Source organism: Fictibacillus sp. B-59209 (assembly GCF_036216745.1).
GTDB classification, from domain to species: Bacteria; Bacillota; Bacilli; order Bacillales; family Fictibacillaceae; genus Fictibacillus_C; species Fictibacillus_C marinisediminis.
The window spans coordinates 1-56,143 of sequence record NZ_JARMMC010000040.1 but is presented as its reverse complement, the minus strand read 5'-3'; the positions used below and the strand labels follow the sequence as shown (position 1 = coordinate 56,143).

Sequence of the window (56,143 nt, the reverse complement as noted above, 5' to 3'; positions counted from 1 at the left end):
TAAACAAAATCCCTGATCCGTTACGGATCAGGGATTTTGTTTATTAAAAACCGGTGCCAGGCACCAATTTATATAGGATCAGAATTTAAAGCGTTTTGAATGGTTTCGAAGCTTTTTTCAATATGTGTGATCATTTCCTGTTCGGCTTTACTAGCTTTTCGCTCTTTAATAGCCAAATAAATCCGTTCGTGATCATCTACAAAATCCGAGAAATTTTTAAAATGATTTTTTAAGACATTGTTCCTAATATAAAGCGTTTTTGTTTTGATCACCTCGCATAATTGGATGAGCTGTTTATTATGGGAGGCCAAGTCAATGATATCGTGAAACTCCTGATTTAGATTGGTAAGTGTTTGGGTATCATTTCTTTTTACCGCCTTTTTTGATTCCTCAAGAACGAAGCCAAGCTGATTCAATTGCTCGTCCTGAATATGAGTAGTTGCCAATTTAACGGCAAGAGACTCCAGACTTTTCCTGCATTCATACACATCCACTATATCTTGAACACTAGGGTTGTAAACAAATATGACATTATTATCCCGTGTGAGCAAACCATCCTTTAACAGCATCTGAAAGGCTTCACGAACGGTTCCTCTGCTTACACCAAGCTGTAAGGCGACCTTCGTTTCGACTAATCGTTCTCCAGGTTGAAATTCACTCTCCATGATCATTGCTTTTAATATCGTATAAACCTGACTATGCAAAAGTTCTGTTTTTTGAATTTCCCTCAATTCAAGCCCTCCTAAGCAACATGGGTTCAAGGCATTATTTCTGTCTACTTATTAGTTTACATTAACTCGAGGGGTTGTTAAAGAATAACAGAAGCCATTCTTTAAAAAAATGTCAACGGTTAACCGTTGACAAAGAAACCGCTGATAACTATTATTATAATTATCAGAATTTTTATATAATACAAGATCAAATCCTTTAAGAAGTAACAGAAAAAGTGTTCGCTGCAATGGATGTAAAGCGCTTACATCCATTGCAGGTTAAACTACTAGAATGGAGTGGGAGATGATGGATCATCAAAAGAGAGGGCCTTTAAAAGGACTGAAGGTTTTGGAAATAGGCAGTTTAATAGCTGGACCATTCGCAGGAAGATTATTGGCGGATTTTGGTGCTGAGGTTATTAAAGTTGAACCGCCAGGAAAGGGGGACCCCATTCGGAAATGGAGAATGCTGCATGAGGGGACTTCTTTATGGTGGTATGTGCAGTCCAGGAATAAGAAGAGCATCTCTTTAGATCTTCGCAAGGAAGAAGCGCAGGAAATTATTCGAGAGCTTGCTAAAGAGATAGATATTATTATTGAAAACTTTAAACCTGGCACGCTGGAAAAGTGGGGCATTGGTTATGACGACTTAAAGAAATATAATCCCTCTATCATTATGGTTCGTGTTTCAGGATATGGCCAGGACGGTCCTTATCGGAATAAACCAGGCTTTGGCAGTATTGGTGAGGCAATGGGAGGTATTCGGTATTTAACGGGCTATCCCGATCGGCCGCCGACCAGAGTAGGGATTAGTTTGGGAGATTCTGTAACTGCTCTCTATGCCGTGATGGGGGCATTGATGGCTGTCTATCATAGAAATCATACGGGAGAAGGGCAATGTGTGGATGTCGCTCTTTACGAGGCCATCTACAGCTTAATGGAAAGTGCCGTTCCAGAGTATGACCAATACGGGGTGATCCGTGAACGAACGGGCAGTACATTACCCGGAATTGCACCGTCCAATACGTACCTTTGCAGAGACGGAAAATATGTGGTTATTGGAGCAAATGGGGATGGAATCTTTAAAAGGCTGATGGATGCCATCAATCGAGAGGATTTGGGTGAAGATCCAGATTATTCTTCCAATCATGGACGTGTACAGAAGTCTGAGTACTTGGATAAAGTCATAGGAGGCTGGACAATCCAGCATAACTTAAAGGATGCGCTGAAAATACTGGATGAGTACAACATTCCTGCCGGCTCCATTTATAGCGTGGAAGATATGATGGAAGACCCTCACTTTATTGCTCGTAAAATGATTTGCGAATTGGATGTAGAGGGGTTAGGAAAACTTAAGGTCCCTGGCATTGTTCCAAAAATGAGCAAGACACCTGGAAGCATTAACTGGCCTGGACCTAAGCTGGGAGAACATACGGAAGAGGTATTAAAAGGGAAGCTCGGGATTACAGACTCGCAATATGAAGAATGGCAAGAGGAAGGGATTCTCACCAATAATGAAACAGGCGCTCTAAAACGATAAGGGGGAGAGGGACTGATGAATTTACCAAAACGTGTAGAAATCATGGAATCGGGGCCACGAGATGGCATCCAAAATGAAAAAACGTTTATCCCAACCGAACAGAAATTACAGCTCATTCATGCCTTAGGTGAGACAGGGATCAAAAGAATAGAGGCAACCTCGTTTGTATCGCCAAAGCATGTGCCGCAAATGGCAGACGCCGATGTTGTCTATCGAAACATTGATCAAAAGCCGGATTTGCAATATCTGGTCCTCATTCCGAATAAAAGAGGATTTGAACTGGCAAGAGAAGCGGGCGCTAAAAACCTTGCTCTTGTTGCTGGTGCAAGCGAGACGTTTAATATGAAAAATGTTCGGATGTCCGTGGAAGAATCACTGCACCAATTATCGCTAGTGGTAGAAGAAGCAAAAAGTGAGGATATGTTTGTAAGGTTCAGTATTGCCACCTCTTTTCACTGCCCGTATGAAGGGATTGTAGCGGAAGAAACAACATTGAATATGGTGAAGACATTGGAAACGTTAGAGGTAGATGAGATTGTTCTATGCGATACGATCGGCCGAGCGAATCCATATCAGGTCTATCAGTTATTCTCAAAAACCTTAGACCTCGGTACAAAGGCTAAAGTTACAGCACATTTCCACGATACATACGGATTTTCAAAAGCTAATTCATTAGCTGCTTTGCAAGCTGGAATAACCTCTTTCGATACATCCATTGGCGGTCTGGGTGGATGCCCATTTGCGCCAGGCGCTGCAGGAAATGATTCTACCGAAGACTTTGTATTTATGCTTAACGAAATGGGTATTGAAACCGGAATTGATTTTGAAAAGCTGATGGATTGCGTAAGTCTTGTAAAAGAAATGACAGAACGGAGGCTGACAGGCCACCTGCAGCAAGTGAGAGGGGGGAGTCTGAAACAGAGGGTATAGGAGAAATTGTAACCGCTTTCAACTCAACGAATAATAAGGGGGTTTAGGGAATGGCTATTTTAGGATTTTTAATGATTGCTACTTTTCTTTATTTGGTCATGACGAAACGAGTTTCAGTATTAATTGCTTTTGCACTCGTACCGATCGTATTTGGTCTGATTGGCGGCTTTAGGCTTGAAATGGGAGAAATGATGCTTGAGGGCGTTCAGAAAGTAACACCGACAGGCATCATGATCGGGTTTTCTATCCTTTATTTTGGATTAATGATTGATCGAGGATTGTTTGACCCGATGATCTCACGGTTGATTCGATTTGCCAAAGGCGATCCGCTTAAAATCGTAATGGCCACTGCCATCATTACCTTAATCGTTGCTTTGGACGGAGATGGTTCTGCGACATTTATGATTACAATCACTGCCTTGCTCCCTGTTTATAAAAGGCTGGGCATGAATCCTCTTATCCTGGCAAGTACCGTAGCCCTTGGAGCGGGAGTCATGAACATTATCCCTTGGGGTGGACCGCTGGCAAGAGCCATGGTTTCACTGGATGCCACTTCTTCACAACTGTTTAATCCGATAATTCCTTCCATGCTTGCAGGAATGGCCTGGGTTGTGTTTGTTTCTTACGTACTTGGCAAGAAAGAGAGAAAACGTCTGGGAGTTGTTCAATGGACGAATCATCATGGAAAAAATGCTGAAGAAGAGACGGCCGCCGCTTTGGACATGCCGGCAACTGGTCTTCCAAAAATGTTCTGGTTCAATCTTATTCTAACGGTGGTTCTTATAACGGTTTTAATCATGGAATTAATGCCAGTACCTGTCTTATTTATCCTTGCTTTTGCCCTTGCTTTAATCGTGAACTTTCCAGATGTAAAGAAACAGAATGACCAAATCGCTGCACATGCAAAAAGCATGGTCTTAGTGTGCTTTACCATTTTTGCCGCAGGTATTTTCACTGGCGTCCTTTCAGGCACAAAAATGCTGGATGCAATGGCGGTGTCAATGGTCTCCATCATACCGGATTGGATGGGGCCGCACCTTCCGACTTTAATAGCCGTCATCAGTATGCCGTTAAGTTTAGTATTTTCTCCCGATGCCTTTTATTATGGAGTGCTTCCGATTCTGAGCGAATCAGCAGCCTCGTTCGGTATTGATCCTTTGGACATTGGCCGTGCCGCATTACTAGGAAACGCTACAACAGGGTTTCCGTTAAGCCCATTAAATCCATCTGTCTTTGTTCTTCTTGGTTTATGTAAGGTGGATCTGGGTGACCTTCAGAAGAGTGTTTTCTTCTGGGCATTTGGAACGACCATCGTTATGACGGTTATTGCGCTTATAACGGGTGCTATTTCTTTCTGAATTTCCTTACACCCCACTCTAGCTATCAGAGTGGGGCGAGATTTCGATTTATGAATAGAAAGGAGGATTTGAATGCTGCCGTTAGATGGGATAACAGTTGTTACGCTGGAGCAGGCAGTAGCGGCACCTTTTGCTTCCAGACAATTAGCGGATTTAGGGGCACGCGTCATAAAAGTAGAGAGGCCGGGCACCGGGGATTTTGCCCGACAATATGATTCAGCCGCCAAGGGCATGTCCAGCCACTTTGTCTGGCTCAATCGTTCAAAAGAGTCAATAACGCTTGATTTGCAACATCCAGATGGTAAATTCATATTGGATAAAATTCTATCGGAGGCGGATGTTTTTATTCAGAATCTAAAACCTGGGGCTGTTGATCGGCTTGGATTTTGTTCCGATGTTTTAAAAGAAAAGTATCCGCAGCTTATCATCTGTGGAATTTCGGGGTATGGATCGTATGGACCCTATAAAGATAAAAAAGCGTATGACCTTCTGATCCAATGTGAGACAGGGGTGGTTTCGATTACCGGTACAGAAGAGACACCATCCAAAGCAGGAATATCCATTGCTGATATAGCCGCCGGGATGTATGCGTACTCTGGTATTTTAACCGCCTTGATTTCCCGTTTTAAAACAGGAAAGGGGCAAGTGTTGGAAGTTTCTATGCTTGAGGCTCTTGGAGAATGGATGGGTTATCCCCTCTACTATTCTGAGTATGGAGGATCTGAACCGAAACGAACTGGAGCAAGCCATGCCACGATCTATCCTTATGGACCTTTTCTAGCAGGAGATGAAAAACTGGTTTTCATGGGGATACAAAATGAACGAGAATGGGCGAATTTCTGTGAGATTGTCTTAGAAGACCCTGCATTAAAGGCGGATACCAGCTTTAACAGCAATGCCAGGAGACTGGCCAATAGCAGTCAGCTGAAAGAAATCATTGATGCTGTATTCCAAAACCTGAGTGCAGAAGCAATTATCAGCAGGCTGGAAAAGGCTGAAATTGCTAACGCTCATTTGAATACGGTTCAGGAATTTGTTAATCATCCACAGTTGAAAATCAGAAATCGCTGGAGACACGTCCAATCACCGGCGGGAATGTTGAAAGCTTTAATTCCGCCGGTAACGTTTGAAGATTTGGAACCGGCAATGAATCCGATCCCGACAGTAGGGGAACATACAGAGTCAATTTTAAAAGAGTTCGGCATTGATGCATCAACAATTGATAAATATCGGACAACGGGAGTTTTGTGAGAGTTTAAAAGGGTGGTGATGTGCTTGAATGAATATCGTACATGGATGTTTGTACCTGGGTCTGATGAAAACAAATTACAAAAGGCAGGCAGCTTAAGTGCAGATGTGCTGATCTATGATCTGGAGGATGCTGTTTCTCCAGATGAAAAAGAAATGGCCAGAACAAGAGTGAGAAAAGCGATTGATCTTCATGCAAACAAAGTGAACTTTGTAAGGATCAATAGCTATCATTCTCCTTATTTTTATGAGGATCTGACGAATGTACTGAGGGCTGGTGTATCAGGGATTGTCTTGCCGAAGGCCGAAACCAGCGAACAAATCGTTTTTCTTGATCGCATAATCAGCGAATTAGAAACGAAAAGAAACATGGATTCATGTCAAATTAAAATCGTTCCCATTATCGAATCAGCTCTAGGGGTCCATCACGCTTTTGAAATCGCGTCTGCAAGCCCCCGTGTAATACGTATGGCATTTGGTTCCATGGATTTTGCTTTGGACATCCGGGCGGATCTGACGAAAAACGGAATGGAATTGCTCTATGCACGGTCGCACCTCGTAATTGCATCGAAGGCAGCAGGCATTGAAGGCCCAATTGACACGGTGTACGTGGACATTAAGGATTGCGATGGTTTATTAAAAGAAACTACGTTGATCAAGCAACTGGGCTTTCATGGAAAACTGATTATTCATCCTGACCAGATTGAGCTTGTTAGCCAAGTCTTTGCTCCGACAAAAGAAGAGATAGAAGAAGCGGAACGACTAGTAAAAGCCTTTGAACGTTCATTAGTAAACGGCTCGGGTGTTTTGCAGCTGGACGGGAAAATGGTTGATCTGCCGATTGTAGATCGGGCCAGAAGAATATTGCAATCAGCAGGGGTTCATTCTTCTTAAAGGATAACGGATGGGAGATTAAAGTGTGAGGACGATAAGGATTGGTGCAGGTGCAGGCTATGCAGGCGACCGGATTGAGCCTGCCGTTGAATTGATGAAAAAAGGGCATTTGGATTATATCATTTTTGAATGTTTGGCTGAACGAACCATTGCCTTAGCTCAACAAGAAAAATTGAAGGATTCAGATAAGGGTTACAACCGATTACTGGAGTACCGAATGGATAAAATATTGCCCTTGTGTGCTGGAAGCCATATTAAAGTGATTACGAATATGGGAGCTGCCAATCCATTATCAGCAGCGAAGGCGGTCAAAGCAATGGCACAGGAACAAGGAATCCGCAACCTGAAAATTGCTGCTGTTACAGGAGATGACGTGTATTCGAACATCGATCAGTATTTAGACTTACCCGTTATGGAAACCGGGGAGAAGCTGAAAGAAATTCAAACACCCATTATTTCGGCGAACGCTTATATCGGCATGGAGGGAATCGTTAGGGCTTTAAAAGAAGATGCTGATATCGTGATAACGGGCCGAGTCTCTGACCCTTCTCTGACGGTCGGTCCGTTAATGTATGAATTCGGCTGGGAGCTGACGGATTACGAACGACTGGGAAAAGCAACTGCTGCAGGCCATTTACTGGAATGCGGCGCCCAGGTCACAGGAGGCTACTTTGCTGATCCAGGCTATAAAGAAGTGGAAGACCTATGGAATGTCGGGTTTCCAATCGCTGAAATTAATGAGGATGGAGATATTACTTTAACTAAGCTTGATGAAGCAGGCGGGGTTGTATCGACGAGTACGGTAAAAGAACAATTGGTATATGAAATTCATGATCCCGCGAGTTATTTAACTCCTGATGTGATCGCGGATTTTTCTCAAATTGAAGTGGAGGAGACGTCTTCTGATCGTGTGTTTGTGAAAGGAGCGTCAGGAAAGAAAAAAAGCGGTTTTTATAAAACAAGCGTTGGGTATAAAGATGGATTCATTGTGGAAGCGGAAATCAGCTATGGCGGTTCAGGTTGCTTAAATAGAGCTAAACTGTCTGAGGAAATCATTAGAAAAAGAATCGATCACAGGGATATTAAGATACAGGATTTAACCATTGATTTTATAGGAGTGTCCTCATTATATGGAGAGTCAATATCAAGCTTATCAAGTGAGAACATTACACCTTCAGAGGTTCGTTTACGAATAGCTGCTAGGAGCAGCGAAGAGAAGGATGCTCTGGCAATAGGACAAGAAGTAGAAGCACTCTATACGAATGGACCTGCAGGAGGCGGGGGTGTACGGGTAAACATTCAGGACATTGTTTCCATTGCCTCAATACTCATCCCTGAAAGTGATATCCAAATTGACGTGGAATACGAGGAGGTGTAAATTTTGAAACTAAAGGAAATCGCCCATTCAAGAACTGGAGATAAAGGAAATATCTCGAATGTTTCTGTCATCGTTTATGAAATGGGTGATTATGAGAAGGTAAAAAAATCCATAACCGCAGAGCGGGTAAAAGAATTTTTTCAGGAAATTGTAAAGGGAGACGTTATTCGATATGAACTCCCTAAGATCGGTGCTTTAAACTTTGTTATGGATAACGCATTAGGAGGGGGTGTGACTCGTTCCCTTTCATTAGATCGCCATGGGAAAAGTTTGAGTTCAGCGCTGATGGATATGGAAATCGTTCTATAAATTAAAATGGAAAGAGATAAACACTCCTGTTTTGACATTCTGGATTATAATGAAGTCATCCAATTATTGTTTATGAAAAAGGGGTGAGAAAAATTAATATAAATAAATTACTAGTCGTAAGCCCCATGTACGAAGAACTTAAGACTATTATCGAAAAGGAAGATTTACAAAAAGATTTCCGTTTTCTGCCTGAAGAACAGATGACGCAGGAGGATCTTGCGTGGGCTGATGCTTATGCATCCTTTAATTTGAAGTCCAATTTTGACTACAGTTCTGTAAAATGGGTGCATTCCCTGGGAGCGGGTGTTGACTGTTTTTTATACAAAAAACAGTGGAATGAAGAGGTGTTATTAACCAGAACCATTTGTTCCTTTGGACAAAGGATTGCCGAGTATTGCTTGAGCTACATACTTAAGGATGTACAGTTACATGAGCAATTTCAAGAATTAAAGCATCAAAAAAAATGGCATCCCATTCCACCACAATTATTAAATAAACAAAAAACCATGGTTTATGGAACCGGTGAGATCGGCCAAACGGCTGCAAAGATTTTCTCAGGATTTGGGATGGAAGTCTATGGGGTCTCTTTAAGCGGGAAGAAAAAAGAATATTTTAAAGAGGTTATAACTGTAGATGCCCATTTTTCACAGTTACCTGAAATGGACTACATCCTTAATACTTTACCGTTGACCGAAAAAACAGCAAATTTCTTTGATGGGCAGCTCTTTCATCATTTAACTGATGCGGGTTTTATAAATGTAGGAAGAGGTGCATCGGTTGATAATGATGCGCTGATTCATGCTCTAGATTCAGGTCAAGTCAGATTTGCTGTGCTCGATGTATTTAACCATGAGCCGCTGCCAGATGACCACCCATTTTGGAATCATCCCGATGTTCATATCACTCCCCATATCTCAGCAGTTACCACACCTGAGGAGGGTGCAGCCTGTTTTGTAGAAACACTAAAAATGATTGAAGGAAACAGGGTGCTACATAATAAGGTTGATTTTAAAAGAGGGTATTAAACCGTCCTATAGCTTTCCTTTACTCCAGAACAATTCTCAGACATAAACACCCCTGTCGAATATCGAAATTCGACAGGGGTGTTTGAATGATATTGCAAAACATGTACTGATAAGGGCTATACTGATGTAGAGGTACTTCTGAATTTTCCTTGTCTTTTTGGGCTGGTATTCTCCCAATTTGACGTCCATGCGATTCCCATAGCAATCAAGAGAAAGATTCCTGTTACTAGAAATACGATGTGAATTGTGAAAATTCCACCAATAAAACCGCCCAGGACAGGACCAAGCATTCCTCCGATTTGATTTGCGGTTTGATTCAGTCCAAAGGCCCTGCCTCTAAAATCATCCGGTGTTAGTTTAACAACCAGACCATTTAATGCAGGGAAAACCGCGCAGAAAAAGATGCCGAACATAAAACGTACGATGGAGAATCCCCAGATCCCGTGAAATAAAATTTGTGCTAAAGTACCAAGTCCGCCCCCGCATAATCCAATAATTAAAACCGTGCGAAACCCGATTTTATCTGCAACTTTACCCCAAAACGCTCCGAATAAAATACTTGCAATTCCAGGTAAAGAAAAGATCACGCCTGCCAGGAATGAAATATTTTGGACAGAGCCTCCTAATTTTTTTATGTATAAAGGTAAGACAGGCTCAATGGTCATAAGCGAACAGACGGTCACCATCGTTAATAATAAGACAATCATAAATGGGCGGTTAGCTCCCGCTGTTTTGATATCATTAATGACCGAACCTCTCGTTGTACTGGGGGTGAAATTATCCTCTGTTACCATAAAGATTACGAGAATCGTAGAAAATAGTACCAATAATCCTCCGCTGGCAAACGACCATCTGTTTCCGACTAATGTGGATATACCGCCCCCGAGGAGAGGTCCGATGATCCCGCCTGAAGCCGTTGCTGTCGATATCATTGCCAGGGCGTATCCTACATTCTTCTTTGGTGTATTTGTACCAATTAGAGCGATGGATCCGGGGATGAATCCTGTTAAAAGCCCTTGCATGATTCGCAGAAGCAGCAATTCATAAGGATTGTTCACAAAGGCGGTAAGTGTATAAATGACAAAAAGAGAAAAACCAGCTCTAATGATCATAGGCTTTCTTCCATATTTGTCCGCTAAAAGGCCCCAATAAGGTGAGGAGATGGCACCTGCCAAAAATGCTGCACTAAATAATACTCCCGCCCAGATCTCGGTGTGGTGGTGCACACCAATCTGAAGAAGAAACAGAGGCAAAAAGGGGATAACCATAGAATAACTGGCCGAAGTAAAAAAAACTCCGATCCATAAAACCCACATATTTTTTTTCCAACGTTCCATCCGTCATCACTTCCTTAAAATTTTCATGTAGGTTAATAATTAGCAATTATAACATTAAAGATAGTGGAATAATGGAACGGATTGAAGGATGTACCAAAAACAGAATTGAACATCATTCTCCGTCTTTTTGTTGCTATGAAAAAGCAGCTCATGGGTGAAAGTGACAATAAGTTATTACTGATAGATGAGCCAGAAGCTTTTTTGCACCCAGAAGCAGGTAGAGCACTAAGTCGATCTCTATATAAAAAAGGGTTTTGTGGCTGTTAACACATCGTCTCAAGGGAAAGAATCTAAAGAATTTTACCGATGAACAACTGCAGCTGGTAATTATGAGAGCATTTTTGTATCATTTTTTATTTTCGTCTCAATTTCAGTAGTAAACTTAACAATTGATACAGATTTTGCTCTTTTCTGCATAGCTTCCTAGAATATATATTATGTTAACTAGAAACAAACATAATATTGTCAAGGGCTGTTGCCTCCATGTTCCTATAATATCTTATATCGTCCCCTAATTTGCCCCAAGTTCCCAATAATATGGGTTCACTTCCTCATAAGTCACTGGAGTACACATAAGTTACGGTATCGAACATAATTCCCAGGGTCGATCCCGATAATTCTCAAGGAGGTCTTAAAATGAATTATGTTCAAGCTGCCGATGATTATCTTATGTATCTTGAAGTTGAGAAAAATTACTCGGTAAATACGTTAAAAAGCTATGCTTTTGATTTAAAGCTTTACGGTGAATTTTTACTTACAAACAATCGTTCACTCGATTTAAACGACTTCACATCGTCTAGTGTGCGCCGATTTGTGAAAGATCAAGTCATCAACCATCAAATTAAGCCACGAACGTTGCAACGGCGTATTTCTTGCTTAAAATCATTCAGCCAGTACTGTTTAAAGGAAAATTACATGAAGATGAATTTTACCGAAGGCATTCAGGCACCCAAAGCAGATAAAAAGTTGCCAAAATACATGTCGCTGCAAGAACTTAAAAAGTTGTTTTCGTATTTAGAAAATGATTCGAGGCCACAAGGTATTCGCAATGAACTTATGTTTAAACTCTTAGCTACCACTGGAATGAGACGGCAGGAATTAGTTGATTTGACGTGGGAACAATTGGATTTTAGTTCACAGACCATTAAAATCTTAGGAAAAGGAAAAAAAGAACGTCTTCTTCCCCTTCATCCGACGGTCTTACCCTTATTCCTGAAATATCAAGGAACCTTAAAGGAGTCTCAGATATATTATAGTGAACCTATTTTTTATAACGCTCGCAATCAGCAATTAAACCCCAGGGGGTTACACAAGATATTCAAGCAGGTTTTAGAACGTGCTGGTTTACCCTCTCATCGTTTTTCATTGCATCATTTAAGACATACTTTTGCAACGCTTCTGTTGCAAAATGATAAAAATAAAGTAGATCTCAGAACTTTGCAGGAACTATTAGGGCACAAAAGCTTAGTAACCACTGGTATGTATACTCATATTGATTTTGAGCAGAAAAAGAAAGCGATATAAGAAATAATTCATCAACAAACTTTAATCTAACAAATATATATACATCCGTTTCTTTTAGTTCCTTCTATGGGTAAAAAATGACAATGTGAAAGTTGTAGAGTACAAGACTTAGTCGGCTTATCAATATTCATTAAATACATGTGTATATTCTCACCTGTGTATATTCTCACCTCTATTTCAAATATTTCTCTTTTGACCTAAAGACTCTCGCAGGATTAGGTTTTATGCTATTGTCAGATCTAAGGTTCTTACCAAAATATCTTTCATCCTTAATTGCAAAATCCTTTTTTGTTCCTACACCTGCTGTTAAATCATCAAAGTATGATAAATGCTCAACAATTGCTTGGATTGTCCTTAAGTTCAAAATTTGATTTTCTTTATATAGTTTTTCGGCATAACCTCTAGTAACCTCTATAACTAACTGCTTATTTTTTCCTTTAATATCGTCCCTATAACTATCAAGAACAAATAAAAATGGTAAATTCTCAGATTCAGTCCACTGTTTCCCCACAATAAATCACCCCTTATCTAATCAATGTACTTCAGTTTTTATCTTGCCAATAAATAAAGGTATATCTGATGAGATATCTTTTCCTCCTGGGACAAAAATCGGACCAACTAAGCAACCATAATCCAAAATAACTTGCTCTTTTATTAGACAACTCACAAACTCATTTAAATCATTGGTATTCAGAGTATGCTTATTAAGATTTATTTCATTTGATAAAAATTCATGTACAACAAATATAGCAAAATTAGCACCCTGCTTTTTAGCTTCAATTAACGTACCGCCTATTCCATGCAGCAGTTGATACCTTAAGTGCTCAAAATTGTTTTCAGAAATAAGTGCATCAGATAAGTGAGCGATTCTTTTATCTACATTCGATTTAACAGGATTATACCTTCTACGTTCTCTTATGGTCGGACCGAATGTTTCATCTACCTTAGCCTCAATCGAGATAACAACTTTTTCATTACCTGTTTTTCCAATCAATAAAAGGTCATGCATTCTCCCTTTTCCATAAGAATCTAAAACAGTTTTACATTCAGGAATAGCTGATTCAATTTCAAGGTTTAATGTTGTCGTGTGACTCTGCATTAATAATGATAAGACTTGAGGAACATGTGGCACTCCATTTTCATTAACCCAGGCTTTCGCTAACTCTTTTGCACTTCTACCATCCACCCAGTGGAGATCTTTTGAAGCAGGCGGAGAATACATTTGCCATTCTTTAATTGAGTTAATGGCTCTCCCTGAAAAACTCCTAATTAGCATTAAATCGCTCCTTAAAGTAAAGAAACCTTTTTATTAATTATCCAATATTTGTATCTAAATGAACACAAAAAAATTACAAGGATAATATCTTGTAATTTTTTTTATTATTTATCTAAAGTACATTTTACATCTTAAAAAAGGTCTTCTTATGGATTCCTCAAGATAATTAAAATAAAATCGTCAAACTTTTAATTCTTTAGGCTTTTCCATCTCTTCTAATATTAAATTCCCCTTGGGATGTCTAACTCCATCAATTCAGGAAACTTACTCGTCACATCATTCTTATGCCTTGTACATAATTTGACAGAATCCATATGGGAATAGATTAATCGAATTCCATCGAGTTTAAGTTCACTTACATAATCGTCTTGATTGAATGGTTCTTCCATTCGTTGCAGTAACATTGGAGGTACAAACAAATAAATCACCCAATATAAGTTTATCATTGGGTGATTTATTGCTGCCAAGATAAGCACCAAGCAACTTTTGGTAATAACCTCGCTTTATTGGACTAACGTATCCGTTAGTTGAACAATCAATCGAACAAACTGCTCATAAAAGGACAAGATTATTGTGCAATCCTTTCTACAAATTTTTAATGAATATATTGTGCCAATAGTTGATTAAACCTGCCACGTTCTTCCCAGAAAGGGCCATGACCACTATATTGAAACGGGACTAGCTTTGAATTTCTTATTTTTTGATTTAGTTCCTGAGCTTGTGAAAATGGAATAACTTTATCATGAATGCCGTGAATAATTAAAGTGGGGGCAACTATTTTTGGAAGATCTTCATTCAAATTCTCATCTCTTAATAAAACAATGACTGCCGCTGTCGACCATCCCGCAGCCTGTAATCCCATTTGAAAAAACCAGTCCGAGAATGGGCGAGTTACATACTGAAAGAAAAAGCCATCTGTTACGTCCTGCATCATTTTAGGGCGGTCATTTAAGGCTTCTTTAAGAAAGTTATTAGCAGTTTCTGCGGTAAAGCCTGTGGGAGCTGCAGCATCAACAAGGACAAGTTGGGATACGCCGTAACCGTTGTATCTAGACATATATCGAATCGCAATTGCTCCACCTGTTGAGTGACCCACAAGCGTAAAATTTTCTAATTGAAGTGTACCAACAACAGTGCGGATATCATCAGCCAGTCTATTTAAGGTGTAGCCACTAATTGGTTTATCCGAATTACCAAAACCCCTCCAGTCTATGCCAATACAGCGGTAACCCATTGCAGGAAGAACATCAAACTGATATTCGAACTGTTTATGGCTCAACGGCCAGCCATGTAGAAATACTATGGTTTTGTTACCCCCTGGGTTAAGATCTTCAACATATAGATTTACACCTGGCTCTACTGTAACAAAGTATCCCATAACTATTCCTCCGTAGTTAAAATGGTTTTACCAATAAGATATTCATTTTTGTAAGCTAGGTGCATACCTACCCCTCCATTGGTTGTAGAAGCGTAAAAGGAAAGGGTTATTGAACTATCCTCCCTCTATGTATAAAGGGATATCTCTTGATTTCTTCACTATTCTCAAAATTTCATAAAGGATTGAAGATTGAAACGCATGGATGTTGGAATAAAAATTAAATAAAGGATAATTTTGGAGTTGAAGAGAAAAAATAATTCATATTCAACCAAACCACCACTAACCAAAAAGTAGATATTAGTTAATTTATAATCGCACTATTGGATCTCCACATCTCTCATGGAGGTTAACCCTCCCATATCTCACAGAGTCTTTGCTCCAAAATTCCTTCGTCCAACCTTTCCATGAGGTGGATGTCAGTCATGCTGCCCGACAGGGTCCTTGCCCGTAGTTTAGTTGTTTTACTGACTAATCAATGCTTCAAATGGTTACTTACCTTTAAACCTATTGGTTCAAGGATTAGCTGACTCCTTATCGTTAAATATCACTTTCTTAAAAAACTCCATTGTACAGATATAAGCCCTCGACTTTTTTGGAAGGCCTTTTCTTATTTTTCATCTCACCGATGACGAAACTGTCCATCATTTATTTTTTGGGTTTCGCCCAAACTATATGGAAAACATCCAACCAATGATGTTCTACTTTCTGTATTTCAATTGGAGAAAGACTAATCAGTTTCATGATGTTTCGATTTTGATGACATCCAATCGTTCTCACTGCCAAAGGATCTAATACCTTCTGTAACGTTGATAATAAAAAATTGGAGCTGATTCCATGCTCCAATAGCAATATTTGCCCCATTGGTTTACACCATTTACTTAGGTTCTCTAACGTTTGTAAAGGTTGAAGGTAACCACAGAAAGAAAGCGTCGAAACTATGGTATCGAACCGATTTTCTTCAAACTCTAGTTGATCAATGTCACTTTCAACAAATTCAACTGGAAGATGATATTGATCGGCGGCTACCCTTGCTTTCTCCAGCATTTTAGGACTAAAATCCACCGCTGTAATTTTTTTAATCTCCTCATGGTTATAAAACGGGAAGTTTCCACCAGCTCCGACTGCCACTTCTAAAACGGATCCTTTAGCCACTTTAATTAATTTTTCTCTCCACTTCCTTTGGATTTCTTTTTCTCTTATTCGATCGTATGTATTGGCCTGATTATCAAACTTTTTTATCAGCTTCTTATTGTTCATGTTTGCCCATTCCTTTCAACTACTGAAAGTTAACTAGGGAAAAAAGACGGAATTTTTTCTCTTTTTCAATCTTCAAATCAGATTGTCGTCAAATCAAAGTGATACGCCTTCACCACAATTCCATCGTCAAGAGGTACAAAGTCAAATTGAGGCAAACGAATGAAACCTAACCTTTCATAAAGTTTAACCGCACTTTTCATAAAATCAGCGGTATGCAAACCGATGGATGGAAATCCTTTTTTCTGAGAACGATTGATGCACTCTTCGATTAACGATTTACCAATCCCCTGTTGTCGGAATTGAGTATCCACAACAAGCATTCTAATTTCTGGATAATCCAATGCACCAGTGAGACCCTCATAGGCATCGGTTCGTGGCGGAAACAAAACCACGCTCCCTGCAACGGCTCCGTCCGATTCGGCTACCAAATACTCCACACCATTTTCAACAGTGATTTCGGAAGAAATTGCTTTAAGAAGAACCTTCAAATGTTCAGCGGGTACGGCATGTTCATACTGTTTATAGGCTGTAATTCTTTGTCTTCGGATGAACTCAAATTCATGTGCTATTGCTTCTCGTATCACTATCATTTTGGATCCTCCCCTTTAACTTAACCCTCGTCCCGAAACGTACATTCGTAAGAAAATATTACCAAATAAGCATCAGGATGTCATTTTTTTTTCGCTACTAAAACTTAAACATAAAAGGACATCATTAGATATGCTTTTTTTGCTTGCTTTAACTTTACCTGCTGGAGCAGTAGCCACATTTAAATGGAATTTAGTATCAGAGTGTTTTGCACGTTATCAGTAAAACGGAGAAATAGTAAAGAGGAAAGTTAAGGGATTATTGGCCGCTTTGAATGAGAGTATGCTCATCGAGATCGGCAATGAAACTAAAGATATTCTTCGTTCTTCCCTTCCTAAATAAGCACAGGTTGGAGACGTCATTTACTTTAAAGGTGATGAGGTTGTCGTTGATAAGAAAGCAACGAAAAAACTGAGAAAAGAAATCGAACACCTGATGGATGAGGTATGGGGGTATTAAAAATCCGACAGCGAATGCTGTCGGATTTTTATATTATTTTTCGATTTAATATTCTCCTAACTTTTCATATAGCCTTATTGCGATTTCAGCCACCTTTTTCTCATCTCATTTCAGCTCCATTGAAAGTAAAGCCCTCGAGTGTTGGAGGGCTTTACTTATTTTTTCTGCCCATCATTTATTTTTGGGTTTCGCCCAAACCAGATGGAAAACATCCAGCCAATGATGTTCTACTTTCTGGATTTCAATAGGAGAAAGGCTGATCAGTTCCATGATGTCTCTATTTTGATGGCACCCATTCGTTCTAACAGCCAAAGGATCTAATACCTTTTGTAACGTTGAGAAAATGAAATTAGAACTGATACCATGCTCCAATAACAATATTTTACCCATTGGTTTACACCATTTACTTAGGTTCTCTAACGTTTTTAATGGTTGAGGGTAACCGCAGAATGAAAGCGTAGAAACAATGGTATCAAACTGATTCTCCTCAAACTCCAAATGATCAATGTCACGTTCAACAAATTCGATTGGAAGATGATATTGATGTGATGCTACTCTTGCTTTCTCTAACATTTTAGGACTAAAATCCACCGCTGTAATTTTTTCAATCTCCTCACGGTTATAAAATGGGAAGTTTCCTCCTGCTCCGACTGCCACTTCTAGAACGGATCCTTTGGCCTCTTCAATTAATTTTTCTCTCCACTTCCCTTGGATTTGTTTTTCTTTTATTCGATCGTAAGTATTTGCTTGTTTATCAAACTTTTTTATCAGCTTCTTATTGTTCATGCTTACCCCCTTAATATGCCGAATAGAACTTTTGATGTCTTAACAAGTTCTTGCCAAGTGCCTCCCCACGTAAAGGTAAAACACGTTTCCCAATAAGATTTTTAGTAACTAAAGCACCTACTTCTTCTACAATACCAACTCCTTCATAACCAGGAATATTCGGTAAAGAATGGCAGCTGGATCTTTAACGCACTCATTAGTGGAAAAACTATTTATACATTGAATAATCTACTTCACCTGAAATGTTTTTCAGGCCGTTTTCGCATAACTCCATAACCATTAAATACTTTTCTGAAGGAGGAAGGTTTTTCTTAGATGCATTTATACCAAATTCAGATGATGTTCTAAACCCAAAGCGTCGATAATAACGAAAATCTCCTTCTACAACAATCCCCTTATATCCTAAATTAGCAGCAAATTTAATTCCTTCCCGTAACATATATTTACCAACACCCTGACGCTGTTTATTTATTGCCACTGAAACTGGTGATAGCATCAACACATCATTTTCGTACTTTTTACTAATTGGAAACTTTGAGAGGACAAAATGCCCAATAATCTTTCCTTCTTCCTCAATTACTAAATCAAGCTCTGGAATATAATATTGTTTTTCTCTAATCTTTTTTAGCCAAGCCTTTTCATATTCTCCATCTGTATGACCTGTGTTTTTGAATACTTCACCCACAAAAATTTCTGTATAATCATATTCTTCTTTTTTAACCGCTCTTATTTTCATTACTATCCCTCCAATGAAGAATAAAGTATCTTTCTACAAAATTCCTTTGTTTTCCTTCTTCAATAACCTGTCCCGTTAGCATTCCTGTAGAGAGTTAATTATAGGCTTTGATAAAAAAAGGGCCCCTCGGTAAGGACGCTAAAAAAACCATAAAACTATCTTTTGTATTCTCAAAATATAAAGGTACTCCGTACTCCATTCCTCTAAAGTCTTGAGAACGAGCGACATGCTTGGATTTAGCTATGTACCCCGATAATCAGTGTTTGAGTAGTGATTTGAGCAATCTTATCATATTGGTTATAATTCATTTTGATGGCCTCCTGGTAGATAATTTGTCCCTTTCGCTGGCCAGCTTCAGGACATCTCTATCTTATCAGGAGGTTATTTTTATTCTGAAACCTCGTTTTTCTTCACTACAGGAATGCTGCCCGTTGATACAATAAAAAAAGCTGCCAGTGTTGGCAGCTTACATCTTAATGCACCTGTTAGTTCAAGAGTAATTTTATTACCTTATAGCGTGTTCATTTTCTGACGACACTCTATGAACCATTTATATGGCAAAGAAACTGTGGAAAAATCAAATATCCTCAATTCCTTATGAGGATATTTTTCGACTAAATACAAATCCCGCTGACATTCGATATCCCAGCTTACGAATAATGCCTCTAGTGCAAAAAAGCAGAACTCCTATATGAATACTGCTTTTTAATTACTAACAGGGTAAATTTCATGCATTAAAACTTAACTTCATCTTGATTGGTTACAACTAATAACGTTTTTCCCTTATCTAATTCTTCTTCTAGTTGTTCAGCCTTTGATTGCTCAAATCCAATTTCCTTCATTTTGGATCTTAATTTATCACCTTTGCTTTTGAACACATTTTTCGTCGCCGTGCCTAACCCAGTTACGTTGACTCCAATCTTATTGGCATCTGTTTCCTTCCTGTCGCGTCTGACATGATCATTATCATGAGCAAGAATGTAAATATCATCATCTCGAATTCCATTGTTTCTAAGCTTGTCAATTGATTCACTCAAATGTTCATCATTGTGGAATATTTTAAATTTAGGATTCAATTAAATCAGCCTCCTTAGGACAATAAGTACCCGATTTTGAAAAAACTAAACAATAGGATCGTGTTTATATACCTAAGGATAAAATAGGGGCTCAGTCCCCAAATGCACCTTCTGCATCATAATTCTCTAGATAAATGTGAAAATATTACAATATGTATGTGATCATGTTTTCGTCGAGGTGCAACTCTTCTCCTTTTTTTAGCGTTGTAGTAATAAACTATTACACCGTACTCTTTCCCCTGTTCTGGTACAGGACTTTCACCAATTAGCTCAACCAATCCAGCACTAGCTAATTCATCCTCCAAACTCTCCATTAAAACTTCTGACTTTCTTGTAGCTTGGTAGATTTCTTTGGTAAAGAGGCTGACTAAAAAGGATTTACTATGATATTAGAGATTAATGACAACTGGATTCCTCTTTTTTTAGAAATAGGTATTTATATATGTCCACTTCCATTTTGGATACATATCTTATTAAGGGAGTTTATTTCGAGAATTTTGAAAGGAGATGTTATTTATTTATCAATACGGTTCTCAACCATATGTCCAGCAGCAATATGGTTCTTATCAACCATATGTCCAGCAGCAATACGGTTCTTATCAACCATACGTCCAGCAACAGCAATACGACCCTTATTCACAACAGTCGAATGATTATTATCCTCATCAGCAACATGACCCAGATAGACAGCCTCCGATAAGGCAGCTTGAAAGGCGGGTTAATCAGCTGGAAAACCGAGTCAACCAGCTTAATCGGGAAGTTAACCAACTTGAAAACACTGTTGAACGCCATTCACGCCAGTTAAACCGATTAAACCAACGCCTGCGCATAGTGGAAGAAAGATTGCGAATTCCTTTTCATCCTTTAGAAGGCGGCTTTTAATTAATTGGACCCAGTGAAATTCTGGGTCCGTATTACTCATTTTTGTATTTTTTACTCCTATTATTTCTTTCTCGATTAGTAAAACCCCTTTAGGTTTTATTTGTCTACTAGCTGTTTAAGCTTCTTGTACTCCTCTTCTTTAATATCCCCTGAAGCAAGACGGCGTTTCAATATAACGGAAGCGTCGTTTTGACTGTTCATATAGGAATGGCACCTCCGAAATGCTATCATTTTAAAAATGATCAGTACGGTTACTAGACTCAAAAAAATTAATCCGAAGAATGGAAATGGAAATCCGTGATGTTCCCAGCCCATACACTTTCCTCCTTTTATTTGATCATGGTTAACTGCTGCCAGTCCGGCGTCCCCATGGCTTAAATACTGACAGCATGAACATCGTCCCAAGGGAAAGGATCTGAAGAATAATACCTATGAACAACTGTAGCCGGTTCACAAGGAACCCCTGATCATGCAGCGCACGAAGACCTTCCGTTGCCGTTATAGAAGAGGCATCGAGGATCCAATAGTACATCCCGAAGATTCCTAGCCCTATAGAAAGAATCGTTAAGACTTCCTTTACGATGATCCAGTGGAATTTGAACAGCCCCCACTTCGTCCAAACCGACAGCAAGATCCCCGTTACGACGACACCGATCGTTGATGCACGTACTGACGAAGTTGCAAGAATGTACATGACCGTATAACAGCTCTTCAGTATGGTCACGTCATCCGTAGCAGCTGCGGTAACACTTAGTACAAGAAAGGCTACAGTGACTCCAAATAAAATAGCAGCGAATAAAAGATGGAGGATTACCAGTCATTTTTTTGCCCTGCCTGTCAACTGCTTCATCATCAACACCTCCTTTTCGTCACTATTCCCTTTCACCTCATGGTATCCATGAATTCTAAACCACTTCTAAACAAAATCTTAAATTTCAATAAACTTTTTAAATCGCTGTTGCATTCTAACGAAAAAAACCCGGACTATGCCGGGTTTAACCTCTGAATCGATAGCCGGCCCCCCAGATTGTCTCAATGTACTGTGGATTGGAGGAATCAATCTCTATTTTTTCACGGAGCTTCCGGATGTGCACCGTAACCGTCGCGATGTCACCCATCGAATCAAGGCCCCAGATTCTTTCGAAAAGATGTTCTTTGCTGAACACATGATTCGGATTCATCGCCAGAAAGAAAAGCAGATCAAATTCTTTTGCCGTAAAGATCACTTCACGCTCATTCATAAGCACCTTACGGGAAGCTTTCTTTATCTGAAGGCCGCGAATATGGATCTCATCAGCCGGATTTTCCCGTTTAATCAACCGATCATATCTTGCCAGGTGTGCCTTCACTCTCGCCACGAGTTCGCCCGGACTGAACGGTTTTACAATAAAGTCATCCGCCCCAAGCCCAAATCCCCGTATTTTATCAATGTCATCTTTTTTGGCGGATACCATTAATATCGGGATATCTTTTTCCTGCCGCAGCTTTTTGCATAGTTCAAATCCATCCATGTTTGGCAGCATTAGGTCCAGGAGAACGAGGTCAAACGGTTCAGAACATGCTTTTTGTAGGCCTGTATCCCCTGTTAAAGCGATTTCGGCCGCTAGCCCATTGATCTCCAGATAGTCACGCTCCAATTCGGCAATACTCACATCATCTTCAATAATTAACACCTTTTTCATGGGCTTCCCTCCTCATTCACGGCTTTTTTTAGCGTAAAAAAGATACTGGTCCCTTCATTCTCATGGCTTTCCGCCCATATTTCACCGCCATGATCTTCGATGATCCGTTTTGCAATAGCCAGTCCCAGTCCCGACCCGGTTGTATTCCTGGATGGATCCGCCCGGTAAAAACGATCAAAGAGGTACGGTAAAGAAGATTCCTTGATCCCAGGGCCGTTGTCATGCACTTCAACCAACACGGTTTCTCCATTGGAGGATAACACGATATCAATTGACTTTTCTTTTTTATCCATGTATTTGAGGCTGTTCTCTATAATATTGGTGAAAACCCGTTTTAGTTTATCCCGGTCAGCAATCACTTCGAATTCTTTTCCCTCCTTAATCGTAAGGGACAACCTAACCTGACCGACTGTATCATCCATTCTTAATTCTTCGATATAATTCTTGATATACCCGCTGGTTTCCATTTTTTCAAAATGAAATGGGACTTTTTTTAAATCCAGTTTGGAATACAAAAACAGTTCATCAATGAGATGGTCGAGTTCGTTTGCCTTTTTGTAAATCGTCTGTGTATACCGATCCATTTTTTCTGAAGTATTTGCCACGCCGTCACGGATTCCTTCCACATATCCTTTAATGGCGGTTAATGGCGTTTTTAGATCATGGGAAATGTTGGAGATCAGTTCTTTCCGGTTTTCCTCGTACTGCAGCTGGATTTCCGTTGAAGCTTTTAGCTTTTTTCTCATCGTCTCAAATGCTTGGCAGAGCTGGCCAAGTTCATCGTTTCTTTTTGATACTAATTGAAAGTCCAGATTTCCCTCACTGATCTTCCTGGCCCCTGCCCTTAGTTCGTTCACAGGATATAGGATGCTTTTGGATACAAAATAGGTAAGCAGCCCATTTGTAATGAGCATAATGAACAGGAAACTACCAAAAAGAAGGGGGAAGATCTGTTTTACAAAATCAGCATCTCGAATAAAAAATAACGTCCCTGTTGATCCATTTGTGAAGTAAAAATCATACTTTTGCATGGAATAAAGCTTATTGCCCAATCGCGAGACCGGGCGGTTCGATCCCTCGAATCCAAAAGGTGGAAGATCCTTGATTTCCAAGGATTTGTCTTTTACGGGACGGTAAATGACTTTGTCCCCTCTTCTTACGACTAAAGCTGCACCCTGTTCATTTAATTCCTTATCTGCCCGGATCAAATACCGGACGTTCAATAGTTTTTCCGGTGTTAAGGCTGCTGTCTTCTTTAATTCCATGACTTGCTTGTCCGCCGGCCGGGCACCTTCCGTCGAACCCAACGAGCCAAAAATGGAGCGGTGATCCTCGTGGTCGACAAAGACGAACGAGAAGAGCAATAAAGCAGCCAGAACGAACAAAATGACGGGCATTATGATCATGGCAAGATTGGATAAAAGCAAACGTACTCGAATAGACATAATACTTCCTTCCTGTTCCCTAATGATTGAAAATGTCCATTTAAGTATATCCTTCAAATCTAAAATTTTTCTAAACTCGAATGAAATAAATGTATAACACCTGAAAAAAATGCGGTTTCGGTTAGAAAATGTTCTGTGAATCTTAGTTCTCCTACTTGTACCAACTGTCCCCGCGATAGAGTCATAAACAGTTTGTTTATTTTTGCTTTTCAAGGGACTAATCAAGTAAATAAAATAAGGCCTCTGAGCTGACTTTTACACTCTTGTAGTGTAACTATCAGTCCCAGAGACCGTTAAATTTTTTTAAACCGCTAATTGAAGAAGAATTCATTGATTCATCTCCTTAAGTACTTGAACAGTGAAAATTACACTGGTCATGGACAAAGCAATAAAGTGCGGGAACTTATTTAAACCAGCCTTTTTCCTGGAACCTGGTAATGGCTTCAATCCGATTGGTGACTTCAAGTTTTTCTAATATCGTTGAAATATAGTTTCGCACCGTTCCAGCTTTGATGGAAAGCTGATCGGCGATTTCTTTTGTGTTTTTTCCATCAGCCACGAGGGATAAAACTTCTTTTTCCCGGTCAGTTAGAGGGTTCTCCTCACTGTATGCATCTTCCACGAGTTCCGGGGCATAGATTCGCCTGCCTGCCATCACACTGCGGATGGAGCTTGCCAATTCTTCGCTCGGACTGTCCTTCAACAAATACCCTCTGACCCCCGCCTTTACGGCCCGCTGGAAATATCCTGTACGAGCGAATGTCGTTAAAATCATTACTTTGCAGCCTGATCCTTTTAGTTCTTCCGCTGCTTCAAGTCCCGTTTTTACTGGCATTTCAATATCCATGATACAAATGTCAGGCTGATGCTGATGAACAAGCGAAATCGCTTTTTCTCCGTCGCTTGCCTTTCCGACCACTTCCATATCCTCTTCCAAATTAAGCAGCAAACCCAGTGCCCCCAACATCATTTGCTGGTCTTCCGCAATGACGATCCGAATCATTTATCTCCCTCCTTTTCCGCCGATTTTATAACATTCGGCACTTGTATGATTAACGTCGTCCCCTCCTCTGAAAAGATCTCCAGACGACCGTTGACAAATTCAAGCCGTTCTTTTATTCCTAGTAGTCCATGGCCTTTTGTCATATCTTCATCAACTCTTATTCCTGCTCCGTTATCCCATATGGAAAACATAATTTCGTTTAACGATTGTTTGATGGATATATGACAGGTTGTCGCGCCGCTGTGCCTTACGACATTGGTTACCGCTTCTTTCAGACACATGCTCAAAATATTTTCGATCAGCAGGGAAACATTCGTGAGGTGTAATTCTTGTTCACCTATATATTCAATTTGCGCCGCTTTAAGTATTTGTTTGACGTTGATGAGTTCCTCTTCTAATCGAATGCCCCGCATTTGAGACACCATTTTCCGGACTTCGTTCAGTGCTGTTCTAGCGGTCTGTTGTACGTCGTTCAACTGAGAACGAGCCTGCTCGGGGTCTTTGTCAATTAACTTTCTGGCCAAATCACTTTTCAACCCGATCAATGAAAGTTTTTGTCCTAAAGTATCGTGAAGATCACGGGCAATCCGCTGGCGTTCCTGCTGTTTTACTAGAACAGAATTCGCGTCTTGCAATTGTTCTTCCAGCTGCTCACGCTTTTTTCGGTTATATAAACTGAAAGGCATAAGGATGATACTGACCCAAATGATGATGATAAAAGGCAATTGTTTTAAGAACTGATCATCTTGAAAAACTATGTTGAAGTTAAATGAGACAGTCGTGCTGACGAGATGAATAATATATAAGGAAATAAAAGGAATACGTTCTTTTATATTACCAATAAAATAAGCAAGAAAAAATGCAAAATAAACATAGTTAAAAAGGCTTGTCATGGTAATCGATATGGCAATTAGAATGCTAGCCCATACGTAAACAGACCACCCTTTTGATATGAAGGCAAATCGATAGGTGATAAAGAATAAAATGGTCAGCAAAATACCCACGACAATTTGTTTCGTGGATGAAGATTGAAAAATAAAATAAAACGGCAAAATACTAAAAACGCTCCACACATACGGAGAAATCCCGGTATTTATTTGAAACAGCTTATAGATCTTTTTCATATTGAACCCTCTTTTGCGGTGTTGAATGCCTATTGCTATTTTATCACAATTACTTTTGAAGACAGAATAGAGTCCTGAAAACAAGGGTTTTACACCTGCTTTCAGGACTTTATTTGTTATCGGCCGCTCAAGCTTGATTTTAAATGGGCCGTTCTTGTATTATTCTTGTTTGCTTTTATCTTTTTAATGTTATTAAAGCTGACAAACGTTCTGCTCTCCTCATCCCAAAGACGGAATCCTAGGGAACGAAGACTTGAAGCAAGCGTGATCGTTTGTACATTTTGAAAAGTTGAATCAATACTATGAACATCTTCCAAGTGATAATTTGGCACCCTTGGGCTTAAATGATGAATATGATGAAATCCAATATTGCCTGTCAGCCATTGCAGGACTTTCGGAAGTTTGTAGTAAGAGCTCCCATCCATAGCGGCTTTCACGTAATCCCAATCTTCGTCTTTTTCAAAATAAGAGTCTTCAAACTGATGCTGTACATAGAACAGCCAAATGCCAGCAACACCTGATACGAAGAAAATAGGGCCTTGAACAAGCAAGAATGCTTCCCAGCCGATGGTCCAGCAAAGCAATGCGGCCAATGCAGCGATAGAAAGATTCGTTATATATAAATTCTTGCGTTCTTTCGATCTTGCTCCTTTTCGGTTAAAACGGTTCGTAATCAGAAACACGTAAATCGGGCCAAGACCAAACATCACGATCGGATTGCGGTACAATCGATAAGCGATGCGCGTCCAAAAAGATGCAGCTAAAAACTCATCTACCGTCAGGATCCAAATGTCACCTGTACCGCGTTTATTTAAGTTACTGCTTGTAGCGTGATGGATGTTATGTTCATGCTGCCATTGGTGGTACGGGAATAACGTAAGGATTCCTGTAATCGTTCCCACTATTTTATTGGCTTTTCGATTTCTAAAGAATGAATGGTGGCAGCAATCGTGAAAAATAATAAAGATCCGCGTCAAAAATCCCGCTCCAATAATCGTTAATGGCAAAGTGATGAAATAGGAAATAGACAGGCTTTCGTAAGCCAGGTACCACAATAGAAAAAATGGAACAAGCGTATTGATGAGCTGTGCTACACTATTTTTCGTATTCGGTTTTTCATATGGGGCAACTTGTTTTCGTAAGTTAACATTTTTTTGTTTCGTCATTAGTATGTTTCCCTCCCATTGGTTCAATTCAAGTATAAAGATGGGAGTCTGGTCTTTTAAGACATACGTGTCATGTCCAAAGTATGATAAATGTCATGTATACGGATTCTCTTTGTTGATGAGGAGCCTTGAAAACCTGCCATAATGGTAATAAATCCAACGACGGGTAAAAACAACGGGTGAATTTTAATATTTCTTGATCCAAGCATCTTTCCAATCGCCTTATTCATAGCCCAACCACTATCCTATTATTAATATGATTAAACACAAAGAGGACGATCAAAAATGATGGCTGTCGTCCCCCCACTCCTGGTCGTCCTCTTCCGGGTATTTTTATACTATTTTAAACTTGCTAGCACAGCTCCAAGAATTGTAACTATTCCGCCTAAAAGGGTGATTCCAGATATATGTTCTTGCAACAATAGAACGCCTAACAAAACAGTCCAAACTGGGAGAAGGTTAATATATGGAGCTGCACGCCCTGCTCCTACAATTTTCACTCCGGTATTCCACGAAAAATACGCAATAACTGAAGCAAATGTACTCACATAGAAAATACAAATCCATGCATTTCTCGTCATATGTATCATATTTGGATGTACCGTTCCAATACAGCTTATCGCACTAAAAATCGTCCCATAGAAAGCGGCTCCAGCGGTCATGGTAAGGGGATCTATCTTTTTGCCATATTTCTTACCAAGTACTGTATACATTCCCCAAGCCAAGCATGATAAGAGAATTTCAATTTGTCCAACAATTGAACCTTGAGAAGAGTTTGCTTGTCTTCCCTCAACCAAGAGAATCACGCCAAAGATTGAGATTGCTGCACCAATCCATGCTTTTGTTTTGATCTTTTCTTTAAGAAAAAAAGGAGTGAATAATAAAATGGTAATTGGTATACCTGCTGATATCATCCCTGCTTGTGATGCGCTAATCGATTTAAGACCTAAATAGTTTAATGTAGAAAAGGCGAATATGCCAAGAAACCCTTGTATTACAAATTCTCTCCACTTAGAAATGATCGGGAGTGGTTTTTTGTTAAGCATCAGTAATCCCCACAGGAGCCCCGTTGAAATAGCCCAACGGATAGTGTTTAATAAAGTTGCTGGCAAGGCCGGTGCTAAATACCGGCCGCATATGTAATTACCTGCCCAAAGAAAGGTTGCCGCCACCAATAGTAAAATCCCTTTTTTCATGATGTTGATCCTCTCTTGTCTCTGATTTTTGGCTAAACCATTTACGCAGTTGATTAATATGTGCCTGATGATATCTGTTATGGTCTGCGATATGCCAAATACCCCTTTTGGATTGTGGTTTTATAGCCATTTTCATATTCAACGGTTTGATGTAACTGTTTGTCTGTTAACTGATAACACATTGATTTAATCATCTGTACAACATGATCATAATCAGTCATGAGCACATCCAGAGAAATCCCTTTCAGCTGCGGCAATTGGTCGTTTTTATCAAAACTAGGCCCAAATTTCTCTTCAAGTTCCCTCGGCACCGCCTCACCCTTGATTCTAAATATCCATTTGAGGTCCACGTATACTAAGTGCCTTACTAACTGCGCGGTACTGTTATATTTTTGGTTCGGACCTTTATAATCTAATTCCTCTTGTGACATACCTGCAACACTTGTTTTTAACCGTTTGTAATTTCCGTCTACCATTGAGTAGAGCATTCCAACTACAGGTTCCATTCCCGGCTCTCCAATTAAATCTAAAACCATCCAATCACTCCCCAGTACTTGTTATGGTCTCAAGTCAATTATACTCCAGAAATGGGCAGTTTTTTGCGATTTGTTATCGTCAAAAGAAAAAACCGACAGAAAGATCCAAATAAAAAAGCAGACGGATGGTCTGCTTTTGATGCACCCATTCCTCTTCCCGTTGACTTATAAACGTAACGGTAGAGACAAAAGACCAGCTGTCATTGATCAGCTGGTCAAGGAATCATTCCTCTTGTTGCCATACTCAAGATGCTCTGGGTTTACCCCTGATGATGTTTCGTTTAGGTACTCCTGGATGTCCATATTTGCGTATCCCGGAATGGAAATTCGTTTATAACGCATCGGTTCACTGTTAAGTGGAACTGTACAGTCAAATCCCGTTTTCGATCCGAACCCGTCATTTGTGGACGGATCGAGTTTTGAGCCTTGCGCCCCCTCTACTACCACTAAATCCTTGTCCACCTGGAAACGCGTAGCAATTGCCCATTCTACTTCCTCCATGTTAAATATATCTACCTCTTCATCGACGACAACCACGTGCTTTATATCAAAACTGTTTGCGAAGGCAGCGAGGATGGCATTCTTAGCTTCACCTTTGTTTCGCTTTTTTATGGATACGACCGCATGATAACGGCATGTCCCGCCTGGACTCATGTGAACCGCAACGGCAGAAGGCACAGTCTGGCGGACACTTTGAATGAGGCTAGCCTCACGTGGAATGCCCCCGAGCAGAAGATGCTCGTATCCAGCCGGGATAATCGTATAAAAGATCGGGTCTTTTCGGTGGGATACGGCGGTTAGCTGAACAATTTCCTTGTCACTCCGCGGGCCGTAATATTTAGGGAACTCCCCAAACGGTCCTTCCTGCTCCCGAATATGCGGGAGGATTTTACCTTCTAAAACGATCTCCGCATAGGCAGGCACATCAATGTCCACTGTTTCACAACGAACGGTCTCAAGTGGTTCTGATCGCAGAGCACTGGCGATTTCCAGCTCATCTATCCCGAATGGGGTACTCGCCTGTGAAGCAAGAAGTGTCACAGGATCCACTCCTACAACTATGGCACATTCGAGCGCCCTTCCTTCCTCCTCTGCCTGTTTGTACAAATGAAAGGTGTGCCTCGGCAGCAAAAGTACTCCCAGTTTATCCTTTCCAGAAATCTGCAGGCGATGAATGGATACATTTTGCTTTCGAGTCACAGGATCACGGGTAATGAACAGGCCTGCGGTAATGTAATTTCCAGAATCCATCTCATGGTGGACGGGAATGGGAAAGGTCTTAAGCAAATCAATGTTCTCGGTGATGATATTTTCCTTTACCGGGGCATCTTGGTTGCTCACTTTTCTGCATGCTTTTGGTGAAGTTACCGCTTCAGTGAATTTTGGAATGATTCCATATTGGTCTGTTTCCAATGCTTCAGCAAAGTCATCTCTTGTAGAACATATCCCCGAAACGACAGGCATCCCATAGTTCTCAACATTTGAAAAATATACCGCTTTTTTGCCGTCCAGTTTCTTTGCGACAGCAGCGATCTCATACTCCAGACTCACTTTTTTATCGATGGCCACCAGCCTCCCTTTCGATTCAAGGTGAGCTAGCCATGTACGAAATGTTCTTGCCTTCATTACACCTTTCCCCCTTATCTCTATTGCACCTTGTATTGGTGGCCGTTATTTTCATTTGAACGTTCCTCATGAACCACTGTTTTGTTTTTTCGCCAAAAATGATCGATTCCCATTACGATAAGAGGTGCAACAGCAGCGATATAAATGTTATCGATACCGAACGGGTTTCCTGCAAGAAACCAAAATGTTGTTGTAATTACAGCGAATATCATTCCTAGGGCAGCCCCTATTCCGCTGCTGAAACGGGGAAAATAAAACATCAAAACCACGATAACGGCGATGGTTGTACGGAGTGCCCTGGCAAAAAAGATTGTGTTTAGTATTTCCGGGGTAAAAATGGCGAACGGAATAGGTAAAAGACCCATCACAATGGTCGCCACTCTTGAAAACCTGAGTGATTTATTGTCTGATCCTTCTTTATTAAAGAGCGGAGTATAAAAGTCTTTTAACAATAGGGCAGCTGCTCCAATTGTTGAGGCGGCCACTGTTCCAAAAACCGCGGCGATTAATCCGGAGATCACAAGACCCGCAAGGAAAGGATTCATAAGGGTAGTCAACATCGGAAAAGCCTCGGAAGAAACGATATTCGGAAACAATATAGAGGCTGTCATCCCAATGAGAGCGGCCATGATTCCTACAGGAATTACGAACACCCCTGCGTAAATACTTGCTTTTTTTGCGTTGGCATCATCATTGGTCGAGCAAACCGCCTGAATGATGTATTGAGTAGAAAAAATAGAGCCAATGTTGGCGATGGTCCATGCAATAATGGTTGGCCATGAAATGCCTGTCCAGTCAAACATCGCTGGCTTTAGCTGCAGCGACAGACCTGAAAAACCGCCTGCTGCAGTTAAACCAAACGAGACTGCCAGAATTAATCCCAAATATTTAAAAAACGCATGAATAAGGTTGGTATAAGCAACCGCAAACATTCCGCCCAAGGTAACGTAAACAACTGTGACTACCCCCACCACAATTGCTGCCATCGCATGGGGGACGTGAATAATCGCAGATAAGGTCGCCGCCCCTCCCGCGTACATTGATACGTTTACCACGCTTAGGGCATAAATCATAATGACTGAGGTAATCGTTCTCGCACCATTTCCGTAAGTTTTCGATATAGCCCCAGAAATGGTATACTCTCCACGCTCATGGAACTTTTTTGCCAGTGTGTAGGCAAACAAAGCGAAAGCAAACGCGAGTGTGATTAAGTTCCAGGAAGCCGAGATTCCTCTAGAAAAAGCGGTTTGCGCGGTGCCGATCGTAGAGCCGGTGCCTATGAATTCAGACATCATCAAGACCCCGATAATAAAAGGGCCGAAAGCTTTTCCTCCTGTCATGTATTTGTCCGAGCTTTTTGAGAATTTCTTCGTATATAGTCCAAGAAAAGCAGTGGCTAGCACATACAAAATGACCATTCCTATGATTATGGCACGGGCTGTCACCAAGCAATTCCCTCCTTATTTAACTCACGGATCGCACTCCGAATATGTCCTTCAGGCGCCTTTCAAAAAGCTTCGTCACCCGCTGCCGGCCGTTCACCTCCACCGGGGTTGGAACCTCGCGTCCGCCAACCACTACCGGCTGATCGTAGCGAATCAAAATGTAGGGAAGATATTCACTATAAATCTCTCGTATTCTATTGGCGTGCTTTTCATTTCTTGCGAGCAGCTTTAACATGCGAAGCCCAAAGCCGACGTGGCGGCCTTCATCCTCTTTTATACGTTTGAAGCCTTCTTTCAACCCGGGGAGGAGTCCTTTACTTCCATAAACATCCTCAAATACATCGTACCCCGCCATGGCTTGTACACCTTCAATGATTCCCTGGTAGTGAGTCAATCCTTCAACGAGGGCAGCTTCGCGTTCCTCTATACTGCCTTCCAGTGCATTGAGCATCATTTTTCCCCGCTCATCCAGCTTTTGCTGAACGAGATTTTGCACTCCATGTAAACGTTTGATGCCGAGTACCTCTTCAAAGTACCGAAGGAAAAATTCGGTATGCTTGAATTCCTCCAACAACTGAGTACTGAGGAAGGCTTGTTGCTGGGTGGATGCCCCAAGCATGATCCAGGGACAAAATTTTAAGGCAACATTCTCTTCTGCATCAAGAAATCCGGTGCAAAAGTGAATGAGGTAATCTTTCAGGTCTTGATCAAGTGCTTCAAAATCATCTCTGTCATGGGTTAAATCGATCTCAGCAGGATCCCACGTTCCAAACCTTATCGCCTTCCGGTATAAATTCCAGGCTACCTCGTCTGTACTTTTTTCCAAACTAAGAATCAAATCATCGCTCATTAAAAAACCGCCTCCGTTTTGTTTGTGAATTCTAGTAAACCCGCTTTAACAGATCCAGAACGTCAGCCTCTGCTGGCTGCCGGGGATTAAACCTCATCATCCCGCTTTGAAAAGAGTCACTTGCAATTGCAGCGAGCCTGTCCTCAGGGACGTTCAATTCCTTCAACCTGGTAGGCAGTCCAATTTCCCGCACCAGGAAAGCCACTGCTTTAGCCGCCTGACCGGCCAACTGTGTTTCGTCTTCTCCCTCAACCCCCAACAACTGCGCAATCTTAGCAGCTTTAAGTGGGCACACTTGAGCATTGAACTCAACGACGCGGGGGAGGAGCAAGCCGATGGCTATTCCGTGAGGAACATGGCAATGACCGGAAAGAGCACTTCCAATGGCGTGGGCGAGCCCAAGGAAGCCGTTGTTAAACGCCATCCCTGCCAGTAAGCTTCCTTTCGACATTCCAATTCGTGCTTCCTTATCTTTTCCGTCCACAACAGCCTGTCTAAGGTGTGAACCGACAGTGGTAATCGCTTCAGTGGCCAGTGCATCGGATGCAGGGCACGACCGTAAGGAAAAGTAGGTTTCGATTCCATGGGCCAGAGCATCAATTCCGGAGGCTGCGGTCATATTTTCTGGTAACCCCATGGTCAGTTCAGGATCAACTATAGTAAGAGTCGGAGCCATATGCTGGCTGGTGACGGTCACTTTCACATTGTTCTTCCAGTCTGAGTAAACACCGAAGATAGTCACCTCACTCCCTGTCCCGGATGTGGTTGGTATCGTAAGCAGCGGAATAGCTGAGGAGCTTACGATCTTATCGACTCCTGCATAATCGCGGATGCTGCCGCCCTGGCTTGCTACAATCCTAATCCCTTTTGCAGTGTCTATGACACTTCCGCCTCCTACTGCAACGAGACAATCATAGTGCCCCGATAGAAAATACTCGGCTCCACGATCAATCGTTTCAAGACTCGGATCAGGCTCTACCTCTAGATAGAGCTCGCTGACAATCTTTGAATCTTGCAGCGATGAAATGATTCCGCTCAATAATCCGGCGGATTCCACCCCTTTATCACTGACGATAAAAACCCTGTTCACACCAAGATTTACGAGGTTCTCCGCAAGGAGGGAGGATTTTCCATACCCGAACTCTATCCGCGTAGGCAAATGAAAGGAGAAGTCCTGCCCTGTCTGTTTTACTATAGAACTCATGTTCATAGAGGAGCCCCCTCACGAGGGTCCATTTCAATATGCACATGCTTCGTCTCGCAATATTCCATCAGGCCATCCACTCCCCTTGTTCTTCCTAAACCGCTCTGCTTGTAACCCCCAAATTCTGTTTCAGGAAAGTTTTTGTTGTACGTATTGATCCAGACGGTTCCCGCTTTGATCCCTTTGGACAGCCGTACCGCTCGGTTGAGATCCGATGTCCATACACCGGCGGACAAACCAAAATCACTGTCATTCGCAATGTGAAGCGCTTCTTTTTCCGTTGAGAATGTCTGAACAGCGAGAACAGGCCCGAAAATTTCTTCTTTGACCACGCGGCTGCCGGCCATGAGCCCATCAATGATGGTAGGAGCGAAATAAAAGCCCTGATCATATGTTTCGCCTGCCATTCGGTAGCCGCCAGTAATGATTCTTCCTTCTTTCCGGCCGATTTCACAATACTCTTCAACAAGATCCAATTGGCTTTGTGAGACCAACGGCCCCATATCAGCCGTTTCCAGAAGCCCGTTTTCCACCCGCAGCTGTTCGGCATATTCTTTTAGACGTTTGACCACTTCGTCTTTAATGGATTCATGAATGACCACCCTGGAACCGGCCATGCAGATTTGGCCTGCGGAAATAAAAATGGAACGGCCGATGACCGGAACAGCTTTATCAAGATTTGCATCCTCAAAGACGACGTTCGGAGATTTCCCGCCAAGTTCGAGTGCTACTTTTTTGACATTTCCTGCTCCCATTTCTATGATGGACTTGCCAGTAGAGGTGTCCCCCGTAAAGCTGATCATGTCGATCTTGTCACTGGCTGCCATGGCTGCTCCAATGGACTTTCCTGGACCAGTCACGATGCTAACGATCCCTTTTGGAAAATGAGGAATTTCAGCAATGAGCTTAAAGATCTCTACGGATATTGAAGGAGTAAGGCTTGCTGGCTTGACGAGAACTCCATTACCGGCAGCAAGAGCAGGTGCGAGTTCACGAATCATAAGCAACGCGGGCCAGTTCCAAGGTGATATGATTCCCACCACGCCAACCGGCTCTTTTACAACGACACCAAAATTATTGGGTTCAAGCTGCATGGAACGGCCAAATACAGAACGTGCGGCTCCTGCAAAGTACTTCAGTGTATCAATACAGCCTGACAGCTCGATCCGCGACTCGCGAATGGTCTTTCCCTGATCCATCGTGAGGATGAGAGCAAGGTGCTCCAGTTTTTCTGTCATTATTTCGGCCAACGAATGCAACGCTTCATAACGGCGCTTAGGATTCATTGACCAATCACTTGTCAGGAATGAATGCTGTACTGACTCTATAATCTGGGATACATCCTGAATATTCGATTTTTGCGAATAGCTGACCAGTTCTCCGGTCGCCGGATTAAACGATTCTATCAGCTCCTTAGAAGTCGCTTCTGTCCACTCGCCGCCTGCAAAATTATAATAAGTGGGTATCTTTTTATGGACGATAGTTGACATCGATAAAGTCTCCCTTCTTTCTATTCAGATCAAACGGGTGTAAAACTCTGATGTTGCGCTATTGCAGTCTGCCTCTCGTTTCTGGGATGATAACGCTTCCAATAATGTAAATCAGATATATCACGATCGTAAAATACATCAATGTATGGGGAATGTTTTCAATGGATCCACTCGTCAAAGTAACAAAAGTAGGCATCATTCCACCGACAGCAAAGCCCATATTCCATGAAAGGCCTGTGCCGGTTGACCGGATGGAGGTCGGAAAGCGCTCGTTTAAAAAAATCAGGACAGGTGCATACGCCGCATTGCCTAATAGTACAAGACATATGACATAAAAATAGATGGATGAAAGAGACGCAGCATCAGCCAGTGATAGATAAAAATAAGGTAATCCGATAACGTTCAATACGCCGATGACAAGGAATACCTTTTTTCTGCCAAAGATTTCACTCAGATGTCCGGCAATGAGTGCAGATATAATGGTAGCTATACTGGCCGCAATAAGAACGCCGGACAGCGTCGAAGAGGATACTTTATTTACGACATTAAGGAAGGTTGGAATAAATCCGGCAGTCAGGTAATAACCCGATCCGCCTCCGATAACGATCATTAAATTCACCAGAAGTACACGGGAGTATGTCGTAAACAGCGATTTAACCGGTTTTTGTTGGACAATTTTTTGTTTTGAGTTTTTTTTCGTTTTCATTTCAGCCCATAACGGGGATTCCTCCAGCGTCCTAAACACAAAAAGGCCAGCAATGGCTCCTAAAATACCTGTAAAGAACATGACTCTCCAGCCCCAGCTATCAAAGGCTTCACCGGGAAACAGGGCTGAAACGACTGTAAAAACGATGGAAGCAAATAGTGCGCCTAGCCCAGCGCCTCCTCCGCCAATAAGACCTGACATTAATCCTCTCCATTTAGGAGGTGCCGTTTCGGTTCCAATGGTATGGGTGGAGGCGACTACCCCACCGACAAAGATTCCCTGGACGAGCCGCAGCAGTAAAAACAGGAAGGCAGCGAAAAAGCCGATTTGCGGGACCGTTGGCAGTAATCCAAAAATAGCAGTACTAATACCAACCCCGACGATCGCCACTGTCATGGCATTCTTTCTGCCATGCTTGTCGGCATACGATCCGAATATGGCGGATCCGAGTGGTCTCATAAGCAGTGTGACGGCAAAAGAAGCATATACCGCAGCCAGGGACAGTGTGGGATTAGTTGTAGGAAAAAATAGCTTACCTATGGTTGGTGTAACATAAAGGAGAATGAAGAGATCATATAAATCAAAGGACCATCCTAATAATGAAGCAGCTGTTGCAGAAACCATTTGCCTGTTACTCACTTTTGGTGCTTCCGTTTTTTGAACAATCTCAGAAGGTATTGCACTTGACATGTTATTTCCTCCAATACTAAAGTTTTTTTGGCATGACTTAGCTTGGATGAATGAAATGAAGACTGAATTTTCAGTCTTTTAAACTTATAGAAGTATATTTAGGAGAAGAGTAATCCTGGTTTGCACAGGATTACTCTGTTCCACTTACTTCCCGGTAAAGTTCGGTTTTCTTTTTTCAACAAATGCATCAACACCTTCTTTGAAGTCTTCGGTGCATCTCAGCATGCCATACGCTCTTCCCTCAATCTCTAATCCGGTGCTTAACGGGCCTTCCTCAGCAGCATTCAATACTTCCTTACAAACACGCTGAGCAAGTGGTGAAAACCGTACGAGCTCAGCCGCCAGTTGATTCACTTCATTGTCAAGCTCCTCTTTCGCCACAACCTTAGTAATCAATCCCCATTGGTACGCCTCTTCAGCAGGTATCCTTCTTGCTCTCATGATCATATCCTTTGCTCTTGTAAGGCCTACTGCCCGTGCCACACGCTGCGTCCCTCCGCTTCCGGGAATCATGCCCAAATTCATTTCCGGCAACCCGAGGAGGGTGTCGTCAGCAGCGATTCTGAAATCACATGCCATGGCAATCTCAAAGCCTACCCCAAATGTATATCCTTGAAGCTGTGCGATGACAGGCTTCGGGGAACGCTCTGGTGCGGCAACGTTCACTCTTAAACGGGACAATTCTTCAGGATGAGTTTCCATGAACTGAGGAATACTTCCGCCAGCACTAAAACACTTGTCGCCTTCACCCTTTACAATGATGACACGTACGCCTTCGTCATCGTTCAATTCTTCAAAGATCTCAGCAAATTGTTTCCTGGCGAGCATACTGATGTAATTCATTTTTTCCGGTCGGTCGAATAAAATGGTCGCTGTTTGTGTTTCCCTGTTCTTTTCTACACGGATGTGATCATATTGAGTAGTTGTTGTCATATTGATTTCCCCTTTCGATTTTAAGAAATTAAACTACTTTTTCTGTTTTGAACAATTCAAATTCCCCATCCCGCAATTTCCGCCTCAACACTTTTCCGACAGGACTTTTCGGAATTTCCTTAACAAATACATACTTTCGCGGCCTTTTGTAGTTGGAGAGCTGCGGATGGTTTTTGCAGAACTCGTCCAGCTCTTGAATCGAGACAGTATGGCTGGCGGGAACGACGAACGCTGATACAATCTGTCCCCATCTGTCGTCTTCTTCTCCGACGATGGCGACTTCGATTACATTCTCATGCTCGGAGATGACGTCTTCGACTTCCAGAGGGTGGATGTTTTCGCCGCCTGAGATTATCATGTCGTCCACTCTGCCGACGACATGCAGATCGCCGTCTTCATCCAGCACACCAAGATCTCCTGTAAAATACCAGCCGTCACGAATCGCTTTTTGGGTCGCATCAGGCCGGTTCCAATATCCCTTGAACGCTTCAACTGATTGCAAATTGACAATGATCTCACCGATTTCATCTTTTCCTACGATCTCTTCGCAGGTTGAATGTCCGTCAGGGTCTGCTCTAACCAGCCTGATGTTTTGATGAAACCCTGGTTTGCCTGCACAACATGGCTTTTCGAAGACATTTGAATTGATGGTAAAGGTGTACACCTCAGTACTTCCATAATGATTGACGAACACCTCAGGCTTCAGCCGCTCAATACATTTCTCTGTAAGGGATGAGGTCATGGAGGCCCCGGCATATCCTATTTTTTTAAGGGCCGACAGATCATAATCGCTAAATTTCGGATGCTTTAATATGTCATGGTACAGAGTAGGCACAAGATACAAACAAGAAACAGCTTCCTTAGAGAGCAATTCCAGCGCATCCTTAGCGTCAAAATCAGGAAGTATGACAAGCTTTCCGTTTAAAAATGTAATTGAAAGCAGCGATCTCATTCCCATGGTGTGGTAGAGAGGCATTGTTCCGAGTGTGCTCTCCCCTTCTATATAATGATTTTGGATGATATGGGCAAGGGCGGCCGCATACTCATTTTTATGACTTCTTGGAACCCCCTTTGGTTTTCCTGTGGTCCCCGAAGTATAGAGCATTAAGGCGATATCTTCATCCAGTATGTCTGGTCTGTCATACGTTTCAGGGCTCCGTTCAATCAGTTCAGAAAAGTAGATATCTGCTCCTTGTACACCCTCGAGCCCAATATAGACAGGCCTCTCATTGAACCTTGCTTTTAACACCGCCGCCTGGCTCGCATCCTCATAGACAATCACAGTTGCTTCCGCATCGTTAAAGCAATACTCTACTTCCTTTGCTGAAAGCCTGAAGTTTATCGGTGTATAAATGGCACCCAATTTTTGCAGCGCCCAATAGAGAATGACATTTTCGCTCCGGTTTTTTAACAAAACCATGACACGATCCTGTTGTTTTATTCCGATGCGCTGAAGGGAGGCGGCCAGCTTATCAACCTGGCTGTTCAGCCTCGCATAGGATAAACGCTGATCTTGCTGAACGACAGCATCCTTGTTCGGGAAGCGCTCTACTGCGAATTCCAGTAACGTTCCGAGATTCATGGATTCAACTCCTTTGCAAGACTTCTTTATTGTTGTCTTGAACCGTTTTCTCTACAGCCTTCACAATTCCGTCATAGCCTGTGCATCGGCACAGATGTCCTGACAGGGTTTCTTTGATTTCTTTAACCGAAGGCTGCGGGTTCTTTTCCAAAAAATCAGTGATGGACATTAAGATGCCAGCGGTGCAAAAACCACATTGCAGACCATGGCATTCCACGAAATTTTTTTGAAGCGTTGTCATTTCTCCACTGCTGGCTAGACCTTCGACCGTTTTAATTTCGCGGTTATCCGCCTGCACCGCAAAGATTAAGCACGACCTTACCGCCGACCCGTCCAAGCTGACCGTACAGGCCCCGCAAACACCGTGCTCGCAGCCTACATGGGTTCCAGTTAGTCCGCACGATTCACGTATGAAATCACTCAACAGCATTCTTGGTTCAACCCACTCTGAATACGACTTGCCGTTGATCGTTACATTTACTTCGGTTAAGGACATGCTGCTCACCCCTTTGCTCTCTCGTATGCTTGATATAAAACTCGTGTCGTCAAAACCTTGGCTAATTGTGTACGGTATGCTGCCGAGGCATGCAGATCGGACTCGGGCTCTACACTCTTGGCCACAAGCTCGGCGACTTTTTGCACAGCTTGGTCTGTAACCTTTTCACCAGCAAGAAGTTCTTTTGCATCCTCGATTAAGAGCGGAATAGCCTCTACCCCGCCGAGCGCAAGCCGTATATCTGAAATTCTGTCATGAGCGTCAAGCTCAAGCTGACAGGCGGCTGCTACGAGCGCAAAATCACCATGGCGCCTCGCGACTTCCTGAAAGGAAGAGCCGACTCGTCCCTTCCATATGGGCAGATGAATTTCGGTCAGCATTTCATTTGGCATCATGTCTGTCGTTAGAAACGTAAGAAAGAAGTCCTCCGCATTCACGCTTCTCGTTTCTTCTTCTGAAGAAATGTGAAGTGTTCCATTGAGCGCCATCAAAACAAGGGGAAGCTCAGCACTAGGGTCTGCATGAACGATGCTCCCACCAATCGTTCCCCGGTTTCTCGTTTGAAGGTGGCCAATATGGGCAACAGCTTCCGTTACCAATCCGCATTTCTTTTTCACGAGTTCAGAGGTTTCCACCGTACTCTGCCGTGTCATCGTCCCGATTTTTAATGTATGATCATCGCTATCGATAAAATTTAAATCATGCAAGCCATTAATGTCGATTAAACACTCAGGGGTGGCGAGTCTCATGTTCATGATGGGAACGAGACTCTGTCCCCCCGCAATAATCTTGCCGTCAAAACCGCTGGATTCCAGCAGAGAAAGGGCTTCTGAGACATCTTTAGGCCGGTAGTAATCAAATTTTGCGGGTTTCATAATCAGCACGGCCCCTTTCTTTAGGCGGTTTGTTCAATACGTTTTAATTCCTTGCCCAGTTTTTTGAAAAAGTCCTGTATGACCAGCTTGGCTACTCCACCTAGCATCCGCTGTCCTACCATCGCTACCTTTCCGCCTACTTCAGCTTCGTATGAGTAGTTTAATAGAGTGGAGCTTTCACTTTCCGGGGTCAGGTCTACAATTCCGACCGCTTCTACAGTTCCCGGTGATCCTTCTCCCTTTACAGCGAGCTTGTAATGGTTAGGCTCCTCTAAATCGAGGATTTCGATCGTAGAGGAGTAGTTTCCTTTTATGGCCGCGATCCCAATGGACAGCTCGGCCTCATATTTGTTGTCCTCCACCAGGACGAGTTTTTTGCAGCCCATAATACATTTTTCAAGAACGTTGGGATCGAGCAGCACTTCATAAGCTCTTTCCACTCCTGCATCTAAAACTAGCTTTCCTTTGCCTTCCATCAGATGGTCACCTCTTTATGTTTGTTTTTTTTCGCTTGATTCAGCAGATTCCATATTCGATTTGGACTGAGCGGCAGGGTATCAATCGCCACATTATACGGAGAAAGGGCATCACTTACCGCATTGGCGACAGCAACTGGAGCGCTCATTGTGTTACCTTCTCCAAGTCCTTTTGCACCAAGCGGAGTCATAGGTGATGGCGTTTCAATATGCTTGATCGTGACATTTGGAATTTCAGGAGCGGTCGGGCACAAATAGTCCATGAATGAACCGGTAAGCAGCTGCCCCTTATTGTCATACACGAGCTCTTCAAAGAGCGCTCCACCCAAGCCATGCGCGAGTCCGCCAAATATCTGTCCATCCACGATGAGCGGATTGAGCAGTTTTCCGGCATCATGGATTGTTATATAGTCCAGAATGTTTACCTCCCCTGTCTCGGGGTCAATCTCGACCGTTACCAGATCGGCGACAAATCCATAGGTCACCGAAGAGTTGATGAGGTCATTTTCATCAGGAGGCTCTGCCGCTTTTACAGAATAATAGTAAGTTTCATAGATTCCCGGCTCCATTCCCTCCGGAAGGGATAACGGATTCCAGTGCGCGGATCCTGCAGCCCTCTTCAATGCATATTTTTTTGCAGGATCTGCCTTTACATAATAAGCACCATCCCTTAGTTCGAGTTCATCAGGATTTACATTCAGCTGGTGAGAAGCAATCTTGATCAACTTTTCCTTCACCTTGTGTGCCGCATAAAAGACGGCACTGGATCCTAATGAGGCAAAGCGGCTGGAATAGCTTCCGGATGCAATAGACCATGCGCTTGTGGATGTATCCAGCTCCGCGACAACCTTGATTTTATCCGTTGGGATGCTTAAAACCTCTGAAACAATTTGTGCTGCAACGGTTTCATGCCCCTGCCCGGACGGAGTCGTGCTGATCCTCACATTAACGCTTCCCATCGGATCCATTGAAACAGTAGCAGCCTCCGAACAACCTGATTTGGGCAGGGATTTTGCTCTTTCTTCAGGAGTTAGGGCAACCGTGATATATCCCATGTTGGAACCCGACGGCTCGACGATACAGGCAAGGCCGACACCGAAAATTTTTCCGTTCTTTCTTGCTTCCTCCTGTTTTTTGCGGAATTCCCCATATTTTCCGGTCTCAAGTGCAAGCTCGAACCCTTTGATATAATCGCCGCTGTCGTACAGGCCGCCCGAAGCTGTCTTGTAAGGAAACTGATCCTTTTGGATAAGATTCCTGCGGATCACATCCGCCGGATCCAAGTTCAGCTCGAATGCAACCTTCTGCATGATTCGCTCTAGAGGAAAATACAGCTCCTGGCCTCCATAGCCTCTGATTAATCCTGTGGGAAGCTTGTTGGTCATGATCGCGTACGCATCAATATGAAGATTCGGAATATCATAGGCACCGGTTGAATTGGCATGAGTACGATACAAACAGGCGGGTTCCGGAGCCCGGATGTAGGCACCGACATTGTCAATCATCTTCATGCGTAAGCCGGTAACCTTTCCGTTATTCTTTACCGCCGCTTCAATATAGGTGACCCTGTCCGTCCCGCTGGAGCTTGCCGACAAATGCTCCTGCCGATCTTCAATCCACTTTACCGGACAACCGGCAATTCGGCTCGCTACAGACAGAAGAACCATATATGGAAATGTTCCCGCTTTTATTCCGTAGCTTCCGCCAATATCCTTTGGAACAATGATTCTTAGCTTATTGCTTGGAATTTTCAGCGCTTGAGCCATAATGGCCTGGATTACAAAAGGTCCGTGAAAATTGGCGTGAACTGTATATTGATTTTCACTTGATTCATAATGAGCGATAATACCGTATGTTTCCACAGGTGTAGCGGTATATTTAGGAAAAAGATATTTATGTTTAATGATGGTATCCGCTTCTTCAAAAGCCTGGTCCACTTTTCCGTAATGAAACGTCCGGTGATTGGCTATATTGGATCCCACGTTTTCATGAAGCACCGGTGCATCCTTCTCAAGTGATCCTTCGATATCAACGACAGGCGGAAGGGATTCATACTTCACTTTAATGAGCTCCATCGCATCCTCCGCTAAGTAACGGCTTTTTGCAATCACAACCGCTACAGGCTCTCCTACATATCTGACTTTGTCGATGGCAATAGGATAGTAATGAACTGGAGCACTGACACCTACACTAAATGGTTCGAGATACTCCTTCACCTGTTCTCCGGTAATTACCGCCTTTACTCCGGCTATTCTTTCAGCCTCTGTCGTATCAATCGAGACAATTTTCGCATGCGGACTTGAGCTTCTTAGAATGGCGGCCTGAAACGTCTGGGCCGGTGTACCGATGTCATCTATATATTTGCCCTGTCCGGTTAAAAGTCTCATGTCTTCTACCCTGGTTATCGCTTTACCAATAACCTTGTTCATTTAAGAGACCTCCTTTCTTAAAAGCTTTTTGTAATCGGCAATTGTATCAATATCGAACGGATAGTTTTTCCCCATTTCAATAACCTTTACTTGATCGGTATTTTTCTTCACTAAATCTCGGCCGCCTTTGTCACCTTTTATTTCTAGCAGCCTGTTAAACATCCTCCGGTGAAACAAGACAGGATGTCCTCTTTTCCCTATATAAGATGATTGATAAATAAAATGTTCGTGGTCAGCATGGAAATCTTCCAGCAGAAGATTGATCTCTCGTGAAGATATCAAAGGCTGATCCCCTAGGAGAAAAATGGCAGCTTCCACCTCAGCAGGCAAAACATAAAGCCCTGATTTTACGGAAGATGATAATCCTTTGTTTGAGTGGTTATTCAAAAAAATCTTATTCACTCCCGCCACCGTAGCCTCGGCAAGCAAACCTTCCACTTCAGGGTTAATAACGACCACAACATCATCTACATCTGAGTCGAGTGCTGCATCGATCACATGGCGTATGAGTGTTTTTTCCTGATAGCGGAGCATCATTTTAGGTGTGCCCATACGCTCAGACTTGCCGGCTCCCAGTATGATGGCCCAAGTCTCCTTCTTTTCAGTTAAAATGCCAGTTCACCCACTTTCTTATGCAGGTACTTAGTGAAGCTTGTCTCTTTCATAACATGAAGGGGTTTTCCGCTCCCCTTCCCTCGATGGACCATTACCATTTCTGCAAGAATACTGAGTGCAATTTCTTCAGGAGTCTTTGATCCAATATCAAGCCCTATTGGACTATAAAGCCGTGAGAGACATTCCTCATGAAATTCCCTTCCAAGCCTATCCATCAGCTGGTAAGTACGTTTGTTGGGTCCAAGCACTCCAATATAGGGAACATCTGTTTCAAGAATTTGCTCAAGCAACAGAAGGTCCTGATCAAAATGATGGGTCATGATAACAACAAAAGAACAGCTTTCTAACTCCAGTTTTGGCCATTTTCCTTTAGGGATGCAAAGCAGTTGATCGGCCTCAGGAAAATTCTGTTTGTTTACAAAAGACGGGCGATAATCAATTACGGATACGTGCCAATTCAATTGTTTTGCACCATTTACGAGTGGAACAGCATCCGGACCTGCTCCGAATAGCGTTAGTCTGGGAGTGGGTGTAATAGTGTCTGTAAACACAAGGACCTTTTCTTTTTCATAGGTAACAGAATGAAGTCCTGATTTCACGGGATCAGAACTATTATTTTTGACCATCCATTTTTTTCCTATAAGTGATGGAGTTTCTGCTTCGACGATTGTAGCCAAGCTTGTTTCATAGTTGTCGGCTTTTTGATAGATTTCTAAGCTGAGTTCTGTGCTTTCTCGAAGGTGTACAGGGTCAAACGGTTCCAAAAAAATATTAATCGATCCGTTGCAACCAAGCCCAAGCCCCCACAAATCATCGCCTTTGTCTCGAAAATCATAAGCTAGCGTTTTGCAGGAAAAGTGATTCAGAACTTCCCGGGCATGTTCGGCCAAATCTCCTTCCACACAGCCTCCGCTCAATAAGCCTGTCAGCTTTCCGTCTTCTGCCCAAAAACATTTGCTGCCTTCCTTTTGATAGGTTGACCCTTCAGTACGAATAATCGTTCCGAGAACTCCCCGGATGCCATTTTCAGCACATCGCTTCATTTCAAGATAAATGGGAAGCATTTATGCACCTCCTGCTGATATAGTTAATCCCGGCTCTGATTGTAAATGAAATTGCTCACGGTATTCGCTCGGTGTAATACCAAGCAGCTTTTTAAATGTAGTGGCAAAGTATCCTGAATTAGCAAATCCAGAATTATTTGCGATGACTTCGATGGGCAGTGAAGACATTCGCAATAGTCCTTTTGCTTTTTGAACTCTGACAAAAGACAGATATTCAACAAAAGTCATTCCAGTATCTTCTTTAAACATTTTGCTGAAATACGAGGGGCTTAAGTAAACTTTGTCCGCCAGACTCTTTAAGGTTAGCGGCTCACCGTAATAGATTTGCATATATTGGATGGCGCTGCCGATAGGATTTTTTAGATCTGCTGTGAAATGATCTTCCCCCGTTTTCATCACACGGTTCACACTTTTGCCGAGAACCGGGATTAAAACCCTGTCCAGCGTTTCAATTAGTTCATGTTTAGAAAGCGGTTTCAATAAATACCCTAAAAATCCGGAATTAATAGATGACTGAACAAGTTCAAACATCTTTAACTGGGTAATCACGATGATGGGGAGATCTGGATACAATTGAAGGGCTGTTTTGCCAAAAGCCATACCATCCATATCGGGTAAAGAAAGATCAATCATCAGCGCACTCGGTTTACTTTGTTTCAGCAGCAGCATACCCCGGTTAGCCGTGCTCGATTCATAGATCGATAGAAAGCTGTATTTGCTTTCTTCAATTAATGAGCAGACTTCCTTGCGGCTTTGTTTATCATTATCGACAATGAGTAACTCGGACACTTGTGCCCCCCCCTCACATATTTAGGTTAACGCGATTGAGTAATAAGCAGTTTTAAAATCTGATAATCATTTTTATAAAATCATGTTATAATTTTCTGATTATTTCCATACTAATTGACAAGGTAAATGCCTGGTTCTAATTTCTTGCTTTGGGACTTATAAAATCTTCTTTTTTTAACCTGAAAATATTATGTAAAGATATAAATAAGCTTGTACTATTCCCCGTAGTATACAATAAAATGACTATTTCAAGGCTGCATTAAAAAAGTATCCCAGGAATATTCCGGGACACTTTGAATGAATTTTCAGTATTAATGGACTGGATTCCACTTCTACACCATCAACCTATGATTTTCTTGATCAATCCATCTAGAAACTGAAGCCCTTTCGACAAACTCTTTCTTACTTGCATAAATTCGGATCACGTCTTTTATTTCTTCAGCCAGGAACGTTTGATTTCTGTTGTTAGCAAGTGATTCATACCCTGAACCCCGATGAAGGTAATCGGATGTAGCCACTGTATACCATTTTTCTTTCTCTATTGATTTTTCTCCATTTAATATATCAATAACTCTTTTTCCATCATGAATGATTTTACCACCCGCAATATGCAAGCTCCCCGTATACTTACCTCTGAATCCCGGACCTCTTCCGTCTGACAAACAGTGCTGCGCATCCAAAGATAGTTCTAAAGCGGTTATGATATGTTTCCCATGGACTTCAAATGAAGTTGCATTTAGGGGGATGGGCATATTTCAATTAGCTTTTTATCAGATACGTGAACGTTCCCGCTCTTGAAAAATTTTCAAAATGACTTTGAAGGTCGTTCGTATGTATATTGTCTATTCTCATTGCTTCCCCCATTCGTTCGCAAACTCCCTTTTCACTTGCTGCACATTTTCTTCGTGGCAGCTTGAAGTAAAACTTGATTCATACGGCATCTCCTGCCTTAACTGGCTTAATGTTTGTTCATCTTCATTTTCAACAGCCTCTATTAACCGGGAAAGATAGGTTTGGGATGCTTCAATTCTTTGCTTCATCTCTTCTTTACCTTCAGTTGTTTTGCCATGGCCGGGTACCAAAACACATGGATGATGTTTATCCAATATTGTATTTGCTTTTAGTAGTGTTGACTGATAAGCCTTTACACTATCAAATACAAAAGGAAGTTCAAAATCCGAAAGGTAATCCCCGGCAATCCAAATCCCCTGAGGCTCAATGATTGTAAATATTCCATCATGAGTATGACCAGGCGATAAATAAAAGGTTAACGTTGTGCTTCCTAATGCAAGCTGCTGGCCATCTTTGTTGATCTCAATATCAGCAACTGGAAATTTAGGCTGATAAGGCCTGTCTATGTAATATTTACGATCAAAATCCTTTATAAGACCAAGTTTATAATCTTTAGCAGGATGATTACTCACACCTTCGCTTGCAATGACCTTAGCATTTAAGAACGCTGAGTAACCAATAATATGGTCAAAATCTCCATGGGTAAATAAAAGATATACTTCTTTATTTCGATTAAGCTCCTCAACGTGTTCTTGAATGGCTTTAATTTCATGGGGGAGCCAAGAAGGATCGACAATAAGGACAAACTCATCTTCCTCTACTACTGTACTTGTTGTTTGCCAAAGCGCACTTTGAAAAACTGTCAAACCCTTTTTTTGATAGTGAATCATGAATATTCCCCTTACCTATTTAAGAATTTTTTCTTCTTACATTCAATAACAGGAAACTATATCCTATCTCCAATAATATCAAAGTAAGAGATAATTTCAGTCGAAAATTTCCGATGCAACCCCGGGTTTGGTGGAATTGAAGTGCATCATGACAGCAGCTAAATGAAGATGAATCTTAAATGAAAAAAACAGTAACCATAAATTTTGATGGATACTGTTTTAATGTTTTTATTGTTTTACTGCACTTGGCTTCGGCAGAATTCTCTAAGCTCATCTACTTCGTCGTCTTCTAATTCAAAATCAAGAGGATTGTTTGTTGTGTCTTCGTATAAGTGGTATTGAACAATTCGGGGCTCTTGAGGCAGAGCAGCATAAATCAGTTTAATATATACGCCATTTTCCATATACAGTTCATCGTCTTCTTCAACCTCTATATGTATGATAAATTCGTATCGATCCCCTTCGAGAATATTGGTAGGATCCCGAAGCTTATCAAGTGTATGTCTAATTACATTCATAAATACATGTACCTCCTTATAGTGTATTCCTTATTATACCCTTCAAAAAGTATATAACAACTAACAAAAGCAGCGGATATCCGCTGCTCGGTTTCACAACGTCACTTCCTACTCCCGTATCTGTCCGTTTCCTCTGATCACATATTTGCTTGAGGTTAAGGCGGGCAAGCCCATCGGCCCACGAGCGTGAAGCTTTTGTGTACTGATGCCGATTTCAGCGCCAAAGCCGAATTCATGGCCATCGGTGAAACGGGTTGAGGCGTTATGATAAAGCGCGGCGGCATCTACCAATTGAAAAAATGAACGAACGTTATCTTCAGCTTCCGTGATGATGGCTTCGGAATGTTTAGAACCATAGCGGGTAATATGTTCAATGGCCTCCGATGTGCCCGACACGGTTTTTATCGCTAAAATATGATCTAAGTACTCTGTTTGCCAGTCTTCCTCGGTTGCTAATACAATGGCTGGAAAGAGCTCATGAATGTTCTGGTCGACTCGCAGCTCGACCCCTCTCTCTATGAGGTTTTCGACCATCTCTTTCATATGTTTTTTCGCCCAGGTTTCATGAACGAGCACGGTTTCTATAGAATTACAAACCGACGGACGTTGGGTTTTGGCGTTGAGAACGATGTCAATCGCCATTTTCTTATCAGCACTTTTATCGATATAAACGTGGCAGTTTCCGGCACCTGTTTCTAAAACAGGAACAGAAGCGTTTTCGACGACGGCCTGAATTAACGCCTTCCCGCCTCTCGGAATCAAAACATCAAGATAGTCGTTCATTTTAAACAGCTTTACAGCTGTCTCACGGCTCGTATCTTCGATTAACTGAACAGAATCTACTGGGAGATCACTAAGTTCCAGTGCACGGTGGATCACAGAAACTAACGCTTTGTTTGAATGGATAGCTGAAGAACTTCCTCGAAGCAGGACTACGTTTCCAGTCTTTAAACACAGACTGGCGGCATCTACAGTGACATTGGGCCTTGCTTCATAAATCATCCCAATGGCTCCTAGCGGGACAGCTACCTTTTCAATAATGAGCCCATTGGGACGTTCAAATCTCTCTAGCACGTTTCCTGTTGGATCTGGTAAAGACGCTAGCTGCACCAGTGCCTTTGACATATCCTTTATTCTTTGCTCATTCAGCATCAGTCGGTCAATTAAGGACTCATGCACACCAGTGTTTCGAGCATGCTCTATATCTCTATTATTTTCCTGCAAGATGTAGGGTATCTCTTGGATCAACTGGTCCTCGATGCGCAGCAACGCTTCGTTTTTTTGTGAAGTCGTTTTTGTGATGAGTTCAGTGACCGCTTTTTTTGCTTTTTTTGCTTTGGTGATTAATTCTTTCATACGATTCTCTCCTTTATCATGGACAGCCATCTGTTGCGATGAACTACTTCAGGGTGAGTATTCTTGGTCTTTTCCATCGCTTCTTGACTCGTTAATCCTTTAATGATTTGTAAGTCTTCAGAGGAATACTGAACCTGGCCTTTACCGATGACTTCTTTTGCGGAATTGATGATTTCTACCACTTCCCCGGTTGAAAACACACCACTGACAGCACGAATTCCCGCTGGCAACAAACTTTTTCCGTCGAACAGAATAGCCTTTGCTGCTCCATCATCAATTTCAATGATTCCGCTGATCGGTGAATGAAAAGCCAACCATTGTTTCTGTGTTTTTAATGGAGTGGCAGGCGAATTGCCGATATATGTTCCGTCGCCCATGCCATCTAAAATATGAAGGAGTTTTTCCTGATGGGAGCCTGTACCGACAAAGACGTTTACCCCCAGCGAGAGAGCGGTTTTTGAGGCCAGGAGTTTTGATTTCATACCTCCTGTACCAAATTTTGATGCCGACGCCAAGTTCGTCATCTGAATATGGTCATCTGTAATTTCGGAAAGAAAATCATACCGGTGCGCTGTTGGAACCGTTCGAGGATCTTGATCATACAGTCCATTGATATCCGTCAATATCATCAAAAAATCTGCATGCACGAGGCCGCTGACAAGGGCGGAGAGCATATCATTATCTCCAAAGGTCAATTCATCTATCGAAACGGAATCATTCTCATTAATGATTGGAAGAACGGAACGTTTTAACAGTTCGGATAACGTCGCATAGGCATTGCTGTACTGTTCTTTTTTATAAAAGTCATTCCGTGTTAACAGCAGTTGGGCAGCAACAATTCCATGTTGTTTAAAGATTTCAGTATAAGCTTGAATTAATAACCCTTGCCCCACAGCTGCAGCGGCTTGTTTCCCGGCTGTTGTTACAGGACGCGCGGGATACCCTAAATCGGCAAACCCCGCTGACACCGCGCCAGAAGAGATCAGGATAACTTCATGTCCCTGTTTTCTTAATTGGACGATTGCTTCCACATGTTCGGTAAGTTTACTCTTACTTAGTCCGCCGTTCTTGTTGGTTAGGGAACTGCTCCCGATTTTTACAACGATTCGTCTTTTGCTCATGTATCCGCCACTCCTTTTGTTTACTAAAAAAGACCCTTCCCATCCTTAAAAAAAGGACGGAAAGAGTCTGTCATCCGCGGTACCACCTTTATTAGTATCATCTAGGCAGATGATACTCTCTTAAAACCCGTAACGAGGGAAACGGCCAGGTTATTCGCCTAGCAGCTCAAGGGGTAGGTTCAATAGTTTCTTCAGCGATGGAATCTCTCAGCCTGATGAATTCCACTCTCTTTCGCCTGATAACAGATTTACTGGCCCCTATTAACGCACCAGATAATTTTAAAGAATATTATGCATTACTTCATCAACAAATGTCAAGAAAATTCAGGAAATTTTACCGTAAGTAATAAAATCGGGGTTCGCAACCTTCTATTTTTGCTGGATTTCATACCTTCTGCCCACCTGTTGGTTATAAATATGATTAATGTAAATAAAAAACAACCCACCTGCAACGTAAAATGAAGGTGGGTATGTGCCTTTGGTTCAATATTCATTCTATTAATCATCATCTTTATGATGGAGGTAATTACTTTCGTATTTGATAAACTCTTGTTCCTGAAAAGCGGCTACCATACCGTGGTAGCTAATATCTAATCCAACCTCTTCCTCTTCTTCAGTCGAGCGGACAGGTATCCACAATTGAATCAATTTAAGTCCCATCCAGGTTAAGACAAAACCCCATATGCACAAGACGAGTAATCCTAAAAGCTGAACGCTTAACAGGTGCCAGTTACCTGTCGTAATAAGACCTTTATCTGTTGCAAACAACCCTACCGCTATGGTTCCCCATATTCCTGAAACCGCGTGAACAGGAAACGCGCCTACAGGATCATCAATCCTTTTGATCTCTAACCAATAAGTGGCGAAAAGCATAAGCAGACCAGATACAGCTCCAATAAGGATAGCAAAAGGATCACTGACAAAAGCACATCCTGCTGTGATCCCTACCAACCCAGCCAATGATCCATTAATAACCGAAGGGGCATCAGAGCGCTTATAACGAAAAAGGGTATAAAGCATTGTTGCTGCACCGCCTGATGCTGCTGACAGCATGGTTACAATGGCAATATGTCCAATTCTGGCATCAGTGGCACTTAACGTACTTCCTGCATTAAAACCAAACCAACCAAACCAAAGTAAGAAGGCGCCTACAGATGCTAAGGGAAGATTACTTGGCAAGGAGACTGTACTAACTCCTTGAGGAGTGAATTTTCCTTTTCGAGGACCGATAAAAATTGCTGCGGCTAAAGCAGAAAATCCACCTAGTGCATGAATAACCGCAGAACCTGCGAAGTCCTGCATTCCAAGCTTTCCGAGCCATCCTCCGCCCCAGACCCAGTGGCCTGCAACCGGGTAAATAAAGGTTGTCATGATAACGGCATAAAGAATGTAGGCACGGAAATTAATACGCTCAGCAACAGCGCCAGATACAATGGAAATGACGGCAATAACAAACGCTGCTTGGAATAGCCAAAAGGTATCAACAGAAATTAAAAAGTGTAAGTGTGAGAGATCTCCTTTAATCATAAATCCGTTACTTCCAATTAAGCCCGACAAATCCTTTCCATACATTAAACCAAACCCAATAAGGTAAAAACAAAGGGTACCGATTGTAATGTCTGCAAATACCTTCATGAGAATATTTACGTTATTCTTATGTCTGACGAATCCGGCTTCTAATAGAGCGAAACCACCCTCCATTAGTATAATCATAGCTGCAGTCAAGACAACCCAAATGGTATCTAACCCTGTATTTAGTGTGTGAATGGTCATGTTGTTTCCTTCCCCGATTTCCGATTCATCTTTATTTCCCCAATAATAGAGCGTGAAAGGATAATCTCATCTTTTGATGGTTCTTCTTTTAGACCGTGGATGGAATGATCCAGCTCAAATAAACCTTGTTTTAATTTATCAATTTGTTTAAGTGGTTCTTTTACATGTGCAATGTATTCAACTGCTTGATGATGGCTGGGAGAACGGCCTGTAAATAATTTTCGAAAAGGGGATAGTGATTGATAAAAGGCATCTTCGGCATTTTTCTTTTGGACGTATTTATTAATCTTGTTTTTAATCCGTTCAATTTCTTGTTCTTTTTTTGTTTTCATGAATTGCAGCATTTTTAAAAGTTCTGATGGTGAAATTCGAATGTTAATATTTGGATTTACTTCATCACGTACTAACATGTAAATACCCCTTACAATTCAATGTTATATTTTCTGACATTATATCGATAAGTTACTTGCGAGTCAATGATGGAATGTTGAAAAATATCGATGTAATTGTCAAAATAGGTAGATTTTGAGTTTAGATCTTTAAATATTATTTTTATTTTTTAAATAATTAAAATACGGTACGTGAAATTGTTAAATTTATCTGATTGCCGGAATGTTGGTTTTTACGCATGAAAAAAGAGCATTTCATATACAATGAAAATGCTCTTCGTACAATAATTAAAAATTTGATTAATCCCCAACCCCCAGCACATCTGTATTGGGCGGTTCATAACCCATATGTCTGGCCATCGCCATAATTTGGCCTTTATGATGGTATTCGTGTGTTACCACATGCAGAAGAAGCTGTGCAGCTGAAATGGAAATAGGTTCTCCATGCTCTCTCCAAGGAATGGCTCTTATGATAAGCTCATCCATCTGCCCATCCAAATCATTAAGGACATCATCAACATAGGCATCAGCCTGGATAAATCTCTGTTTAATTTCTTCTAAACTTGTTCTTGAAATGTTTTCTTTTGGTGTCAGAGGCGTTTTCGTCTGCAATAAAATATAGGAACCGAGCCATCCATGATAGCAGTTTGCAACATGAAGCAGTGAATCCCGCACACTTTGGAAGCCGAACCCATCAATGTGTCTTGTGAAATCTTCAGGTTGAAGCTCATCACAAAATTTCAAAAGAATTTCTCTCGTCTGTTTGACCCATTCATATTCGATCCGATTCATTCTTATCCCCCTTCATCTTTCATAAAAAAAGAGCCGCTGAAACAGCTCCTCTCACTATATTCTAATTCGCATTCCCATTTACCTTCTCTGCCTGCCAGTAAAAGCTGCTGAACACATCTGCAAAAGCATCTGCGGTTCTGTACAGTTCACGGAAGTCGTTATCGATTCCTCCCATTTCAATCAGCATGGCGTTGTTCGAAAGATCCTGGTTGTAGATGCCGTTGCCTTGGGATTTATTCTTAATAATGACCCCCCGGCTGAGATGAGGATACTTTTTATTTACAAGACTGTTCAGTTCTTCTGCGATCTGTAGGTTCTTTTCAAAAGACGGATGTTCCCTTCCAACGATAAAACATAATCGCGCATAAGGCTGGTTGTTGATAGAGATCGTTGTCATTTTCCTAGGCTGAGAATCACGATGGATGTCAATTAGGTAAGATAGATCACGGTCTTGTGAGACGGCATGCTGGACGGTTTCTCGTGACAGTGCATACGCTCGATTGGTAGTCCACTTTCTGGCATTTAACTTTTCCCCTACGTTAGTGGTGTCATGGTCTACGCCAATCCCTCTGCTCTCCAGATCCTGTTTTAACCGGTCACCTACCGCTATAATGTTGGTCTTTGGATTGGAACTTGTAACTTTGCCTCCTTGCAGGATCGGCCTGAATGATTCATAGCTGTGTGAATGGTAAATATAAACGACCTGTCCTTTTGTTTTAAGTTTTGGCGGAGGAATCTCTTCATTCGGGTTATCGATATTTACATTCTTTTTATTTGGTTCGTTCGGCTTTAGAATTTCCTGAAGGGGCAATGTCGGTTCAATCGGCAATGTAGAATAGGTTGTCCCTTTTCCGGCAATATAAATCTCTGAATCATAGATCGCAAAGCCCGGCAGTTCCGTTCCGATCAAACTTCGCGGGTCCCCTGGCCTCAGGTTGGTCATGAGCTGCAGCATGATGGAAGAAGCGGCTGGCGGTTTGCTCTCTTTTGGAAGTACCTGCGTATAATAAGGATTCTCTGATCCGATGGCATATACCAAGGCTTCCGTTGTAAAGTTATTAAACCACTTTTTAACAAGGGACGAAGATACATCGAACTTAATTTCTGCGGATGATATAAATCCCGCTACAAAGAATAGGAGAATGCTAAGGAGAGAAACCTTTATACCCGTTGAAAACAAGCCGTTATTGCTGTCTCTCATCCCATTCCTCCTCCTCTTTAAGATCAATGGCAATGTAGGCTAAACACACCATGATGAGCCCGGTAACAAGGAACCCAACAGTAAATAGCGATGATAAATAAAGATAACTGAACCCTGTCGTAGAGATCATGATGAGAATCCAAAAGTACACTGCTTGAAGTCTCATAGAATTCACCTTCTTCCGTCCGTTTCTAGTAAACTATATTCAATCTGAGAGATTTTATTCTGAAAAAGATGGAAGAATGCAAAGAAAAGCGAAAGCGGGCCTGGAACGAAAAAGCAGCTATTCACGCGGGCGGACAATTATTATTACTTCATGAAATGGTTCTTCTTAACTAAGCAGAGAGTATAGTAATGAAACTATTTTCGCATTGACCAAGTTAGAATTTGATGTGAAAATGATAATCGTTATCATTTGTTGTTTAGGAGGAATTCTATGTTTATTCAATGGTTAAGAGAAAATCGTTTAGCCTCTTATGTGCTTACACTTCTTCGGTTGTATCTTGGAGTTAAGTGGGTTCAGGCAGGATGGGAAAAAATCAGCGGCGGACATTTTGATGCCAGTGGTTTTATGCTGGGGGCTCTTAAGCAAGTTTCTGGTAATCATCCTGCAGTTCAGCCCTGGTGGGGTGATTTCTTGCGGCAAGTCGCTCTGCCGAATGCTGAAATCTTTAATGCGCTAATTCCCTGGGGAGAATTTTTGGTAGGTCTTGGGCTCCTGTTAGGTATGTTTACTAGTTTAGCGGTTCTCATGGGGCTTACAATGAACTTTGCATATTTATTCTCCGGTACAACATCTGTCAACCCGCAAATGGTTCTAGCAGGTATGATCGTTCTGGCTGCAGGAGCAAATGCTGGGCGAACCGGTATGGACCGCTGGGTTGTTCACTATCTGGGATTGAAATTCAAGAAAAGGAAATTATCGAATACTTCTTTGTCTAAAAGTGCATAGTAGATTACATAACAATAACAAAAAAGGGGCTGTCCAAGAAGTCTGTAAGCTGTTGATTTCCGTTCCAGGCTGCTCGCTTTCCGCGGGGCGTGCGGTGAGCCTCTTGGTGCAAGCACCGGCGGGAGTCTCACCTGTCACGCTAGTCCCGCAGGAGTCTCGCATCTTCCACTTCAATTAACTTTTCATTGAAGATTTTTCAAGCCAAAAAGGGGCTGCCTGAAGGTCAATTTTCGACTTTCTGGACAG

General features: G+C 41.9%; 55 protein-coding genes and 3 pseudogenes. 11 read left to right on the top strand and 47 right to left on the bottom strand.

The features are described 5' to 3' along the window. Positions 1-68: 68 nt before the first annotated feature. The gene (locus P4361_RS21965; RefSeq protein WP_053358246.1) at positions 69-731 is read right to left on the bottom strand and encodes a GntR family transcriptional regulator; all 663 of its coding nucleotides are present in this window, start codon (positions 729-731) and stop codon (positions 69-71) included. Between the two features lie 286 nt (positions 732-1,017). Between P4361_RS21965 and P4361_RS21960 the strand changes: the two genes are divergently transcribed. From P4361_RS21960 to P4361_RS21925, 8 genes are all read left to right on the top strand, one after another. Further along, positions 1,018-2,250: a CaiB/BaiF CoA transferase family protein gene (locus tag P4361_RS21960; RefSeq protein ID WP_425590304.1), complete on the top strand. Its 1,233-nt coding sequence runs from the start codon at positions 1,018-1,020 to the stop codon at positions 2,248-2,250. A gap of 15 nt (positions 2,251-2,265) precedes the next feature. Next, positions 2,266-3,180 carry a hydroxymethylglutaryl-CoA lyase gene (locus P4361_RS21955; protein ID WP_328091014.1) on the top strand — a complete coding sequence of 305 codons (915 nt, stop codon included), beginning with the start codon at positions 2,266-2,268 and terminating at the stop codon, positions 3,178-3,180. 50 nt (positions 3,181-3,230) lie between these two features. Next, on the top strand, positions 3,231-4,538 hold the full coding sequence (locus tag P4361_RS21950) for a CitMHS family transporter (protein WP_256227433.1): 1,308 nt from the start codon (positions 3,231-3,233) through the stop codon (positions 4,536-4,538). Between the two features lie 72 nt (positions 4,539-4,610). Then, positions 4,611-5,789 (top strand): CaiB/BaiF CoA-transferase family protein, encoded by a 1,179-nt coding sequence (locus P4361_RS21945; RefSeq protein ID WP_328091012.1) that lies wholly within the window; start codon positions 4,611-4,613, stop codon positions 5,787-5,789. A gap of 24 nt (positions 5,790-5,813) precedes the next feature. After that, positions 5,814-6,680 carry a CoA ester lyase gene (locus tag P4361_RS21940; protein WP_328091011.1) on the top strand — a complete coding sequence of 289 codons (867 nt, stop codon included), beginning with the start codon at positions 5,814-5,816 and terminating at the stop codon, positions 6,678-6,680. Between the two features lie 25 nt (positions 6,681-6,705). Beyond that, positions 6,706-8,058 carry an acyclic terpene utilization AtuA family protein gene (locus P4361_RS21935; protein ID WP_328091010.1) on the top strand — a complete coding sequence of 451 codons (1,353 nt, stop codon included), beginning with the start codon at positions 6,706-6,708 and terminating at the stop codon, positions 8,056-8,058. 3 nt (positions 8,059-8,061) lie between these two features. Next, the gene (locus tag P4361_RS21930) at positions 8,062-8,367 is read left to right on the top strand and encodes an AtuA-related protein (protein ID WP_062232332.1); all 306 of its coding nucleotides are present in this window, start codon (positions 8,062-8,064) and stop codon (positions 8,365-8,367) included. A 125-nt stretch (positions 8,368-8,492) separates the two neighbouring features. Further along, positions 8,493-9,392: a D-2-hydroxyacid dehydrogenase gene (locus tag P4361_RS21925; RefSeq protein ID WP_328091009.1), complete on the top strand. Its 900-nt coding sequence runs from the start codon at positions 8,493-8,495 to the stop codon at positions 9,390-9,392. Between the two features lie 116 nt (positions 9,393-9,508). Here the strand turns inward: P4361_RS21925 and P4361_RS21920 are convergent, their stop codons facing one another. Continuing rightward, a complete protein-coding gene (locus P4361_RS21920; protein ID WP_328091008.1) occupies positions 9,509-10,729 on the bottom strand; it encodes an MFS transporter in 1,221 nt (406 codons plus the stop codon). A gap of 636 nt (positions 10,730-11,365) precedes the next feature. On the opposite strand from P4361_RS21920, the gene P4361_RS21915 reads away from it, so the two are divergent. Then, complete coding sequence (locus P4361_RS21915; protein ID WP_328091006.1) at positions 11,366-12,253, top strand: tyrosine-type recombinase/integrase; 888 nt, start codon at positions 11,366-11,368, stop codon at positions 12,251-12,253. Between the two features lie 172 nt (positions 12,254-12,425). Here the strand turns inward: P4361_RS21915 and P4361_RS21910 are convergent, their stop codons facing one another. From P4361_RS21910 to P4361_RS21860, 11 genes and pseudogenes are all read right to left on the bottom strand, one after another. After that, on the bottom strand, positions 12,426-12,764 hold the full coding sequence (locus P4361_RS21910; RefSeq protein WP_328091004.1) for a hypothetical protein: 339 nt from the start codon (positions 12,762-12,764) through the stop codon (positions 12,426-12,428). A gap of 21 nt (positions 12,765-12,785) precedes the next feature. After that, entirely contained in the window at positions 12,786-13,529 is a 744-nt protein-coding gene (locus P4361_RS21905; RefSeq protein ID WP_328091003.1) for a DUF6946 family protein, read from the bottom strand. Positions 13,530-13,756: 227 nt separating this feature from the next. After that, positions 13,757-13,948: pseudogene (locus P4361_RS21900) on the bottom strand (ATP-dependent DNA ligase); the annotation flags it as partial. A 176-nt stretch (positions 13,949-14,124) separates the two neighbouring features. Continuing rightward, positions 14,125-14,907, bottom strand: coding sequence for an alpha/beta hydrolase (locus P4361_RS21895; RefSeq protein ID WP_328091001.1), 783 nt, complete (start codon positions 14,905-14,907; stop codon positions 14,125-14,127). Between the two features lie 645 nt (positions 14,908-15,552). Further along, positions 15,553-16,164, bottom strand: coding sequence for a class I SAM-dependent methyltransferase (locus P4361_RS21890; protein ID WP_328091000.1), 612 nt, complete (start codon positions 16,162-16,164; stop codon positions 15,553-15,555). 77 nt (positions 16,165-16,241) lie between these two features. Beyond that, positions 16,242-16,754, bottom strand: a complete 513-nt coding sequence (locus tag P4361_RS21885; RefSeq protein ID WP_328090999.1) for a GNAT family N-acetyltransferase — start codon at positions 16,752-16,754, stop codon at positions 16,242-16,244. Positions 16,755-17,382: 628 nt separating this feature from the next. Further along, positions 17,383-17,997 (bottom strand): class I SAM-dependent methyltransferase, encoded by a 615-nt coding sequence (locus tag P4361_RS21880; RefSeq protein ID WP_328090998.1) that lies wholly within the window; start codon positions 17,995-17,997, stop codon positions 17,383-17,385. 32 nt (positions 17,998-18,029) lie between these two features. Continuing rightward, positions 18,030-18,163, bottom strand: a pseudogene (locus P4361_RS21875) (alcohol dehydrogenase catalytic domain-containing protein); the annotation flags it as partial. Positions 18,164-18,205: 42 nt separating this feature from the next. Further along, on the bottom strand, positions 18,206-18,733 hold the full coding sequence (locus tag P4361_RS21870) for an N-acetyltransferase (protein WP_328090996.1): 528 nt from the start codon (positions 18,731-18,733) through the stop codon (positions 18,206-18,208). Positions 18,734-18,872: 139 nt separating this feature from the next. Next, positions 18,873-19,041 (bottom strand): annotated as a pseudogene (locus P4361_RS21865) (IS110 family transposase); the annotation flags it as partial. A gap of 426 nt (positions 19,042-19,467) precedes the next feature. Then, positions 19,468-19,809, bottom strand: coding sequence for a general stress protein (locus P4361_RS21860; protein ID WP_328090995.1), 342 nt, complete (start codon positions 19,807-19,809; stop codon positions 19,468-19,470). Positions 19,810-20,316: 507 nt separating this feature from the next. Between P4361_RS21860 and P4361_RS21855 the strand changes: the two genes are divergently transcribed. Continuing rightward, positions 20,317-20,691 carry a hypothetical protein gene (locus P4361_RS21855; RefSeq protein WP_328090993.1) on the top strand — a complete coding sequence of 125 codons (375 nt, stop codon included), beginning with the start codon at positions 20,317-20,319 and terminating at the stop codon, positions 20,689-20,691. Positions 20,692-20,787: 96 nt separating this feature from the next. Here the strand turns inward: P4361_RS21855 and P4361_RS21850 are convergent, their stop codons facing one another. The 34 genes from P4361_RS21850 to P4361_RS21685 form a co-directional block, all read right to left on the bottom strand. After that, the gene (locus P4361_RS21850) at positions 20,788-21,006 is read right to left on the bottom strand and encodes a hypothetical protein (protein ID WP_061969704.1); all 219 of its coding nucleotides are present in this window, start codon (positions 21,004-21,006) and stop codon (positions 20,788-20,790) included. Positions 21,007-21,034: 28 nt separating this feature from the next. After that, positions 21,035-21,415, bottom strand: a complete 381-nt coding sequence (locus P4361_RS21845; RefSeq protein WP_254781493.1) for a hypothetical protein — start codon at positions 21,413-21,415, stop codon at positions 21,035-21,037. Positions 21,416-21,686: 271 nt separating this feature from the next. Continuing rightward, positions 21,687-22,373: a response regulator transcription factor gene (locus tag P4361_RS21840; RefSeq protein WP_328090991.1), complete on the bottom strand. Its 687-nt coding sequence runs from the start codon at positions 22,371-22,373 to the stop codon at positions 21,687-21,689. Beyond that, positions 22,370-23,818, bottom strand: a complete 1,449-nt coding sequence (locus tag P4361_RS21835) for a HAMP domain-containing sensor histidine kinase (RefSeq protein ID WP_328090990.1) — start codon at positions 23,816-23,818, stop codon at positions 22,370-22,372. The genes P4361_RS21840 and P4361_RS21835 overlap by 4 nt, the downstream gene beginning before the upstream one ends. 403 nt (positions 23,819-24,221) lie before the next feature. Then, positions 24,222-24,821: a response regulator transcription factor gene (locus tag P4361_RS21830; protein WP_328090989.1), complete on the bottom strand. Its 600-nt coding sequence runs from the start codon at positions 24,819-24,821 to the stop codon at positions 24,222-24,224. Next, entirely contained in the window at positions 24,818-25,945 is a 1,128-nt protein-coding gene (locus tag P4361_RS21825) for a sensor histidine kinase (RefSeq protein WP_328090988.1), read from the bottom strand. Before P4361_RS21825 ends, P4361_RS21830 begins: the two co-directional genes overlap by 4 nt. 116 nt (positions 25,946-26,061) lie before the next feature. Then, positions 26,062-27,111 carry a fatty acid desaturase gene (locus P4361_RS21820; protein WP_328090987.1) on the bottom strand — a complete coding sequence of 350 codons (1,050 nt, stop codon included), beginning with the start codon at positions 27,109-27,111 and terminating at the stop codon, positions 26,062-26,064. 338 nt (positions 27,112-27,449) lie between these two features. Then, a complete protein-coding gene (locus P4361_RS21815) occupies positions 27,450-28,307 on the bottom strand; it encodes a DMT family transporter (RefSeq protein WP_256226987.1) in 858 nt (285 codons plus the stop codon). A gap of 77 nt (positions 28,308-28,384) precedes the next feature. Next, positions 28,385-28,843, bottom strand: coding sequence for a DinB family protein (locus P4361_RS21810; protein ID WP_328090985.1), 459 nt, complete (start codon positions 28,841-28,843; stop codon positions 28,385-28,387). Positions 28,844-29,050: 207 nt separating this feature from the next. Continuing rightward, positions 29,051-30,469 carry a UbiD family decarboxylase gene (locus tag P4361_RS21805; RefSeq protein ID WP_328090984.1) on the bottom strand — a complete coding sequence of 473 codons (1,419 nt, stop codon included), beginning with the start codon at positions 30,467-30,469 and terminating at the stop codon, positions 29,051-29,053. A 20-nt stretch (positions 30,470-30,489) separates the two neighbouring features. Then, a complete protein-coding gene (locus P4361_RS21800) occupies positions 30,490-31,914 on the bottom strand; it encodes a sodium:solute symporter family protein (protein ID WP_256227004.1) in 1,425 nt (474 codons plus the stop codon). A 19-nt stretch (positions 31,915-31,933) separates the two neighbouring features. After that, on the bottom strand, positions 31,934-32,764 hold the full coding sequence (locus P4361_RS21795) for a R2-like ligand-binding oxidase (RefSeq protein ID WP_053354192.1): 831 nt from the start codon (positions 32,762-32,764) through the stop codon (positions 31,934-31,936). Between the two features lie 31 nt (positions 32,765-32,795). Continuing rightward, entirely contained in the window at positions 32,796-33,974 is a 1,179-nt protein-coding gene (locus tag P4361_RS21790; protein WP_328090983.1) for an iron-containing alcohol dehydrogenase, read from the bottom strand. Then, entirely contained in the window at positions 33,971-35,458 is a 1,488-nt protein-coding gene (locus tag P4361_RS21785) for an aldehyde dehydrogenase family protein (protein ID WP_328090981.1), read from the bottom strand. Before P4361_RS21785 ends, P4361_RS21790 begins: the two co-directional genes overlap by 4 nt. Positions 35,459-35,516: 58 nt before the next feature. Next, complete coding sequence (locus tag P4361_RS21780; protein ID WP_328090980.1) at positions 35,517-36,854, bottom strand: MFS transporter; 1,338 nt, start codon at positions 36,852-36,854, stop codon at positions 35,517-35,519. 144 nt (positions 36,855-36,998) lie between these two features. Continuing rightward, a complete protein-coding gene (locus P4361_RS21775) occupies positions 36,999-37,787 on the bottom strand; it encodes an enoyl-CoA hydratase/isomerase family protein (protein WP_328090979.1) in 789 nt (262 codons plus the stop codon). A 28-nt stretch (positions 37,788-37,815) separates the two neighbouring features. Next, positions 37,816-39,369, bottom strand: a complete 1,554-nt coding sequence (locus P4361_RS21770) for a class I adenylate-forming enzyme family protein (RefSeq protein ID WP_053354197.1) — start codon at positions 39,367-39,369, stop codon at positions 37,816-37,818. Positions 39,370-39,373: 4 nt separating this feature from the next. Then, positions 39,374-39,865, bottom strand: a complete 492-nt coding sequence (locus P4361_RS21765) for a (2Fe-2S)-binding protein (protein WP_053354198.1) — start codon at positions 39,863-39,865, stop codon at positions 39,374-39,376. A gap of 5 nt (positions 39,866-39,870) precedes the next feature. After that, on the bottom strand, positions 39,871-40,740 hold the full coding sequence (locus tag P4361_RS21760; protein ID WP_328090978.1) for a xanthine dehydrogenase family protein subunit M: 870 nt from the start codon (positions 40,738-40,740) through the stop codon (positions 39,871-39,873). Between the two features lie 20 nt (positions 40,741-40,760). Continuing rightward, the gene (locus P4361_RS21755) at positions 40,761-41,216 is read right to left on the bottom strand and encodes an SRPBCC family protein (RefSeq protein ID WP_091005838.1); all 456 of its coding nucleotides are present in this window, start codon (positions 41,214-41,216) and stop codon (positions 40,761-40,763) included. Continuing rightward, positions 41,216-43,645, bottom strand: a complete 2,430-nt coding sequence (locus P4361_RS21750) for a xanthine dehydrogenase family protein molybdopterin-binding subunit (protein WP_328090977.1) — start codon at positions 43,643-43,645, stop codon at positions 41,216-41,218. Before P4361_RS21750 ends, P4361_RS21755 begins: the two co-directional genes overlap by 1 nt. Continuing rightward, a complete protein-coding gene (locus P4361_RS21745; RefSeq protein ID WP_328091016.1) occupies positions 43,646-44,221 on the bottom strand; it encodes a nucleotidyltransferase family protein in 576 nt (191 codons plus the stop codon). It abuts the gene before it with no gap. A 29-nt stretch (positions 44,222-44,250) separates the two neighbouring features. After that, entirely contained in the window at positions 44,251-45,324 is a 1,074-nt protein-coding gene (locus P4361_RS21740; RefSeq protein WP_328090975.1) for an XdhC/CoxI family protein, read from the bottom strand. Then, the gene (locus P4361_RS21735) at positions 45,325-46,113 is read right to left on the bottom strand and encodes a response regulator transcription factor (protein ID WP_053354204.1); all 789 of its coding nucleotides are present in this window, start codon (positions 46,111-46,113) and stop codon (positions 45,325-45,327) included. Positions 46,114-46,445: 332 nt separating this feature from the next. Then, positions 46,446-46,865: a 5'-nucleotidase C-terminal domain-containing protein gene (locus P4361_RS21730; protein ID WP_328090974.1), complete on the bottom strand. Its 420-nt coding sequence runs from the start codon at positions 46,863-46,865 to the stop codon at positions 46,446-46,448. A gap of 96 nt (positions 46,866-46,961) precedes the next feature. Next, positions 46,962-47,795: an MBL fold metallo-hydrolase gene (locus P4361_RS21725; RefSeq protein WP_328090973.1), complete on the bottom strand. Its 834-nt coding sequence runs from the start codon at positions 47,793-47,795 to the stop codon at positions 46,962-46,964. A gap of 236 nt (positions 47,796-48,031) precedes the next feature. Next, entirely contained in the window at positions 48,032-48,313 is a 282-nt protein-coding gene (locus P4361_RS21720; RefSeq protein ID WP_256226976.1) for a DUF6509 family protein, read from the bottom strand. A 108-nt stretch (positions 48,314-48,421) separates the two neighbouring features. Next, positions 48,422-49,669 (bottom strand): glutamate-5-semialdehyde dehydrogenase, encoded by a 1,248-nt coding sequence (locus P4361_RS21715; protein WP_328090972.1) that lies wholly within the window; start codon positions 49,667-49,669, stop codon positions 48,422-48,424. Then, a complete protein-coding gene (proB, locus tag P4361_RS21710; protein ID WP_328090971.1) occupies positions 49,666-50,790 on the bottom strand; it encodes a glutamate 5-kinase in 1,125 nt (374 codons plus the stop codon). The genes P4361_RS21715 and proB overlap by 4 nt, the downstream gene beginning before the upstream one ends. A 498-nt stretch (positions 50,791-51,288) precedes the next feature. Further along, on the bottom strand, positions 51,289-52,563 hold the full coding sequence (locus tag P4361_RS21705) for an ammonium transporter (protein ID WP_328090970.1): 1,275 nt from the start codon (positions 52,561-52,563) through the stop codon (positions 51,289-51,291). After that, positions 52,560-52,973, bottom strand: coding sequence for a hypothetical protein (locus tag P4361_RS21700; protein WP_256226973.1), 414 nt, complete (start codon positions 52,971-52,973; stop codon positions 52,560-52,562). The genes P4361_RS21705 and P4361_RS21700 overlap by 4 nt, the downstream gene beginning before the upstream one ends. A 279-nt stretch (positions 52,974-53,252) precedes the next feature. Then, entirely contained in the window at positions 53,253-53,744 is a 492-nt protein-coding gene (locus tag P4361_RS21695) for a DinB family protein (RefSeq protein ID WP_328090968.1), read from the bottom strand. Positions 53,745-53,805: 61 nt separating this feature from the next. Further along, on the bottom strand, positions 53,806-54,945 hold the full coding sequence (locus P4361_RS21690; RefSeq protein WP_328090967.1) for a stage II sporulation protein P: 1,140 nt from the start codon (positions 54,943-54,945) through the stop codon (positions 53,806-53,808). After that, complete coding sequence (locus tag P4361_RS21685; protein WP_053354213.1) at positions 54,929-55,111, bottom strand: hypothetical protein; 183 nt, start codon at positions 55,109-55,111, stop codon at positions 54,929-54,931. The genes P4361_RS21690 and P4361_RS21685 overlap by 17 nt, the downstream gene beginning before the upstream one ends. Before the next feature lie 270 nt (positions 55,112-55,381). Here P4361_RS21685 and P4361_RS21680 point away from each other — a divergent pair, with 270 nt between their 5' ends. Beyond that, complete coding sequence (locus P4361_RS21680; protein ID WP_328090966.1) at positions 55,382-55,897, top strand: DoxX family membrane protein; 516 nt, start codon at positions 55,382-55,384, stop codon at positions 55,895-55,897. Positions 55,898-56,143: the final 246 nt, after the last annotated feature.

Bases quoted from the DNA above. Each gene is read 5' to 3' on its own strand.
- P4361_RS21960 (WP_425590304.1), top strand. From the start codon at position 1,018: ATGGATCATCAAAAGAGAGGGCCTTTAAAAGGACTGAAGGTTTTGGAA.
- P4361_RS21955 (WP_328091014.1), top strand. From the start codon at position 2,266: ATGAATTTACCAAAACGTGTAGAAATCATGGAATCGGGGCCACGAGAT.
- P4361_RS21950 (WP_256227433.1), top strand. From the start codon at position 3,231: ATGGCTATTTTAGGATTTTTAATGATTGCTACTTTTCTTTATTTGGTC.
- P4361_RS21945 (WP_328091012.1), top strand. From the start codon at position 4,611: ATGCTGCCGTTAGATGGGATAACAGTTGTTACGCTGGAGCAGGCAGTA.
- P4361_RS21925 (WP_328091009.1), top strand. From the start codon at position 8,493: ATGTACGAAGAACTTAAGACTATTATCGAAAAGGAAGATTTACAAAAA.
- P4361_RS21920 (WP_328091008.1), bottom strand. From the start codon at position 10,729: ATGGAACGTTGGAAAAAAAATATGTGGGTTTTATGGATCGGAGTTTTT.
- P4361_RS21915 (WP_328091006.1), top strand. From the start codon at position 11,366: ATGAATTATGTTCAAGCTGCCGATGATTATCTTATGTATCTTGAAGTT.
- P4361_RS21905 (WP_328091003.1), bottom strand. From the start codon at position 13,529: ATGCTAATTAGGAGTTTTTCAGGGAGAGCCATTAACTCAATTAAAGAA.
- P4361_RS21895 (WP_328091001.1), bottom strand. From the start codon at position 14,907: ATGGGATACTTTGTTACAGTAGAGCCAGGTGTAAATCTATATGTTGAA.
- P4361_RS21890 (WP_328091000.1), bottom strand. From the start codon at position 16,164: ATGAACAATAAGAAGCTGATAAAAAAGTTTGATAATCAGGCCAATACA.
- P4361_RS21885 (WP_328090999.1), bottom strand. From the start codon at position 16,754: ATGATAGTGATACGAGAAGCAATAGCACATGAATTTGAGTTCATCCGA.
- P4361_RS21880 (WP_328090998.1), bottom strand. From the start codon at position 17,997: ATGAACAATAAGAAGCTGATAAAAAAGTTTGATAAACAAGCAAATACT.
- P4361_RS21870 (WP_328090996.1), bottom strand. From the start codon at position 18,733: ATGAAAATAAGAGCGGTTAAAAAAGAAGAATATGATTATACAGAAATT.
- P4361_RS21855 (WP_328090993.1), top strand. From the start codon at position 20,317: ATGTTATTTATTTATCAATACGGTTCTCAACCATATGTCCAGCAGCAA.
- P4361_RS21850 (WP_061969704.1), bottom strand. From the start codon at position 21,006: ATGGGCTGGGAACATCACGGATTTCCATTTCCATTCTTCGGATTAATT.
- P4361_RS21840 (WP_328090991.1), bottom strand. From the start codon at position 22,373: ATGAAAAAGGTGTTAATTATTGAAGATGATGTGAGTATTGCCGAATTG.
- P4361_RS21835 (WP_328090990.1), bottom strand. From the start codon at position 23,818: ATGTCTATTCGAGTACGTTTGCTTTTATCCAATCTTGCCATGATCATA.
- P4361_RS21830 (WP_328090989.1), bottom strand. From the start codon at position 24,821: ATGATTCGGATCGTCATTGCGGAAGACCAGCAAATGATGTTGGGGGCA.
- P4361_RS21825 (WP_328090988.1), bottom strand. From the start codon at position 25,945: ATGAAAAAGATCTATAAGCTGTTTCAAATAAATACCGGGATTTCTCCG.
- P4361_RS21820 (WP_328090987.1), bottom strand. From the start codon at position 27,111: ATGACGAAACAAAAAAATGTTAACTTACGAAAACAAGTTGCCCCATAT.
- P4361_RS21815 (WP_256226987.1), bottom strand. From the start codon at position 28,307: ATGAAAAAAGGGATTTTACTATTGGTGGCGGCAACCTTTCTTTGGGCA.
- P4361_RS21810 (WP_328090985.1), bottom strand. From the start codon at position 28,843: ATGGTTTTAGATTTAATTGGAGAGCCGGGAATGGAACCTGTAGTTGGA.
- P4361_RS21805 (WP_328090984.1), bottom strand. From the start codon at position 30,469: ATGAAGGCAAGAACATTTCGTACATGGCTAGCTCACCTTGAATCGAAA.
- P4361_RS21795 (WP_053354192.1), bottom strand. From the start codon at position 32,764: ATGAGCGATGATTTGATTCTTAGTTTGGAAAAAAGTACAGACGAGGTA.
- P4361_RS21790 (WP_328090983.1), bottom strand. From the start codon at position 33,974: ATGAACATGAGTTCTATAGTAAAACAGACAGGGCAGGACTTCTCCTTT.
- P4361_RS21785 (WP_328090981.1), bottom strand. From the start codon at position 35,458: ATGTCAACTATCGTCCATAAAAAGATACCCACTTATTATAATTTTGCA.
- P4361_RS21780 (WP_328090980.1), bottom strand. From the start codon at position 36,854: ATGTCAAGTGCAATACCTTCTGAGATTGTTCAAAAAACGGAAGCACCA.
- P4361_RS21775 (WP_328090979.1), bottom strand. From the start codon at position 37,787: ATGACAACAACTACTCAATATGATCACATCCGTGTAGAAAAGAACAGG.
- P4361_RS21770 (WP_053354197.1), bottom strand. From the start codon at position 39,369: ATGAATCTCGGAACGTTACTGGAATTCGCAGTAGAGCGCTTCCCGAAC.
- P4361_RS21765 (WP_053354198.1), bottom strand. From the start codon at position 39,865: ATGTCCTTAACCGAAGTAAATGTAACGATCAACGGCAAGTCGTATTCA.
- P4361_RS21760 (WP_328090978.1), bottom strand. From the start codon at position 40,740: ATGAAACCCGCAAAATTTGATTACTACCGGCCTAAAGATGTCTCAGAA.
- P4361_RS21755 (WP_091005838.1), bottom strand. From the start codon at position 41,216: ATGGAAGGCAAAGGAAAGCTAGTTTTAGATGCAGGAGTGGAAAGAGCT.
- P4361_RS21750 (WP_328090977.1), bottom strand. From the start codon at position 43,645: ATGAACAAGGTTATTGGTAAAGCGATAACCAGGGTAGAAGACATGAGA.
- P4361_RS21740 (WP_328090975.1), bottom strand. From the start codon at position 45,324: ATGCTTCCCATTTATCTTGAAATGAAGCGATGTGCTGAAAATGGCATC.
- P4361_RS21730 (WP_328090974.1), bottom strand. From the start codon at position 46,865: ATGCCCATCCCCCTAAATGCAACTTCATTTGAAGTCCATGGGAAACAT.
- P4361_RS21725 (WP_328090973.1), bottom strand. From the start codon at position 47,795: ATGATTCACTATCAAAAAAAGGGTTTGACAGTTTTTCAAAGTGCGCTT.
- P4361_RS21720 (WP_256226976.1), bottom strand. From the start codon at position 48,313: ATGAATGTAATTAGACATACACTTGATAAGCTTCGGGATCCTACCAAT.
- P4361_RS21715 (WP_328090972.1), bottom strand. From the start codon at position 49,669: ATGAAAGAATTAATCACCAAAGCAAAAAAAGCAAAAAAAGCGGTCACT.
- proB (WP_328090971.1), bottom strand. From the start codon at position 50,790: ATGAGCAAAAGACGAATCGTTGTAAAAATCGGGAGCAGTTCCCTAACC.
- P4361_RS21705 (WP_328090970.1), bottom strand. From the start codon at position 52,563: ATGACCATTCACACACTAAATACAGGGTTAGATACCATTTGGGTTGTC.
- P4361_RS21700 (WP_256226973.1), bottom strand. From the start codon at position 52,973: ATGTTAGTACGTGATGAAGTAAATCCAAATATTAACATTCGAATTTCA.
- P4361_RS21695 (WP_328090968.1), bottom strand. From the start codon at position 53,744: ATGAATCGGATCGAATATGAATGGGTCAAACAGACGAGAGAAATTCTT.
- P4361_RS21690 (WP_328090967.1), bottom strand. From the start codon at position 54,945: ATGAGAGACAGCAATAACGGCTTGTTTTCAACGGGTATAAAGGTTTCT.
- P4361_RS21685 (WP_053354213.1), bottom strand. From the start codon at position 55,111: ATGAGACTTCAAGCAGTGTACTTTTGGATTCTCATCATGATCTCTACG.
- P4361_RS21680 (WP_328090966.1), top strand. From the start codon at position 55,382: ATGTTTATTCAATGGTTAAGAGAAAATCGTTTAGCCTCTTATGTGCTT.